The sequence below is a fragment of the Actinomadura rubteroloni genome (assembly GCF_002911665.1).
Classification (GTDB): Bacteria; Actinomycetota; Actinomycetes; order Streptosporangiales; family Streptosporangiaceae; genus Spirillospora; species Spirillospora rubteroloni.
Genome location: NZ_MTBP01000002.1, coordinates 1,473,794 through 1,530,910, shown reverse-complemented (window position 1 = coordinate 1,530,910; position 57,117 = coordinate 1,473,794). Strand labels below are relative to the sequence as shown.

Genomic DNA, 57,117 nt, shown 5'->3' with positions numbered 1-57,117 from the left:
CCTGCCCGCGCCACAGGTCCTCGGCGAGCGCGAGGTACAGGCCCGCCTTGCCGCCGTAGTGGTGGTAGAGGCTGCCGACGCTCACGCCGGACCGCTCGACGATCTCCGCGATGCCCGCGTCGGCGTACCCTCGGTCGGCGAACACGTGCAGGGCCGCATCGAGCAGCGCCCGCCGCGTCGCGTCGGCGCGGGACCACCGTCGCCCGGTCGCTTTCTCGCTGGACGTCGCCATGCCCCCATCGTGCCGTGCGTCAGTGCGCGAAGGCGGGCGGCAGGCAGCCCGTCTCGGGATAGAGACCGTTCGCGTCGGCCCACACGCGCGCGACGCCGACGGCCCCGGTGACGCATCCGGTCGTCCCGATCCGGACGCCGTACTCCGCGCCCGGCGGCGGCGTCGGCGCGGACCGCTGCTGCGCGCGTCCGACCGTCACGTCGGCGGCCGGGAAGAGGCCGAGCAGCGCGGTGCGGACGTCGCCCGGCGCGATCCGCCCGTCCCGCCGCAGCCGCTCCAGGACGGGCCGCACCCGCGCGACGGCCCGCCGCGCCGCCCGCGCGTCGGCGTCGGACATCTCGCGCGCCCGGCGCGGCGCGCCGTTCTCGCCTTCGTGCGGGGCGCCGTCCACGACGCCCGGCTCGACGTACGGGCTCGCGGCGCTCGGGGACGGCGACGGCGACGCGGGCGGCGCTCCGGCGTGCTGCGTCCCGCACCCGGCCAGCGCCAGGACGAGCACCCAGCCGACCCTTCTCATCAGTACCAGTGGTGCGACGACCACCACGCCCAGGCGCCGCACGGATCGTGGTAGCGAGCCTTGATGTAGCCGAGGCCCCAGGCGATCTGTGTCGGGGAGCTGGTCCGCCAGTCGGGACCGGCGCTCGCCAGCTTCGACCCCGGCAGTGCCTGCGGGATCCCGTACGCGCCGCTGCCCGCGTTCATCGCGCGCTCGTTCCAGCCGCTCTCGTGGTTCCACAGCGTCAGCAGCGACGGCCAGCACCGCCCCCAGCCGCGCGCGGCGTTCATCTTCTGCCCGAACGCCTTGTTCTGCCCCGCCGACGGGTTCATCCGCGCGAGCCGCTTGCGCTCCTCCTCGCGCTTGCGGATCGCCTCCAGCTTCGCGCGCGCCGCCGCGTCCCGTTTCGCCTTGGCCCGCAGCCGCGCCAGCTCGGCCTCCTGCTCCTTGTAGGCGCGCTCCTTGGCGTTCGCGACGATGTTCGCCGCGATCGGGTCCATGTCGGACGTCTTCCAGTGGTCCAGCATCTCGTTCGCCGACAGCCCCCGCACGCTCGCGGGCGGCTGCGCCTTGTGCCCGGTGAACGTGCTCGGGTCGAGCACCAGCGTCACGGTCGCGACGAGGGCGAGGCAGCCGCCCGCGATCGTCGCGTTGTGCGTCAGGATCCGGACGGCCAGCGGCCGGCGCGGCTCGTCGTAGAGATCGGATGGCAGGACGTCGTGCGCGTCCGGAGTCGCGTGGGGCGCGGGTCCCCGGCGCGGCCGGCCCGTCCCGCGCCGCCGGTTCCCGCCGCGAGCGCGCGAGGACGACCGGCCGCGCGTGCCGTGGCTCTGTGGCATGGGAGTAAGAGTGCCGCATCCGGCGCCGATCGGGTACTCCGATGCCCGCGCGGACGTCAAAGTCCGGTATCCGGCGGGTCGCGGGCGACGCCGGAAAAGGTGACGTGGCTATCGCTTCTTAGACGAGTTTCCAATAGAGTGCTCCAGATCACACGGGTCACCGGTGTGTCACCTGGGCGGACCGGTCCGTCGTGTGGTCGCGGATGAGCGCCGACGTCCGACATGGGAGGCCGCAATGTCCTCAGATCCCGCCGTGGCGCGGGAGGTCGCCGCCTGATGGCCGTGGGCCTGGGGAGAGCTCCCGACCTAGCCCTGCGGCGCGTCGAACGCGTCCTCGACGACACCGGATCGCTGTGCGTCACCCTCCTGGAGGGGCTGCGGCGCACCTGGGACGTCCGGCAGTGGTGGGGCGAGTTCATCGAGCAGTGCTGGTTCCTCGCCCGCGTCACGAGCGTCCCGGTCATGCTGATCGCCGTCCCGCTCGGCGCGACGATCTCGCTCCAGGTCGGCGACATCGCCCGGCAGCTCGGCGCGCAGTCGCAGACCGGCGCGCTGCTCGTCGCCGCGATGATCCAGCAGGTCGCGCCCCTGGCCGCCGCGCTGCTCGTCTCGGGCGTCGGGGGCTCGGCCATCACGTCCGACATGGGCGCGCGCAACATCCGCGACGAGCTGGCCGCGATGGAGGTCATGGGCATCAACCCCGTCCACCGGCTCGTCACGCCGCGGCTGTGGGCGGCGAGCACCGTCTCGGCGCTGCTGTGTTCGGTGGTGATCCTCGCGGGCGTGCTCGGCGGCTACTACTTCAACGTCATCGAGCAGGGCGTCAGCCCGGGCGCGTTCTTCGACGGCGCGACGACCCTGCTCCAGTTCCCGGACCTCCTCATCACCCTGTTCAAAGCGTGGATCTTCGGGTTCGTCGCCGCCGCGGTCGCCTGCCACATGGGCATGAACTGCGACTACGGGCCGGTCGGCGTCGGACGCGCGGTGAACCGGGCGGTGGTGGTGACGTCGATCGTGGTGTTCGCGTTCAACTACGTGCTCACCATGATCTACCAGGTCCTCTTCCCCCCGAGGTTCTGAATGGCCGCCACCCCCTCCGCGCGCAGGCTGGGCCGGGCCGTCCGCGGCCGGTCCGCGGGCCTGGCCGACTCGGCCAGCCTGCCGATCTTCCTCGGCCGGGTGCTGTACCACCTGGTCGTCGACATCATCGTCCGCCGCAAGTACGGCAGGACGCTCGCCAAGCAGGTCAGCGACATCACGATCGGCGTCGGCGCGCTCGTCATCGGCGGCGGCATGATCTTCGTGATCGCCACGATGGCGCTCGCGACCGGCGCGATGGTCGGGCTCCAGGCGTTCCCCGGGCTGGAGCGGATCGGCGCCGAGGCGTTCACCGGGCTCGTCGCGAGCTACTCCAACGTCCGCGAGGTCACCCCGATCATCGCCGGGGTCGCGCTCGTCGCGCAGGTCGGGACGGGTTTCACCGCCGAGATCGGCGCGATGCGGATCTCCGAGGAGATCGACGCGCTGGAGGTCATGGGCGTCAACTCGCTCGCCTACCTCGTCGCGACGCGCGTCGCGGCCGGGGTCATCGCGCTCGTCCCGCTGTACCTGGTGTCGCTGTTCATGGCGTTCTTCGCGACGCGGTTCATCTCGATCCAGTACTACGGCCTGTCGCCCGGGATCTACGACTACTACTTCCACCTCTACCTGCCGCCGATCGACGTGTTCTACAGCGCGGTGAAGGTCGCGGTGTTCGCGTTCATCATCATGTTCATCCACTGCTACCGCGGCTACCACGCGGCGGGCGGGCCGGTGGGCGTGGGCGTCGCGGCGGGACGGGCCATCCGCGAGTCCACGATCCTGATGATCCTCGTCAACCTCGTCCTGTCGTACATCTTCTGGGGCCACGGCGGAACGGTGAGGCTGACCGGATGAGCGACGCCAACCTCTCCGCGCGCTCCCGGACGCTGTTCGCGCTCCTCGGGGCCGGGACGATCGCCGCCGCGGCGGCCGGGGTCGTCGTCGAGGCCACGCCGTCGCACGCCGGGTCCACGACGGTGACCGCGTCGTTCACCCGCGCCGGGCAGGGCCTCGATCCCGGCAAGTCGGACGTGAAGGTGCGCGGCATCACGGTCGGGACGGTCGCGTCCGTCCGGCTCCAGCACGACGGGCGCGTCGCCGTGCGGATGCGGATCGACAAGGGCGTCCGCGTCGCCCGCACCGCGACCGCCGCGATCGAGCCGGTGTCGGTGTTCGGGCCGAAGGACATCGAGCTGGACCTCGGCGCGGGCGAGCTGACCGGCCCGTACCTCGCCGACGGCGGCCGGATCGCCCGGACGCGCGACCCGCGGGAGATCTCCGACACCGCCTGGCCCGCCTACCGGCTCACCCGCGCGATCGACCCGGACGAGGTCGCCACGCTGCTGCACACGTTCGGGGCGGGCCTGGACGGACGCGGCCCGACGCTGAACCGCACGCTCGGGAACCTGTCGACGGTCGTCGACGGCACCTACGCCGACAAGGACGTCCTGCGCTCCCTGATCGGCGACCTCACCGGCCTGTCGGGCACCCTCGCCGACCACGGGCCGTCGCTCGTCAGCGCGGTGAACAGCGCGAACGGGCTCGCGCCCGTGGTCTACGACCGTCCGGACAACGTCGCGCGGCTGCTGGACCAGGCCGGACGCGTCGCCGGGACGGTCGGCACCACGCTCGACGGCCACGGCCGCAACCTCGCCCGCGTCCTGGACGCGACCGCCGGGGTCGCCGGGACGCTCAACGCCCGCCGGAACAACATCCCGACCCTGATCTCGGGCCTGAACGGCTTCTTCGACCTGCTCGGCAAGATCATCCGGCTGCCGGGCCCGAACGGGACGATGGTCGGCCAGGTCAGCAACACGCTCCCGCTCGACCTCTGCCAGGTGCTCGTGGACGTCTGCCCGAAGGAGGCGAGCCGATGAGGCGCGGCCCCGCGTACTCCGTCGTCGCGAAGTTCGCCGTCTTCGTCGTGGTCACCGGCCTGCTGACCTTCTTCATCGGCCAGCAGATCCTCGGCACGAGCTTCCGCGACCGGTACCGCGTCACCGCCGTGTTCGACGACGTCACCGGCCTGATGACCGGCGACGCGGTCAAGGTCGCGGGTACCCCGGCGGGCCAGGTGAAGTCGATCAAGGTAGTGCGCGGCAAGGCGGTCGTGGCGCTGGCCGTGGACAAGGAGGTCCGGCTGCCGGACGACTCCACCGCCGCGATCCGCTGGCGCAACGTGATGGGCCAGCGCGTCGTCTACCTCGAACCGGGACGCAGCACGTCGATGCTCCACGACGGTTCCCGCGTCCCGCACACGCGGTCGGTCGTGGACCTCGGCGACGTCGTCAACAGCCTCGGCCCGCTGACCCGCAACCTCGACCCGAACCAGCTCAACAAGATCCTCTTCGCGTTCGCGCAGGCGCTGGACGGCAACGAGCAGAACCTGTCGCTGCTCACCGACAGCCTGGACGGCCTGCTCCAGACGTTCGCCGCCCGCCGCTCCACGATCAGCGGGATGATCGACGACTACGAGACCGTCAGCGCCGCCGTCGCCGCCCGCGACCGGCAGATCGCCGCGAGCGTCGACAACCTCGCCGAGCTGGCGAAGGTCTTCGCCGACAACAGGAAGCTGCTGGAGAGCGCGATCGTCCAGGTCGGCGGCGTCACGACGAACCTGGACCGCGTCCTCGGCGGCAACGATGCCGAGCTGGCCCGCATCGTGGACAACCTCGCCAAGTTCAGCGGCACCTTCCGCATCAACGTGGACCAGCTCGAACGCATGGTCCAGGGCCTGCCGCTGACGCTCCGGCAGCTCTTCTCCGCCGCGAACGGCGGCCACTACCTGCGCACGGACGCGCTCTGCCTGAACATCGTCCCCGGGCCGTGCCCGTTCCCGATGAGCCTGCCGCCCGGTCCCGGGCAGAAGGCGGGCAGTCCGCCCGAGCCGGCCGACCTCGCCAAGCTCAAGGCGATGCTGACGGGAGGCGCCGCGAAATGAGCCCGCTGAAGTCCCTGCGGGACGTGAACCAGAAGGTCATCGCCGTCCTCACGCTCGGCGCCCTCGGCGCGGTGTGCGTGTTCGCCTTCGCGCTCGGGCAGCTCCACCTGCTCGACCGGGGCTACACGATGAGCGGCGAGTTCGCCGACACGGCCGGGATGAAGAAGGGCCAGGACGTCCGGGTCGCGGGGGTGAAGGCGGGACGGGTCACCTCCGTCCGGCCCGACTTCGAGCACGGCCGCGTCCTCATCACCTGGCACGTCGACCGCGGCATCGACCTCGGCCCCGGCACCCGCGCCGCGATCGAGACGACCACGCTGCTCGGCGGACGCTACCTTCGCCTGTCCGGGCCGGTCAGCGCGCCGTATCTCGCGGACCTGCCCGAGGCGCGGCGGCGGATCCCGCTGGAGCGGACGTCGGTGCCGTTCACCGTCCCGGACGCGCTGGAGAGCGCCCAGAACATCGTCGGGAAGCTGGACGAGCGCAGCATCGACCGGCTCCTCACGTCCGTCGGCAAGATCCGGACGCCGAGCGCCGAGCAACTGCGGCGCGTGCTCGTGAACGTCCAGGACGTGTCGCGGACGCTCAACGACGCGACGCCGCAGGTGCAGAGGCTCATCGAGAACAGCAGGCAGATCACCGGCACGCTCGCCGCCAAGGACGCCGAACTCCGGCAGATCCTCGACGCGAGCCGGACGCTGCTGGCCACGCTCGTCCAGCGCCGGGACGAGCTGGCCGCCGCCATCGGGTCCGGCAGCCGGACCGTCCGGACGCTGTCGAACGTCATCGACCGCAACCGCCGGCAGATCGACCAGCTCCTCGACAACCTGCACCTGCTGACGACCCGGCTCGCGCCCAACATGGACGCGCTGAACACCGACTTCTCGCTGCTCGGCCCGACGTTCCAGCAGATCGCCAACCTCAAGGGCAACGGCGCGTGGATCGAGGGCCTGCTCACCGGCCTCGGCCCGCTGCAACCGCAGGGCCCGGTGTCCACTCGGCGGGGAGGCAAGTGATGCGACGCGGACGGTTCCTCGGCGCGCTGGCCGCGCTCGTGCTCGCCGCCTCGGCGGGCGGCTGCGCGATCGGGCCGTCCGGGGACACGCGGACGATGACCGTCGAGCTGTCGAAGGCCCGCTCCTTCTACCCGCAGTCCAAGGTCAAGGTGATGGGCGCGGACGTCGGGCTGGTCGACAAGGTCCGGAACCGGGGCGACCACATCGAGGTCGTGTTCCACATCGACAAGGACGTGCCGCTGCCGCGCGGGGTGCAGGCGTCGATCGTCCCGCTGAACCTGGTGGGGGAGCGCAACCTCGTCCTGCACCCGGCGTGGAGGCCCGGCGAGCCGAAGGAGACCGGGGACCGGATCCCGATCGAGCGCACCCACGTCCCCGTCGAGGTGGACGACGCGCTCAGCTCGTTCACCGACCTCGCCAAGGCGCTGGACCCGACGAAGGTCAACACGGCCCTGCACGGCGCGGCGACGTCCGTCAACGGCAACGGCGGCGACTTCAACGCGACGCTGGAGCAGAGCGCGCGGCTCGTGGAGAACGTGGCGGGGCAGGATCAGCAGCTCGTCGCGGTCGCGCGCAACCTCGACCGGATGGCCGGGGTCGTGCGGGGCCGCGAGCAGGTCCTCGGCACCGTCATCCGCGACTTCGGGCAGGCCAGCCAGGTGCTCAGCGCCGAGCGCGGCGAACTCCAGCAGCTCATCTCCGGCGTGCTGGACCTCGCCGAGAGCGGCGGCAAGCTCGTCGACAAGTACAAGGGGCAACTGCCCTACGACCTCATGGTGCTCACGAAGGTCGCGCTCGTCCTCAAGGGGAACGCCAAGCAGCTCGCGCAGCTCATCGACGTGCTGCCGGGCATCAGCTCGGCGTTCATCGGCGGCTACAACCCGAAGACCAAGTCGCTCCAGCTCCGGTTCGCCGCCGACGCGTTCCTGCGCACCTGGCTGAAGGGGCTGCTGGACACCGACGAGGTCGGATGCCCGCTGCCCAAACCCAACTCCAACTGCCCGTTCTCGATGAACGGAGGTGGCCGGTGAGACGCGTCCTCGCGCTCGTGCTCGTCCTCGCCGCGCTGTCGGGCTGCTCGCTGCGGACGGCCGGCGCCCCGCACGGCCGGGTCTCGCTGACCGCGACGTTCACCGACGCGCAGGGGCTCGTCGCCGGGCACAGCGTCAAGCTGTCGGACGTGACGGTCGGCAGCGTCACGGGCGTCCGGCTCGTCTCGGGCTACCGCGCGCGGGTCACGATGTCGATCAAGGACGGGGTCCGGCTGCCGGTCGGCACCCGCGCCGAGGTGAAGGTGACCTCGCTGCTCGGTGAGAACTATGTCGACCTCGTGCTGCCGCCCGGCGGCCGGCTCGACACCGGGCCGTTCCTGGCGAACCACGCCGCGATCACCGACACGAGCGTCCAGCCGTCGTTCGAGCAGGTCGTCGGGCAGGCCGGGCCGCTGCTGCAGGCGCTCGCGGGCAACGACGTCGCGACCGTCGTGAACGCGGGCGCGACCGCGCTGGACGGCAACGGGCCGCGGCTCAACAGCACGATCCGCAAGTCCGCCGAGCTGTTGCAGATGTTCGCCGACCAGCGCCGTGCGCTCGGCGAGGCGGTCGACAACTTCGCGCGGCTCGGGCGGTCGCTGGCACAGGGCAAGGACGCGCTGGGCCGCGCGCCGGGTGAGCTGGCCAAGGCGTCGCAAGTGCTCAACGACGACAAGGGCAAGATCATCAATGCCGTCGAGAAGCTGACGATGATGGCCCGCGAACTGAACGACAAGGTGCTCGAAGGACGCGTCGCCCGGTTCCGGACGCTGCTGTCGGACCTCGACCCCGTCCTGGCGCAGCTCGGGAACAACCGGCGGCGGTTGACCGCGCTGGTGAACGGGCTGGTCGAGTTCGACGAGAAGCTGCCGAAGGCCACCTGGGACGGGCAGATCCTCCTGTACCCGATCCTGCGGATCACCTGGCCGAACGGCGACCCGTTGATTCCCGACCAGCCGAAGGCCGCGCCCAAGGCGTCGCCCACGCCGTCGCCGAAGAAGTCGCCGGCCCCGAAGAAGCAGCCCGGGTTCCAGTTGCCGCCCGAACTGCGCAAGGCGTTCCCGGACCTCGCCAAGTGGCTGGAGGGGCAGCGATGACGCGGCGGCTGACGATCAACCTCGCGGTGTTCGCGGCGCTCGCGGCCGTCATGGTCGTGTGGGCGTTCCGGAACGTGGTGCACTTCGACTTCATCGACCGTCCGTACCGGCTGGTCGTGGAGTTCGAGTCGTCGCCCGGCCTGCATCCCGATTTCGAGGTCGACTATCTCGGGCTGCGCATCGGCAAGATCGACTCGGTGCGGCTGGTGAAGGACCGGGTCGTCGTCAAACTCGACATCGACCGCGGGGTGAAGGTGCCCGCGGGCGTCCGGGCCGCCGCCGCGCGCAAGTCGGCGGTGGGGGAGCCGGTCGTGGAGCTGACCCCCGGGCCGTCCGGGGCGAACGCGCCCGCCTTGAAGCCCGGGTCGGTGATCCCGGTGAGCCGGACGTCCGTTCCGCCCAAGTACGGGGACCTGTTCGCCGCCGTCGTGGACTCGCTGAAGGCGATCAATCCGGCGGACGCCAAGATCCTCACGCACGAGCTGGCGGCCGGATTCGCCGGACGCGAGGACTCCCTCCGCCAGATCATCGACGGCGGCGACCAGCTCTCGGCCACGTTCGCCGCCAACAGTGAGCTGCTGGACCGGCTCACGCGGGAGTTCGGGCGGATCGGGGACGTCCTCAACGCCAACCGGGGCAGCCTCGGCGCGGGCATCGACAACCTCGCCGCCGTGACGGCCGCGCTCGGCCGGGTCCGGGGGCAGCTCGCCGAACTGCGCGATCGCGGGCCCGGCCTGCTCTCGACGGTGAACGGGCTGCTCGAACGGAGCGGGCAGAACTTCGAGTGCACGGTGGACTCGCTCGGGACCCTGGGGATCACTCGGTACAACCGCGATTACCTGAAGGACCTGTCGTCCGTTCTCGCGGCGGCGCCCACTCTGAACACCGTTCTGCACAACGTGATCGGTACGGCGGGCGGGAAGCCGGTTCTGAACGTCGTCTTCATGATCACTCTGCGGACGACCGCCACGCTGGAGTACAAGTACCCGCTGCCGCAGCCCGGCGTGAACGCCCCGATCACGTGCCCGGACGGCAGCACGCCGCACGTCGGCGCCCAGGCGCCCTACAAGGCCAAAGACCCCGGCGCGACCATTCCCACCCACGACCCGGCGCTGGATCGTCCGGTGAACGCCGCCAACGTCGCGAACACCGACAGTGACGGCCCTTCTACCGGAGTGCCGGGTTGGCTAATGTACGTTCCTCCGGTCCTCGCCCTGCTGGTGCTGATCCGGGTCGTCGCGGGCTATGTGCCCGCCGTGGCACGCCTCACCCGCCTCCGCGTGCCGCTTCGGCGCCCGCGACGCCGGAAGAACTGACCCCCGAAACCGAGGAGTGCGCGCAGTGACAGCCAAGACCAACCGGGACACCGGCGACGCCGACGACGTCGCCGAGACCGCGCAGGTCGCGGCCGAGGAGGAGTCCCCCGCCGCGTCCTCGACCGAGCCGTCGGAGGCGTCCGAAGCACCCGAGGCACCCGAGGCGTCCGGGACGGGCCGGCGCAAGCGCCGCGTCCGCGTCATCGAGGTGATCGAGGACGACGAGGAACTGGACGACGTCCTCGCCCGCATCGACGCCGAGGACGAGCCCGAGGGCGAGCCCGCGCCCGCCGCGAAGGCCGCGCCGAAGCCCGCGCCGAAGCTGGAGAAGGCCGCCGCGAAGGACGAGCCGGAGGCTCCCGCTCCCGCCCGTCCGGTGCTGCTCGGGCTCCCGCTGCCGCAGGCCGTCGCGCTGATCGTCGTCGTGGCCGTCCTCGCGTCGCTCGCGGTCTGGCAGTGGCGGTCGGCGAGCGGCAAGGCGTCCGAGGCGGACGAGCGCGCGGCCGTCGCGAAGATCGCCCGGCAGTACGGGGACGTCGCGGCGAACTACAACGCGTCCAACTACCAGCAGCAGATCGCCGCCGCCGAGAAGCTCATGGGCGGCGACCTGCTCGACCGGTACAAGAACCAGACGGCGCCCGGGATCGTCAACACGTTCAAGTCGGGGCAGTCCACGGCGTCGCTGACGTCCCGGTCTGTGGCCGTGTTCGTCGGGGACGTCAACGACAAGTTCGCGACGGCCGTCGTCCAGGTCGACATCGAGGGCAGCACCCCGCAGGGCGCCACCCAGGCCCCCGCGAACCTCATCCGCCTCGCGCTCGCCAAGATCGGCGGCAGGTGGAAGGTGACGAAGCAGTACGCGTCCGGCGAGAACGACCAGACTCAGGCGCAGAACCAGAACGGCTCCACGCTCCCCACGGCGAGCCCCAGCACGTCCCCGACGAAGAAGAACTGACCGGCGCCGAGGCGCCCCGCCCGGCTCCCGCCGCGCGGGGCGTTCGCCGTCGGGGAGGGAATAAGCCGGGAACTCGGGCGACTGTAGGAGTCGGGGGCAACGGGGAGGCATGGCGATGGAGACTGCGGACGAGGCCGTGGTCCCGGACGTGGTCCGGGAGTTCGGGTCGCTGCTCGGTGCGGCGACACTGCTGGAACGCGTCGCGAACCGCGAACTGGAACGCCGCTGCGGCATCAAGCATTCGATGTTCGAGGTGCTGCTGCGGCTGTCCCCGACGGGCGACGCGTGCCGTGCGACGATGGGCACGCTCGCGGGCCAGCTCACCTTCACCAGCGGCGGCATGACCCGCCTGATCGACCGGATGGAGGCGCAGGGCCTGGTCGTCCGCACGACGGCCGAAGGCGACCGCCGCCGCCAGAACGTCGCGATCACCGAGGCCGGCGAGACCAAACTGGCCGAAGCCCTGTACGTCCACGCCGAGACATTGCGCCGCCATTTCGCCGGCCCGCTCACCTCCGAAGAACGCGCGTCCCTCGCCACCGCCCTCCGCCGCCTCCGCACCACCGCCCGAGAAGAACTCGGCACCCTTCCCTAGCCGGCGTCCGGCGGCGCCTCATCCCCGCTGGACTCGCCTTCGAGCCGTGCGCGGATCTGTAGCGCCTCCCGCTCATCCGCCGCCGCGTCGTCCGGCCGTCCGATGCTCTCGAAGATGCGCCGGCGCAAGAAGAGGGAATGCGCGAGCCCGTTGTCGTGGCGCGGTTCCGCGCGAGAAAGGTCACGGAAGACGACGACGGCGTCGTTCGCGGCGTCGAGCGCGTCTTCGCCGTCGCCGAGCACGAGCCGCGCCTCCGCGACTTGGTTCATGGCCTCTCCGGCCGCCGCACGGTTCCCCGCCAGCACGAAACAGCCGATGGCCTTCGCGTAGGCGACCGCGGCCTCCGACACGTGTCCGGCGTCATTCTCGATCCGGCCGAGCCGCCGCCAGCCGTCCGCCTCACCCGAACGGTCCTTGAGCACCCGGTGCACGTCGATCGCGTGCCGCTGGACGGCCGCAGCCTCACTGAGGCCTCCGTTGTCGATCAGGCTCCGGACGAGTTCGGACGCGAACTCCGCCTCCAGCTTCCGGTCGCCGATGCGCTGCGCGAGATGGAACGCTTCGCGGTGCGCTGTGACGGCTCGCTCAAACTGCTGCCGCACTCGTTCGGTACGCCCGATCTCATTGAGAAGCGTGCTCTCCCGCACAGGCTCCTCGGCCTCCCGGCAAATGTCGGCGGCCTCCCGAAGCACGCTCACGGCATCCTCATCGCGCTGTTCCATCGCAAAGGTGCGGGCTTCGTCGGCGAGCGCCTCGACCCGGACGTCGAGATCGTCGGCGTCCCGAGCGATGGACGCCGCCGTCCGGAAGTGCTCGCGCGCGTCCTCGAACCGTCCGAGAGCGCGCAAGGCGACACCGAGACCGCTCACCGCCCGGGCCTGCCCGGACCCGTCATCCAGATCCCGGAACAGCCGGACAGCCTCCGTGCAGGAGTCGACGGCATCCTCGATCCGGCCGACATGGGTCAGAACGCGTCCCAGCACAACGAGATCCGCAGCGAGCAGGGCGGAAGCATCCCCATATGACTTCCCGTGCTGCTCGCGGCGAATTTGCACGGCCTCTTCGATCACGGGCGACGCGTCCGCCCATCGCCTGGCATCGACCAGACGGCCGCCGAGGTCCTCCAGCAGCTCGCCGAGCGTTTCGCGGAAGTAGTCGGGGCTCTCGGCGTACAAACTCCGAAGCGCCGGGACCAACGTACGGAGAGCTTCGATCGGAGCATCGGCGCCCTCGGTCGAAAGCCGCCCGGCGAAGGTTCGCGCCAGCTTGGTCCACCCGACGCCGAGTGACAGGGGCGTCGGGCTCCTCAGGTTCGCGAGCGCTTCGGCCAGGGCGTCGAGAGCCTCACGCGTCTTGCCCACCGCCTCCAGGCGCTCGGCGTAAATGAAGAGGGCGGGCGAAAGTGATGCATGGCTGTTTCCGTTATCATCCACCAGGCGCCGCCGGAAATCGGCGGCCTTGGCTATCGTCGCCACGGCCTCGTTCGGTCGTCCGAATTCCCAGTAGTAGTCGGACAGGCGTTGAAAAGCATACGAGATGGTTGAAGATGTCGACTGAGGATTCGTCTCGGTGTACGTCAGGAGAAGCGTGAACGCCTCATCTGCCGCGCGCAGTGATTCGTTCTTCTGTTCGCCGTCAAAAAGCAGCGACGAGTAATCGATGAGTTCACCGGCGAGCGTCGGAAGAAGACCCGGGTCGTCGGTCGCACCATCGCGGAGCGCCTGGATTTGCTCCTCTGCGACCGACCGGGCTGCCTCCCACGGCCCTTTCTTGAGGAGAAGACTCCGAAGGGACAATCTTCGCCGCAACGTGTCCGCGTGCCATTTTCCGACGAGACGTTCGGAGTCCCGCACGAGTTCCCGATAGACGGCGACCGAGTCGTCGGGGGCGATCCTGGCCACGACGTCCGCCGCTTGTTCGCGAAGATCCAAATTCTCCGGGGCCTCCTCGCTCGGCCGCAGAGCTCTGTCGAGCGCCGCAAGAGCAGCCTCGCGGGCTTGCGTGAGATCGCCTGCGTCAAAGAGAGCGCGCGCGAGTTGGACGCGGTTCCGAAGGATCTCCGCCTCGTCTCGCGGGGGCTCGAAGGAAGCGCTGTCCGCCTGCGCAATGTGCACGACGCGGCCGGGCTCGTCGGCGCGGGTCAGGTAGGCAGCGCCGGGGGTGAGGCGAATGGCGCGGGAGAAGAGTCTCGTGGAATCGCGGGGCGTGATGGGACCGGCGGCGAGGCGCCAGCTCAGCAGGGGCAGCAGCGAGTTCCACTGCGACGTGTTCTCCAGTTCCGTCGCGGCGAGGATCAGGTGAACACCGACCGCCGCGCCGCTGGACGCGATCTGGCGCAGCAGGCGGATCAACTCGGGGAGATGCGTCGGAAGCGTGAGCGACAGGTCGACGATGATGACGAGGGGCGGGGTGACGCGGGCGTCGCCTCGGCGCTGGTCGAGTTCGCCGACCAGCATCGCGAGGAGAGCGTTCCTGCGCTGTTCGTCGCCGAGCAGTTCGGACGCCACCCGCACCAACCCGCCCGTCCGTTCCGTGAACGCGCTCTCGCCGAGCGCGAGCCCGATGACGTCCACCGCGGGCGGCAGGGCCGCGACGATCGTGCGCAGGACGGGGCCGCGTTCTTCCATCGCGCCGAGGATCAGGCCGTGCGGGCCGTCCGCGAGCGGGTCGAGGACGACCGGCTCCCCGGAGTTGTCCCGGCCGAGTGCGACGGAAGCCGCGACGGGGGCGGGGGGCTCGTCGTCGGTGCTGTCCCAGAGTCGCATCCGCGCGGTGATCTGCTCGCCCTTCACGTCGATGGGCACCTGGGTGAAACGCGACGGGACGAGAGGACGCCCGCTGCCGTCGATGAGCACCTCGAAGAGAGCCTCGGAGGTGATGAAGGCGAGGTCGGCGTTGGAGTCGGCCGCTCGCTGTTTGAACTCCGGCGCGTCCAGCATCCGGGCCGCCTCGATGATGGCCGTACTGAACAGGGAGTTCCGCTCGGACACGGCGACGCCGGTGTCCAGCGCCACGCGCAGTTGGAAGCTCTCCGGCGCGTCCGATCGCTCGTTGTGGCGTCGCAACGACTCGGCGAGGTTCGGCAGCATGGGGGCCAGCAGGGCATCGGCGAGCACGCCGGGCGGTGCGACGATGAGCATCCCGTCCCCGCGATCCTCGACGTGGCAGTCGTTCCAGACGACGTTCGCCGCGTCGAAGGCGCCGCGCAGGAGATTGAACATCACCTGGCGGATTCGGTGGCGGGCGCCCTCGGTGCGGTGCGGTGACGAAAAGCCCGTCACGTCGGCGAAGACGATCGTCCGCGTGGGGTCCTCTTCACCGTCCCCCGACCCGAACCACGCGGTGACGCCGTCGGCGACGGAAACGCGCGTGAGCCGCGCGGTGACATCGGCGTCCGGGGCCTCGGCGCGGATCGCTCCGACCAGCTCGTCCGACGCGAGGAAAGCGAATTCGGTGCCCCGCCCGTTCAGGCTTTCGCGGTACGCGAGCGTCCGGAGCAGAAGATCCAATCTCTCGAAAGCCGGGTCTTGAACGTTCTCGACTTCGGGCAGTGAGCCGGCGTGGAACACCACGCGCAGCCGGACACGCTCCGTGGCGTATTTGTTGTGCCCATCCAGAGTCATGCGCAGAGCGGGAAGGAGAAGGCCCATGATCTGGCGCGGCCCTACGTCCGCCGGGTATGTGGCCACGATCCTGTCACCGTCGTGACGGAGGTCCGGAGGCGGCAGCCTCGCCAGCGCACCGGCATCCAGCAGGATGCTCTGGAGCCTGAACGTTCTGTGCAACGGGTCGCCCGACCGTATGATCTCGGCCGCCACCGCGCAGCGGAGCTGTGCCACGGTCTCGGTGCGGGGCGCGCCGGGCTGGAGGTGGGCGCGCGTTCCCGGGCCGACGTGGGCGAACTCGTGGTCGTCCGTCGTGATCGTGTGGGTCCCGCCGGGGGAGTGGAGCAGGGCGGGGAAGTGCTCGGCGGCCGTCCCGGCGCGGCGCTTGATCTCGGCGGAGATCGCCCGCAGCACGTACCGCGTGTGCTGCGCCGCCGGACGCGGCAGCGTCGCGAGCAGGGCGTCGCGGGCGCCGGGCACGAAGGCGTACCGTCCGTCCTCCCCGGCGACGGGCCGCAGCAGCCCGCTCAGCAGCACCTCCGCGAGCTGCGCCGGCCCGGACGCGCCGAGGATCCGCCGCTGGATCAGCCGCATCACCGGCAGGGACGGCTCCGACACCGCCACATGCGCCGCCAGCTCCGCCGCCTCTGGCGACGCCGACGTCAGGAACCGCCGCACGCGGTCCCCGATCGGCAGGTCCCGCTCGCGCCGGACGGGCGACGCGGCCGGCGGGTTCGGCGGGAACACCGCGACGGCCGTCGCCTCCGGTCCGCCCCCGGCCAGCAGCCGCGCCCAGCCCGCGAACCAGCGCGGCGCGGCGTGCAGCACCGGGACGCGCAGGCCGTCCGGCGCGTCCCCGTCGTACGGGACGAACCGCAGGTCCCGGTTCGGCGCGGCCGGACGCGGCAGCGCCGCGAGCCCCGGCAGCGTCGGCGCCGCCGTCCGCCGCCACAAACGTTCGGGCAGCGGCTGGAGGATCGCGACCGGCCCGGCGGACGCGAGGCGCCGCACGGTCCGCCGCGCGCCGCCGTCCCACCAGTGCGGCCCGGAGCAGTCGCTGAGGACGAGGATCGCGTGCCGTCCCGTCGGGTCCAGCAGCGTGGACGGGTCCAGCGCGCGACCGCCGGACAGGACACGCCCCGACCGGGCCAGGAACACCACCCGGACGTCCCGGAACGCGCCCTGCCGCACCAGCGTCTCGGCCAGCTCCCGCGCGAGCGGACGCCACAGCCCCATCGTCGGCCCGGTGTCCACCACGAGCGTGAGGGTCAGCCAGCGTTCGGGCGCGGGGACCATCACCGGCGACCACCGGCCGGTGTCGGCGATGCGGGCGGCCGTGGCCTCCTCGTCCAGCTCCCGGGCCGTCCGCGACGGGATCCGCCGCTTCAACGGCCGCAGCGCCCGCTGCACCGCCAGCGGGTCGGGCAGCATCGGCGCGGTCGGCACCAGAACCGACAGCGCGTCCCCGGCGGACTCCGTCGGGGCGCCGCGCGGATGCAGCGCCGCCGGCGGCTCCGGGGGCGGAGGCGGCGGCACGGCGGGAAGCGGCGCCGGATCCGCCGCGTCAGGCTCCCGCTCGGGCCGCGCCCGCGGCGCCTGCGACGCGGGGAGGTGGGCGGCCAGCCAGAGCATCTCGCTCAGCTCGACCGCGTCCGGTTCCACTCCGGCCGCACCGAGGACGGTGCGGAACCGGTCAATCGTCATCGGCGGCGCCGCCCAGATACGGCATGATCCGGTCGGCGAGCGCGGCCCGGTCCGGCGCGTCCGCGTGGCGGCACAGATAGACGGCGTTGAGGAGCTGGTCGGTCGCGAGCGTGCCCGTCGCCGACCGGTCCAGGAACCGCCGGACGAGGTCCTCGCTCTCGTCCGCCAGGTCGCCGAGGTGCTCGCGGACGATCGCGGAAAGCTCGTCCGCGCCGGTCGGCTGCCGCAGCTCCAGCGTGATGCAGCGGCGCAGGAACGCGGGCGGGAACTCGCGCTCGCCGTTGCTGGTCATGACGACGAACGGGAACGCCGCGCACCGCACCGCCGCGCCGTCGACCGTGACGCGCGGGCCGTCCGCGCTAAGCACCGACGCGGTGGAGTCCGCGCGCCGCGCCAGCTCGGGGATCTCGTACTCGCCCTTCTCGAAGATCGTGAGGAGGTCGTTGGGCAGGTCGATGTCGCTCTTGTCGATCTCGTCGATGAGCAGGACGCGGGGCCGCGCGTAGGGGAGCAGCGCGGTGCCGAGCGGACCGAGCCGGACATAGCGCCCGATGTCGTCGTCCTGCTCCGGCTCCCGGCCCGCCGCGTACAGGCGCGTCAGCGGGTCGTACTGGTACAGCCCGTCCCGCAGCGTCACCCGGCTCGTGATCGGCCAGTGCAGCACCGGCCCGAGCATCAGCTCGTGCGCCACCGCGTACGCCAGCGTCGACTTGCCCGTCCCCGGCGGCCCGGTCACCAGCAGCGGACGCCGCAGGTAGAGGGCCGCGTTCACCTGCTGGACGGCGTCCTCGGACGGCAGATACGTCGTCGCCCGGTGCTCGCTGCCCGAACCCCCGGCGACCGGCGGCAGCGGCGGCCCGCCGTCGAAACGCCGCCAGCGCGGCGCCTTCGGCAGCCGGTCGATACCGTCGTGCGGTTCGCGGCGGCCGGTGTAGAGCAGCCAGTCGGCCTTGTCATCGGGCATGTCACGCCTCCATGCCGAGCGGGGGGTCGGGCAGGCGGGACGGATCGTCCCACAGCAGGGTCAGCTCGTGCCCGCGCGCGGGCAGTTCCTCCAGCCGCAGCCGCTGCGCGAGCGACGGGAGGTCGTTCGGATGCTCGGCCTCGACGCGCGGCAGCAGCACCGCCAGCCGGTCCCGGCCCGCGCAGCTCTCATGCGCCGGACCGCCGCACGGAACGCGCGGCCACAGCATCACCGGCACGCCCGTGTTCAGCGCGGCCGTCAGCGCCCCCTTGGCCGGACGGCTCCCGTACACGAGGACGCAGTGGTCGTCGTTCACCTCCAGCCAGCGCTCGAACTCCCCGCGCGCCCGAGCCGCGCAGCCGACGGGCTGGGGATCGCTGCGCCCGCGCTCACCCAGCCGCCGCCACCGGCGAAAGGCCAGGTCACGACGTATCGAACCGGGACGCAGCCGCTCCACGTCCCGCACCACCACCGGGTACTTGCGCATCTTGATCTTGAGGGCGCGGTCGATGTGCCACTCCTCGAACGGCTTGTGCAGCCAGCTCTCCGGCACCGCGAACTCGATCATCCAGTCCTGGCCGACGAGCGCGCCCGCCGCCCGCTGCACCCGCTCCTCGATGGCCTGCCGCACCTCGTGCTCGCCCACCTTGACGGTCTCCGCGGGCAGTTCCTCGCGTCCGCCGAGCCAGGTGTGCACCGTCAGCTCATAGGCGTTGCCGTGCGTCACGCGCTCCAGACGCACGATCACCGACGCGGTGCCTTCCTCCCGCTCGGGCGGCGCGGCGGCCAGATGCCGTTGCCGCCACGCGGCCAGCCTCTGCCGCGCCGGGCCGTCCAGTCGCCTGGCGAGGGCCGCGACCCAGCGGCCGAGGCGGTCCTCGTCCGGCCAGCCCTCCGCGATCTCCCGGACCGCCGCCCACACCGTCGGGACGTCCCCGGTCAGGCGACGGCCGACGATCGCGGCGCACTCGGCGTGCAGGGCCTCGGTCATCGCGCGGCCCGCGAGCAGCGTGCGCAGCTCCCGGCGCGCCGCCGCGTCGAGCCAGGTCAGGGGGAGCAGGTCGTCCAGCTCCTCGACATGGCGGCGCAGCGCGGTGAGCGGCATCATCAGCGCGCGGGCGCCGTCGCCCACCGCGTCGGTGATCATGCCGTGGACCGCGCCGGTCTCGGCGTCGTAGACGGCGGCGCCGCTGTAGCCGGGCTCGATCCGGTCGTCGTCGAGGGCTTTGAGCGTCCACCGCTCGCCGCCCCGCACGCCCCAGCCGGGCTCGCTCAGCACCGACGCGAACCGGATCGTCTCGTCGCGCCGCCGGGGGAACCCGTACGTGCCGAACCGCCGTCCGGGCGGCGCGCCCGGATCCACGAACCGGGCGGGCGCGACGGCCACCGGCTCGTGCAGCTCCAGAACCGCGACGTCCCCGGGCTCTCCGGGCCGGTCCCATTCGCCGGGACGCAGGACGCGCGCGAGCAGCTTGCCGGGGCCGTCCGGGAAGTCGACGGACGTCTCGTCCAGGCCCGCGACGACATGCGCCGCCGTCAGGACCCGGTCCGGCGCGACGAGGAACCCCGAACCCGCGTAGTCGCCGACGCGGACGCGCCATCCCCAGTCGACCATGTCCGGTGCGCTGCTCCTCCCCGTCCAGGCTCCGTGGGTCGTCGGCGACCGTCTCGCGATCACCGCCCCGGCATCGAGACCGCTCCCGACCGCCACGTCCAGCCGATCCCGCCCGTGGAAAGCCGTCCGCACGGGAGCCGTGGCCGAGCTCCGCGCCGTCCGCCACCGGACCGCGCGCGGCGTCCCAGCACGTCCATACGGCGCGCCCCATCCAGTGTGCGCCACAATCTAACAAGATCACCCGATGTGCGGCACTCGAAAGCGCCCATGGCCGCCAACGGCCAGCCGCCTGCGGACGGCCCCCGTTATCCCGTCCACTCCGCATCCGCACCTTGGCCGACGACCGCTGGTACATCCGCCAGTCGCTTCGACCGTGCACTGCGCGCAGGCCATTACGACCAGGCGCACTTCATCCACGAGTCCCGCCGCCCGGCCGAGCGCCTCGGACGTGTCCGACGACACTTCCGCTACCAAAGCGGTCCAGGAGATAAACCGAACAGAAATTCGACTCCCACCCGCACGCAGCCGCCCACATCCACCACTTCGAACCCATGATCCGAACGCCGAACCGACCAATGACCCCCACAAAGACCGCCCGGCCCGATCCAAAACAGCGATCAGTGAACAAGTCCAAAAAACGGGAATCCGAACCTACGCAACACGACGCGAAGGTTTAAGATCGACGGGGCAGCAGGCATCCGAAACGGGGAGGACGCCGAGTGGCCATCGAAGAGCGACGCCCTGATTGGGCCATCGACCCGGACACGCCGAACGTCGCGCGAATGTACGACTACTACCTCGGGGGAAAGGACAATTTCGCCGCGGACCGCGCCGCAGCGGAACGAGTCCTACAGGCGATCCCCTACGCGTCGGACTTCGCACGGTCCAACCGCCGCTTCCTGTCCCGGGCGGTGACCCACCTGGCGGAACAGGGAATCCGCCAGTTCATCGACATAGGCTCGGGCCTCCCCAGCCAGGAGAACACCCACGAGGTAGCGCAACGAACGGCCCCCGACGCCCGAGTGGTCTACATCGACCACGACCCGGTCGTCCTGAGCCACGCCCGGGCACTCCTGACGAACTCCCCCCACACCACAGTGATCCAAGCGGACCTACGCGACCCCGAATCGATCCTCGCCCACCCCGAGCTGGCAACGAGAATCGACTTCGACCAACCCGTGGCGATCCTCCTCCTGGCGATACTCCACTTCCTCCCCGACGAGGCGGACCCGTACACGACCGTACGAACCCTGAAAGCCCGCCTGACCCCCGGCAGCTACCTGGCGATCTCCCACGTCCACGCAGGCGAAGTCCCCCAGGAAATAGAACAAGAAGCCCGCCACGCCTACGAAAAAACCTACGCCGGCGACATCATCCCCCGTACCCCCGAAGAAATAGCGACCTTCTTCGAGAACACGACCCTCCACCCACCCGGCCTGGTCCCCGTAGAATACTGGACCCCCACCACCCCACCCTTCACCCCAACATTGCAAAGAGCCGGCCTCCTAGGCGCCCTCGCCCGCATCCTCTAAGTCGAAGGCGAGAGATGGGCCGGTGTGAGCGATCTGGGATCGACGTTTACTCGATGACGCGGAGGGCTGGAAGTCTGCCTTGTGTGCTCCCGCCTACGGACGCCAACGGGACTCGCACGCCATTGCGCATGACGGTTTCCATCTTCATCGGGTTCGTCAATCCGAGGAGGTAGCGGCCCGTGGGAAGATTCTTTTTCGAAGGAATCGTGAGCGTGTAGACGGTAGTCCAGTGGCTATTGTATGCACAGTCCGAGAGGATGTATGGCTGGTTGTTGTCGTTCATTTTTTCCGTATACTCGATTTCAAGCTTAGGGTTGTCGGGAAAGTCCGTCGCTCGTGCCGGGGGAGTCGCGTACAGGTACATCACCGACTTTCTCGCGGCGCGGCCGACCCTGCCGAGTGAAATGTCATAGTTGCCGGTGACATCGGCGCGTTCGGAGTTTTTGCCGAAGCACGTCCGTTCTCCACCGGGACCGAATTTTGCGCCGACGGTGAGACGGGCACGGAACCGCGCGGTGACCCGGACCTTGGTACCCGCTTTCGCGGTGGCCGGCTGTACTAGGAACTGGTAATCCATGTATGGGGTCTCTGAAGCGGGCATGTAAGGCTGGCCGAAGAGGAGGTCCGGCCGGGCGAAGGATGCGTGGATGGAGCCATGTGCCGTGCCGCCGACCGACGGGCTAGAAGGCCAGAGCACGACGGCAGCGGAAACGCCCGCCGCCGTCGTGCAGGTGGCAGCAGCGAACCCTTTGGCACCTCCTATCTTGGCGAAGGCGCCCTTGCTGCCCACGGCGGCTCCCTGGCCCGCGGAGTGGGCTCCCGCCTGGCCGGCGGCGACTGCACCGGCTCCTGTGCCTGCAGCGCTTCCGCCCGCACCGGCGACCGCACCACCGATCGCTACGGCCGGTACGGCAAGTCCAAGCGCAACGATCGAAGAACCGAGGGCGACCAGACCGCGCTTCTCCCAATCGGGTCCGTACGAACGCACGGCGAGATCGTCCAACCGGTTGACGAACTCGACCGCGTTTCCGAGCCGTTGTTCCGAGTTCTTCGCAAGTCCCCATGCGACGAGTGGACGGAGTTCCTCTGGAATCAGCTCGAGCGGAGTCGGTGCCGACAGGTGAAGGCTGCGTAGCTCATCGAGTGTCGCCGCACGGTAAGGCTTATGGCCGGTGACGCATTCGACGAAAACACATGTGGCCGCATAGATGTCCGTGGCGGCGGATGAGGGGCCGCCCATCCATTGTTCGGGTGCCATATAGGCCGGTGTTCCGCTCGCCCCGCCCTGCCCCACCAGAACGGCGACACCAAAATCGATCAACTTGCTCTGCCCGTCGTTCTGCACGAGGACGTTCCCGGGCTTGTAATCTCGATGCACCACGCCGGTCGCATGTGCGGCTGCCAATCCCAAAAGGGAACCGCGCAGGAGTGCGAGCGCAGACTCTACCCGGAGCGGACTGCCGCTCCGGTCGAGGACTTCGCGGAGCGACCGGCCAGGAACGGCCTCCATGACGATCGCCGCACCGGCTGTATCTTCGACATAGCGGAAAATCTGTGCGACGAAAGGACTGCGTACTCGGTGCAGGGCATAGGCTTCGCGTCGAAATATCTCACGGGATGCACGGTCCCGCAACAGATGCTCGAAGAGATATTTGACTGCTACTGCGGCACCGGTCGCGTCATGGCGGGCGAGCACGATGCGTCCCTGCGATCCGGAACCGAGCTCATAGATCTCCGTGTATCCGGGAATGCTCCACATTCGACGCGTCAGCCGAAGCGCTGGAGCTGATGGGTCAGAATCTTGGTCGCTCGCGCGTAAATCGGGTCGGCCGATACTTTGGGATCCGATCGTTCCCAGTAAACGGTAACTACGACCGCGTTCCCGAGATGCGCGTAGTCATAAAGAAAATGGTAAACATTGTACTTGGTGACGCTCGCGGGTTCCACGTGCGTTTCAGTTCCGCGGAGGTGTGTCCAGCCGGCGACGACGTCCTCGCTCGTCTTCCAGGTGTCGTCATGGGAAAGTAGCATCGAGTGCTTGCTGATCCGCCGTACGGGCACGTGCTGCTTGGGCGGGCATGTGGTCGCCTTCCGCTTCAACTGATCGTAAGCCGCTGAAGCATCACTCGCGTTCGCGTAGAGCGCGATGAGCTGGGCATACTTGATCTCGTCTTTCGGTGGCGCATCATTACTGAACTGGCGGACGAGGACATCCGGCTTGCCGTTCAGGCGCGTGCTCGTCAACGAGCACATCGGTGACTTCTTTTGCTCGAGGCCGAAAAACGCCGGTGGTACCTCTTCGACGTTCCTTCCGACGTCCGAGGCGCGGATGAGGCCATCGTTGACCTTGCCCTGGGTGAACACTGGAGCTGGCGAAGGGGTGGGAGACGTTGTTCGCTGCTGGGCAGATGCCTTCGGACCAGAGTCGTCGCTACCACAGGACGCGGTCGTGGTCATGACGAGAGCACCGATGACTGCCATCGGTAGACGGATTTTCAACGCTATCAACCCCGAGTGTTCGACTGGATTTCACCCACTGTGAAAGCCCGGGGGACCGATGTGGACTCACCGTTGGGAAGGGCGCCTGATTGCGGATCGCAACCCGGGCCCGTGCATGTCCATGTGATCGACCAGTAGGCAGTGGCGCTGATCATGTAGCGGCCGTCAGGTTGCCCTACTGATGAGCGCTTGTAGGTGTACTGGCAGCCCTTGCCGCTGTCGCATCGGTGCGTCGTTTCACCGAGATTCCACGAGACGTAAAGCGGGGTGGCACTGATCGTGACGGCCTGCCCGGCGGCATTGGCCGTCGCCTGCATGGTGGTCAGCCCCGTGACCCACAGCTTCGTGGTCACCCCCACGTACGTCTTCCCGCGCGGCGCAGTGTGAACAACGGGAAGGGGCAGGGCCAGACCGGTGAGGGCCGAGTCCGCGAGTTCCGTCGTGGTCGGTTGGCGCGGCTGCGGTGGCGTGCCCGGATCGACGGTCGTGCCGCCGGGCTGGCTCCCGCGCAGGGCCGGGATGGTGTGGGTCCAGCCGCCGCCCCCGCCGCCACCGGAGTTTCCGCCTCCGCCCTGTCTCCCCCCGCCGCCTCCTGAGGACCAGCAGTTCGAGTGACGTTTGTCGATTTGAATGCAGGGCGCGGCCTGGGCCGCCGCTGGATCAAGGGCGACGGCGGCGCATGCGGAAAGCACCAAGGCCCCGGCCGCCGCGAGCGTGCGGCTCGATGAGTTCGGCGTGTGCCGATGCGAGCGGTTCATCGTGGATCCTTTGCGTCGGCCACAGTGCGGGCATCGCACATTCGGCTCCATGGCGACTCGTCCGTCGGAGGGCAGGTCAGCATCGCTTGTCCTTGGCGGAGTCGGACACCTTCCATGTTCCTTCGCCGAATGAGACAGCGGAGCGGTAGAGGAAGGCGGTGCCCGGTCCGCCGTCGATGCGCTTCCCGGTCAGCGTGGAGAAGCGATACGCGCCAAGCGTGCTGATGCAATCGACGACGTAGACGGTGTGGCCGTCTTTGCTGCGGGCGTAGATGCGAGGGTTGGAGATGTTCGTGAAGCGCCAGATTTCGTTTTTGGCTTTGGTTCGTTCTATGTCGGTTGTCACGCGGGAGAGGACGGGGTCCATGGCGACGGTGGGGAGGGCCGTGGGGTCGTTGGTCTCGTAGGCGTGCTGGTAGGCGGACTGGTAGGCGCGGTAGCGGGCCAGGACGATTTTGTCGATCTGGGCCGGGGGGAGGGTGGCGGGGTCCTCGGAGGTTGTTGTGGGGGTGTTGAGGGGGGTGGCGGCGGCTGTTCGGCCGGTGGGGGAGAAGGTGCCGGCGCTCGGGTGGGTGGAGCCACAGGCGGACGCCGTCAGGGTCAGGGGGAGGAGTGCGGCGGCGGCGGTCCTCGCGCGGCGGCGTGGCCGGGGGCCGCCGTCGGGGGTGGAACGTACCGGCCGGACGTGCATCGCCATCCCGAGTCGCTCAGTCCAACAACAGAGGCGTAGTGCGCGAAAGCTTACAGAGGGCGGCGCCGGTGAGAAAGGCCGTTCGTTGCCGAAGGTCAAGATCGTGGAAAACGGGCACGTCAGGTGCGGGGGGCGTACATGATCGCGGTGACGCCGAGCAGGCAGAGGGCGGCTCCGAGGACGTCGAAGCGGTCGGGGCGGTAGCCGTCCAGGGCCATCGCCCATGCCAGGGAGCCCGCCACGAACACCCCGCCGTACGCGGCGAGGATGCGGCCGAACGTCGCCGACGGCTGCAGGGTCGCCACGAAGCCGTAGACGCCCAGTGCCGCTACGCCTGCGGCGGTCCAGGCGGCGCCCCGGTGCTCGCGGACGCCCTGCCACACCAGCCACGCCCCGCCGATCTCCGCCACGGCGGCCAGGGCGAAGAGGGCGAGGGAGCGCAGGACGGTCATGCCGTCGAGCCTAGGCCGCGCTTGACCTCCAGTTCGGTTGAGGTTGCAGCGTGGACGCATTAGACGCGACCCCCAGGAGGAATCAGCATGCGTGCCGTGTGGCTCACCGCGTTCGGCGGACCGGACGTGCTCGTCCCGGGCGAGGCCAGGGAGCCGGTTCCGGACGACGGGCAGGTGCTTATTGATGTCGAGTACGCGAATGTCACGTTCGTCGAGACGCAGATGCGGGCCGGAATGAAAGGACCGTTCCGGGTGGTCCCGCCGCTCATTCCCGGGAACGGCGTCGGCGGCGTGGACGGCGGCGGACGGCGCGTCGTCGCGTCCACCGGCGGCGCGGGCGGGTACGCGGAGCGCGCGGTCGCCGATCGCGCGGCCGTCCACGCGGTTCCGGACGGCCTTCCGCTCGACCACGCCGTCGCCCTTCTCGCCGACGGGCGCACCGCCACACTCCAATTCCAGGCCGCCGAGCCGCGTGCGGGTGAACGGGTGCTGGTCGAGGCGGCGGCGGGCGGTGTCGGGTCGCTGCTCGTCCAGCTCGCCAAGAACGCCGGGCTCACGGTCGTCGCGGCGGTCGGCGACGCGGGAAAGGCGGAACTCGCGGCGGAACTCGGCGCCGACGAGGTCGTCCTCTACCGCGAAGAGGGGTGGGAGAAGAAGGTGGAGGACGTCGACATCGTCTTCGATGGCGTGGGCGGCGACATCGGCCGGAAAGCCTTCACCACACTGCGCGGCGGAGGGCGCATGGCCAGTTACGGCCTCGCCAGCGGCGAATGGGCGGGCATCACGCAGCAGCAGGCCGACGAAAGGCACGTCGTGCTCGTCCGCAACCGCCCCGACCCGGCGATGCTCCGGCAGGCCACGCTCAGCGCGCTGACGGCGGGCGCGGCCGGCGTCCTGCGGCCCGTCATCGGGCAACGGTTCCCGCTGGAGCGGGCCGCCGACGCCCATCGCGCCATCGAGGCCCGCGCGACTAGGGGAAAGACTCTTCTGGACGTGCGCTGAGCAGCGGCCCGAGGAATCCGGAAAGGGCCTTCTCGTAGCGGACGGGGTCGACGTTCCAGGCGTCCGTGTGATCGGCGTGCGCGGAAATGTGCGTGACCATGCCGCGCGGCGCGAGGCGGGCGAACTCGTAGGACGGCCTGTTGTCCACGAGAGCGTCCTCGTCGGTGGTGAACAGAAGCGTCGGCGTCCGGAGGCGGGGCGCGTAAGTACGGGCGTCCAGCGACGAAAGGTCGATTCCCATCCGCCACGCCAGGATCCGTTTGGCGGCGGCCGTCACGAACGACGGCAGCGAGCGTTGGCCCGCCTGCTTGTCGAGTGTCGCGTTCCAGTCGAGGACGGGCGAGTCCAGCACCAGGCCCCGGACGAACGAAGCGTCGTGCCGGACGGCGTTCACCACCATCCCGCCGCCCATCGAGTACCCGTACAGGACGACTCCAGAAGCCCCGTGCCCCCGCGCATAAGCGATGGCCGAAGTGATATCCCGCCACTCGGTGTACCCCATCAAATTGCGATGGTCGGGAGACCGGGGCGCGCCCACGTCATTGCGATAGGAGATCGAAAGAACCGGCATCCCCGAGGCATGGACGGCCTTCAGTGCACGAAAGGTCTCGAACCGCGAGGCATTGCGTCCGTGCACCGCGATCACCCACACCGACGACCGGCCCGGCAAAAACCACGCCGGCATGGGTCCGAGCGAGGACGGATACACAACGTCCCGGAATTCGAGCCCGAGATCCCGACGCGGATCACGCCCATAAACCCAGTGGTCGATGACCGCCCGCGACCCCGGCGCGGGACGGCCGAAGACCACGGAGAACCGGCGCTGCACCGTCCGAGCGTCCCCGCCGACGACCGGCCCGAGCACGGCGCGTCCACCGGGCCAGATCAGCCCCCAGACCCCGGGACGGGACGTCGTAGCGTCACGCGGCAGCGTCACCGTGTCACCGGAGACACCGCGGATAGTGAAGCGATAAGCGCGGCCATGCTCCACCGAGGTCGCCACCGACGAGAAATACCACCCGATCGACACCACCGAGACGCACGACACCAGCAGAACGACGAGAGGAACGATCACGACCGTCTTGCGCACAGCAGGCGACGGTACGCCGCCCGCGCCCGCCCGGTCCATGCCGATAACCTGGCGCGGTGGGGCGGAGCGAGCAGATCACGGAACTCGAACGCCGCGTGGCGGACCTGGCGCGGGAGACGGCTCCGATCGGCTGGCGGCGCGTGGACCTCGGCTGCCGCGCGACGATCGCCGAGCAGCAGATCACGCTGGCCGTGCTCACGGCCGACGGACGCCCGGACACCGCCGAGCCGACCGACGCGCTGCGCGACGCGCTGGCCGAGCTGCGCCGCGTCCACTACCTGTCCGAGCAGGGCACCTGGTTCTCGATGACGTTCTTCATCGAGCAGGACGCCGCGAGCCCCGTCTACAACTACGCCGAGGACCCCGGCTGGGACCCGCCGCTCCCCGCCGACGCGTGGCGGCGCGACCAGGTCGTCCTGCCGCGCGACGGGGCGAAGATGCCCGGCTGGCTGCGCGACCGCATCGAGGGGCGCGAGCCGGGGCACGACCGGGACACGGCCGTCCCGCCGCTGAACCAGGCCGAGCAGATGGACCTGCTGTCCAACCGGTTCACGACGCTGATCGCCGACCAGGCGCCGCCGCTGTGGCAGAAGGTGTTCGGGTACTACCAGGCGACGGGCGGGCACGAGGAGTTCCCGCCGCTCATGGTCATGCGCGCCGACGGCACCCGCGCGGACTGGACGCCGCCGCCGGCCGCCGCCGTCCTGCTGGACCGGCTCCGCGCGGGCACGCACGCGTTCCGGGGCTCGACGTGGTCCCGCATCGACTTCGAGGTGCTGTACGACGAGACGAGCGTCCGGTGCCGCGCGTCGTTCACGTCCGACCGCGAGCCCGCGTGGAACACGCTGCCGCCCGCGCGGGAGGTCCGGCGCGAGCTGGAGCGCTTCCCGACCGACCAGATCCCCGAGTGGATGCTGCGGCTGGCGGGCGAGGCGGCGGCGGACGCCGAGCCGCCGCCGGACGAGCCCGTCGCCGGGGTGCGGCGCGCGCGGGTGTTCGACGACATCGGCCCGGACGGCGAGAACCCGAGCGTGTCGCGTCCGCCCGTCGACCCCGCCGAGCGCGGCCCGCTGGCCGACTACCTGCGGCGCTGCCCGGTCGTGCTCGCGGCGCGGTCGCTCGCGCCCGACCTGATGGACCCGGCGCGGCCCGAGCGCGTCCCGCTGACGTTCCACACCGACGGGACGTGGGTCTGGTCGGGCGCGGTCGGCTACTACCTGGCCGAGCACGGCGTCCCGCCGGAGCCGGATCTCGTCGCGCACGTCCGCGCGCGGGGGTTCCGGGTGCCGCAGGTCGGGGACGAGGCGATGGACGCGGCGACCGCGGCCGTGACCGGTGAGAAGCCGTCGGAGCGCGTCGTGGCGGAACCGCCGCGACCGAACCCGGCGAAGTGGCTGGAACGGGTGGCACGGCGGCTGGACGATCTCGGCGTCGTCCCGTCCGCGTACCGGATCGGGACGGCCGAGGACGACGCCTGGTGCCTGATCGCCGAGGGTGACGGCTGGTCGGTGTTCAAGCAGGTCGGCGGGGACCGGCTGAAGGAGGTCCGGTTCGGCGCGGCCGACGACGCGGCGGCGCACCTGCTCGGCCGGCTGCTGCTGATCCCGCCGCGCGACGACGCCGGGCCCGTCCCGGCGATCACGCCGCTGCCCGGCGAGCCGCCGCTGACGCTGTTCCGCGCCCCGAAGCCGCTGCGCCTGCCCGCCGGGACGGTCGTGGACCGCTACGGCGATCCGGACGGCAACGTCGCCTACGCCGAGGGCACCCCGTTCCCCGAGCGCTCGCTGCCCGCCGACTGGGAGAGCCGGCCGTTCCACGCGTACCGGCTGCTGCGTCCGCTGTGGACGCTGTCGGGCACGGCCGTCCCGTGGTTCGACCAGCCCGGCGGCGGCACCGCCTACGTGTTCGCCGCGTCCCTGGACGCCCTGGTCGCCGAGGGCGCGCTGGCCCGCGAGTCCTAGCGGCCGATCGCGGCCACGAGATTCAGGCCCAGCAGCAGGTCCAAAGCGATGAACGTCTCCAGTTTCGCGCCGGGCGCGAGATCGCTCGCGGCCACCCGGTCCAGCACGGCGAGCGCGGCCGGGACGTCGAGGTCGTCGGCCAGCGCGGTCTCGGCGGCCCGCACCGACGCGCGGTCCAGCGGACGGCCCGGTTCGCGCGCCCAGGCCGCGACCGACGTCCGCCACGCGTCCAGCCGGGCGGCGGCGGCCGCAAGACGCGACGGCGTGAGGTCGAGCGGCTCCCGGTAGGGCGTCGCCAGGACGGCGAGCCGCGCGCCCGGCCCGTCGGCCGAGCCGGACGCGGGCGGCACGTCCGGCCACGCCCCCGGCCCGACGACGACGTCCGGTTCGCCGTGAAAGTCCTGGGACGGCGCGACGCCGAGCGCGGTGAAGTCCCCGGGGAGGGCGAGCAGGACGCGCCGTCCGCCGCGCTCGGCCGCCCGGCGGAGGACGTCCGCGACGACGGCGCCGCGCGGCCCGGCGTCCGCGCGGATCCGCAGGACCGGCCCGCCGGGCAGCCCGGTGAGTTCGCCGTCGGCGTCGCGCAGTCGCAGCATTTAAAGCGGCCCTTCGGGCATGGGGGTCGAGCCGTCCGGCTTGCGGATCGCCGCGAACCGCAGCCGCACGTAGTCGGCGACCCAGCCCGACTCGCGGCGCAGCGCGGGCGCGGCCAGCTCGTTGACGCGGGCCAGCAGCGGTTCGACCAGCTCGGGCGGCACCTCGGCGAGCGCGCCCGAGGCGTAGGCGCGGACCCAGTCGGCGGCGCCGTCCGGGCCCTCGACCATCCGGCTCGGACGGTCGGCGTGTTCGAGCAGGCGCAGCGTGAACCCGCCGTCCTCCAGCCGCGTCGCGTACTCGGCGGGGCTCGGGAAGTACCACGGCAGGTCCGGTTCGGGCAGGCCGAAGACGCGCCACGCCGTCTGCATCGCGACGATCAGCTCCGCGCAGTTGCCCGCGCCGCCGAGTTCGGCGACGAACCGTCCGCCGGGCCGCAGCGCCTCGTGGACGCGGGCGATCACGGCGTCCGGGTCGCGGGTCATCCAGTGGAGCGCGGCGTTGGACGCGACGGCGTCGAACGACTCGCTGGTGGTGAAGTCGTGGGCGTCGGCGACGGAGAACGACAGCCCGGGATGGCGCGCGGCGGCCTGGGCGATCATCTCGGCGGACCCGTCCAGGCCGAGGACCTCCGCGCCGCGCTCGGCGATCTCCGCGCTGAACGCGCCGGTGCCGCAGCCGAGGTCGATGATCTTCTCGCCGGGCTGGGGGTCGAGCAGGTCGACCAGGGGCGCGCCGTGCGCGGAGACGTACCCGAAGGCGGAATCGTACGTCGTCACGGCCCAATGCACTGTCGTAATTTATCTGGCGGGACGCCGTGCCGTTGCGGCGACGCCCAGGACCGCGTGTTTTACGCGGGTCGACGGGAGGACAAAGGTGCGGGGCGAGGTACGCGTCGTCGGGGCCGAACGGCCCGGCGGACTGGAACTGCGCACGGCCGGGCTCGCCGCGCGCGGACTGCCGGAGGTGCGGGTCACGGGCCTGCCGCCCTATCTCGGGCAGGGCTGGGCGCGGGTGCTCGGGGCGGTCGCGGCGCGGGTCGCCGCCGCCGGCCCGGTGCTGCCGGTGCTGGTGGAGATGGCGGACGGGGTCGAGCTGCGGCTCGTCCCGGAGAAGGACGGGACGCTCGCGGTCGTGCCGCCGCCCCCGCCGCCGACGGACGTCGGGCAGTGGCGCCGGGACGTCGTCGCCCGGCTGTTCCCGGAGGCCGCCTCCTAGAATCTCGTTCCAGTCTTCGAGAGAGGGGTCGCCGGGTGTCGTACACCGAGATCGTCCACGAGGTGCGGGACGGGATCGCGACGGTCACGCTGAACCGTCCGGACCGCATGAACGCCTACACCAGCACGATGCGGGCCGAACTGCTGGACGCGTTCGACCGGATCGACGCCGACGACGCCGTCCGGGCCGTCGTCGTGACCGGCGCGGGCCGGGCGTTCTGCGCGGGCGCCGACCTGGAGGCGGGCGGCGACACGTTCAACCAGGAGCGCTCGCGGGACATGTTCGCGGGCGACGACGTCCTGGACGACGGCACGCCCCGCGACGGCGGCGGCACGGTCGCGCTGCGCATCGCCCGCTGCCTCAAGCCCGTCATCGGCGCGTTCAACGGCGCGGCGGTCGGCGTCGGGGTGACGATGACGCTGCCGATGGACGTCCGGTTCGCCGCCGAGAAGGCCAAGTTCGGGTTCGTGTTCGCGCGGCGCGGGATCGTCACCGAGGCCGCGTCGTCGTGGTTCCTGCCCCGGCTCGTCGGAATCTCGCAGGCCATGGAGTGGGCCGCGACGGGCCGGGTGTTCGGCGCGGACGAGGCGCTGCGCGGCGGGCTCGTCTCGCGCGTCCTGCCGCCGGACGAGCTGCTGCCCGCCGCCTACGAGCTGGCCCGGGAGATCGCCGACAACACCTCGGCGGTGTCGGTCGCGGCGATCCGGCGGCTGATGTGGTCGGGCCTGTCGGCGCCGTCGCCGTGGGACGCGCACGCCGCCGACTCGCGCCTCATGGCCGCGCTCGGCTCGGCCGCCGACGCCGCCGAGGGCGTGACGTCCTTCCTGGAGAAGCGTCCGCCGTCGTTCCCGCTCCGGGTCAGCGCCGATTTGCCCGCGGACGTCCCGGACTGGCCCGTCCGCTGACCGTCGCCCTCGGAGATCCATCCGATTTCCGGGGGTTTTGCGCTTTCCGTACTCCTTCGCGATCTCAACGCGCCCGCCGCGCGGGGATGCGAACACCGAGAGGTCCGACGGAGTGCGGAGGTTCGCGGTGAGGACGAGGGCGAGCGCGGCGCTGGCGCTGCTGACGGTGACGGTCGCGGCCGGATGCGGCGGGGCCGGGGGACGGCAGGCCGCCACCCACGGGCACGCCCTCGCGGGGGCGCCGCGCGCCCGGTCCGCGCCGCAGGCACCGCCGCCGCCCCGCGCGATCGACTGCGCCAAGGCGTCCTGCGTCGCGCTGACCTTCGACGACGGCCCCGGCCCCTACACCGAGACGCTGCTGAACGAGTTGCAGGCGGCGGGCGCCCGCGCGACGTTCTTCATGCTCGGCGAGAACGTCGCGTCGTTCCCGCACGCGGTGCGGCGCGCGGCGCTGGCCGGCCACGAGATCGGCAACCACAGTTGGTCGCATCCGCAGCTCACGACGCTGCCGAGCGCGTCCGTCCGCGCGCAGGTGCAGCGGACGCAGCGCGCGATCGAGCGGGCGTCGGGCGGGGTGACGCCGAAACTGATGCGTCCGCCGTACGGGGCCGTCGACAAACGGGTCAGCGGGGACATCGCGATGCCCGAGGTGCTGTGGAGCGTCGACACGCTGGACTGGAAGATCCGCGACACGCGGCGCGTCGAGCGGGCGGCGCTCGGGCAGGCGCACCGGGGGAGCATCGTGCTGATGCACGACATCCACAAGACGACGGTCGCGGCCGTCCCGACCGTCCTCGCCGGGCTGCGGAAGAAGGGGCTGACGCCCGTCACGGTGTCGGAGCTGTTCTCCACCGACAAGCCGATGCAGGCGGGCGTGGCCTACGGGGAGCGCGTTCCGCCCGTCCCGGCGCCGTCGGTGCCGCAGCGCGCGGCCGAACCGCCCCGCTGACGTCAGGACGTCCGGGGACGGCGGCGCGGCGGAGCGGGCGGCACGACCTTGGCCGCCACCATCGCCGCCGCGTCCACCTCGGCCAGTTCGCCGGTGCGGCGGCGGACGTGCAGCGTTCCGCCCGACCAGGATTCGAGGACGCCGACCACGTCGCTGTACTCTCCCGTAGGCAGACGGCGGCGCAGCGAGACCCGCTGGCCCACGTCGGCCTCACTGATAGAGACCACCAGCCGTGCGGCGAGATGGCCGGACATGTGACCCCCAGGTCCGATCGACTGCGCGGCGACGGCCATACTATGCACCTGAACAACCGCCGCAGGGTGCGGTGGCGTCGCGGGGAGCGCTCCAGCGAGCCGCGGACGCCGGCCACGGGCGCTCCGGCCCCTGCGGGAGCGGAGGCCACGCGTGCCATGCGGTGAACCGGGAGAGGAGTCACTGAGGTGACCTACGTCATTGCGCAGCCCTGCGTTGACCTGCTCGACAAGGCATGTATCGAGGAGTGCCCGGTCGACTGCATCTACGAGGGCAACCGGCAGCTCTACATCCACCCCGACGAGTGCGTCGACTGCGGTGCGTGCGAGCCGGTGTGCCCGGTGGAGGCCATCTACTACGAGGACGACGTTCCCGAGCAGTGGAAGGACTTCTACAAGGTCAACGTGGAGTTCTTCGACGACCTCGGGTCGCCCGGCGGCGCCTCCAAGGTGGGCAAGATCGACAAGGACCACCCCCTTGTCGCCGCGCTGCCCCCGCAGGCCCAGGAAGACTGACGTAGTCCCGGACGCTCCGGGCTGTCGACGCTGTTCGAGTGGCCCCCCGCTCTCCGGGGGGCCACTCTTTTATCGAGGTGAGGTAAGTGCTCGCGCTGCCGGACTTTCCCTGGGACCGCCTGGTGCCCTACCGCGAGCGGGCCGCCGCGCATCCCGGCGGCGTCGTGGACCTGTCGGTCGGCACGCCCGTGGACCCCACGCCCGAACCGGTGCGCGCCGCGCTCGCCGCGGCGGCCGACGCGCCCGGCTACCCGCAGACCTACGGCACGCCCCGGCTGCGCGAGGCGGTCGCGGCGTGGCTGCGCGAGACGCACGGGGTCAGCGGCGCCGACCCGTCCGCCGTCCTGCCGGTCATCGGCACCAAGGAACTCGTCGCCTGGCTGCCGACGCTTCTCGGCTTCGGCGCGGGCGACACGGTCGTGTTCCCCGAGCTGGCCTACCCGACGTACGACGTGGGGGCGCGGCTCGCCGGGGCCGCGTCGGTCGCGACGGACGGGCTGCTGTCCCTCGGGCCGGCCCGTCCCGCGCTCGTCTGGGTGAACTCGCCGTCCAACCCGACCGGCAAGGTGCTGCCCGCCTCGCACCTGCGGAAGGTCGTCGCGTGGGCGCGCGAACGCGGGACGATCGTCGTCAGCGACGAGTGCTACCTCGACTTCGGCTGGGATCCGGAGTGCCCGCCCGTCTCGATCCTGCACCCGGACGTCTGCGGCGGGACGCACGAAGGGCTCCTCGCCGTGAACTCCCTCTCCAAGCGCTCCAACCTCGCCGGGTACCGCGCCGGGTTCGTCACCGGTGACCCGGCGCTGGTCAAGCGGCTGCTGGAGGTCCGCAAGCACGCCGGGATGATCGTCCCCGCGCCGGTGCAGGCCGCGATGGTCGCCGCGTTCTCGGACGAGACGCACGTCGCCGAGCAGCGCGAACGCTACGCCCGCCGCCGCGCGCTGCTGCGCGGGGCGTTCGAGCGGCACGGCTTCCGCGTGGACCACTCCGAGGCGTCCCTGTACCTGTGGGCGACGCGCGACGAGTCCTGCTGGGACACGGTCGCGCACCTCGCCGACCTCGGCATCATCGTCGGCCCCGGCGACTTCTACGGCCCGGCGGGCGCGCGGCACGTCCGCATCGCCTTCACGGCGACCGACGAGCGCGTGGAAGCGGGCATCGCCCGCCTCTGAGGCTTCGGGCGGACGGTGATTCGCGCTGGTCACGTCCGGAACCGGACGGGTGGGTGATGCGTCCCATCATCTCGGGATCCTGCTGTTTCGATACGATTCGCGGGTTCTCAGGGGACGGGTCGTTGCTTTCCGGAGGTTTCAGGTGCTCGGTGCGGTCGTCGCGGTGTTGCTCGTGCTCGTCCTGGCGGCGCTCGTCGTGCTGATCGTGGTGCTGCGCCGGCGTGCTCCGGCCGCCCCGGCGGTCGCGGCGCCGCGTGACCCGTTCGCCCCCGAGGACCAGGCCGCCGGGGATCCGCGTGCGCTGAAGGCCGGGGACATGGTGGAGTACCTCGGCGTCCGGTACTTCGTCCGCGGTTCGCTGCGGCTGAAGGAGGGCGGCTTCACCTGGTCCGAGCACCTGCTGGACGCCGACACCGCGGGCGGCGGCAAGGTCTGGCTCTCCGTCGAGGAGGACCCGGACCTGGAGGTCGTCTGGTGGACGGAGCACGACGCCGACGGGCTCACGCCCAGCGAGCGTTCGCTGACCGTGGACGGCGTCGAGTACCGGCGCGACGAGCACGGCACCGCCGACTACACCACCGAGGGCACGACCGGCGTTCCCGCGCGAGGACGGGTCGAGTACGTCGACTACGAGGGTCCCGGCGGGCGCTATCTGTCGTTCGAGCGCTATGGCGACGGGTCCTGGGAGGCGGGGCTCGGCGAGCGCGTCCCCAACGGCTCGCTCACGATCTACCCCGGTAGCTGACCGTTGCTCGCCCCCCTCGACACCCCCTTCGCCGACACGCGCGCCGACGCGCTGCGGTTCGCGCTCGGACTGCCGCCGCTGGACGCGCTGGCCGTCCTGGCCGTGCCGTGCGGGACGCGCACCGTCGAACTGCGGCTGCTCGGTGCGTCCCACCAGATCATCTGCGGGGACGTCAGCGAGACCGTCGCGTGCCTGCCGGACACCGGAGCACCGCTTCCCGGACGGTACGACACCGCGTCCTACGCGTTCACCGCCCGTACCGAACGGCACGCCGACGATGCCGCGTTCGCGCGGGCCGTCGCCGCCGTCCGCGCGGACCTCGACGGCCGCCGCGACGCGCTGACCGGGGCCTTCCCCGGCTCCCCGCACGCCGTCACCGCCCTGCTGGCCGAGCCGTCCGGGCTCGGCTGGCGCACCTGGCACGCCTACCCCCAGACCCGGGAGATCGTCATGACCCGCAGCCGCCTGGCGGTGACCCCATGAGACGCGCGCTCATCGGCGGTTCGCTCATCGCCGGACTCGGCGTGGCCGTCACGCTGATCGCGCTGCTCGCCGGCGGATCGTCGGCGCAGTCGTTCATCAAGAGCCACTACAGCCGGATCGGTGTCGGCACGTACCGATCGCCGTACCCGCCGGCCGTGGTCGCGCGGCAGATCGTCAAGAAGAAGAAGCCGTACGACCGCGCCTACGACCCGAGCGGGATCTTCCTGCGGTACCGGTCGGAGGTCGTCGGGATCCTGCCGGACGGACGCGGCAGCCGCATCACCGTCGAGGACCCCGATCGCGGATACCGGCACTACCACTCGTACGTCGGCGGACGGTGGGGCGGCTACCACGGCCACATCTCGACCTTCCGCGGCGGCGGTCCGGGGAGCGGCAAGTGAAACTGTTCCGCAGCCCCGGCTTCTGGATCATCGCGATCACCGCCGCGATCATCGGGCTCTCCTTCCTGCCCCGCGCGTTCGAGTCGGACGACGGCCTGGAGACCGCCGCGCAGGTCTTCCAGCCCGCCGACAACACGCGCCTGATCGGCCGCCTGTCCGCCGCGCAGAAGGCGCAGGGCGTCTGCTACGGCTACGTCGTCGACTCCGACCTGCACGGCGGTTGGGCCACCGGGCTCACCGACCCGCGCGGGCTGAGCCCGGAGGACGTGGCGAACCAGGACGTCCAGTACGCGTCCGGCCTCGGCGACCGCACCGACCCGCGGACCGTGCCGGCGCAGTGCCCGCGCTGGGTCGTCATCGTCGCCGAATACGACTACACGTCCTACGACGAGGAGTTCACGTCGGTGACGGTGCGCGCCGTCGACAACATCGGGCTCGCGCAGACGCTCCCGAACGGCGTCCTCGCCGGCCTCGGCCTCACGGCCAAGGACCTGGTCGCGTCGGACGGCATCGCGCGGCTCGCCGACGTCGTCACCTCGGCGCCGCTGCTGACGTCGCAGGCCGGTCTCGCGCCCGCCGTCCCGCTGGACTCCGGCACGGGCGGCACGCCCACCGGGGACCGCATCTCCGACGCGAGCGACGCCGGACGGTACGTCCCCGTCGTCCTCGGGGTCATCCTCGCCGTCGCCGGTCTCACCTGGATCGTCGTCGCAGCCTTCCGGAGCAGGAGGAACGCCACATGAACAGCGTCGTCCACGAGAGCGGGGCGGCCCTCGCCTACGGAGCCGTCGGCATCGCGCTGATGGCGCTCGGCTATCTCGTCGTGGAGGTCACCACGCCGGGCAGGCTGGGCGACCAGATCTGGCTGGAGCGCAACCGGGGCGCGGCGCTGATCCTCGCGGCCAAGCTCCTCGGCGTCGGGACGATCGTCGCCACCGCCATCGTCACCAGCGACGACGGGCTCGCGCAGGGGCTGCTCGAAACGAGCGTGTACGGGATCATCGGGATCGTCCTGACGGTCGTCGCGTTCTACCTGCTCGACCTGCTGACGCCCGGCAAGCTCGGCGCGACGGTCGTCGCGTCCGACGTCCTGCACCCGGCCTGCTGGGTCGTCGCGGCGGCCGACCTGGCCACGGCGGGGATCGTCGCCGCCGCGATCTCCTGATGTCCGCTCCGGCGACCCACCCCACGGGCGGCGGGCTGCGGGTGCCCGCGCGTTTGGCGCGGACGCTCGTTCTCGCGGCCGTGTTCGCATGCGCCGCGTGTGGGCTCGTCTATGAGCTGGCTCTTGTCGCGCTCGGCAGCTATCTGGTCGGGAACTCGGTCACGCAGGCGTCGATCGTCCTGTCGGTGATGGTGTTCGCGATGGGGATCGGGTCGCTCGCCGCCAAGCCGCTCCAGAAGCACCCGGTTGTTGCATTCGCAGTCGTCGAAGGCGCGCTCGCACTCGTCGGCGGGCTGTCGGTGCTCATGCTCTACGCGGCGTTCGCGTGGCTGGACGTGTACGTGCCGGTGCTCGTCCTCATCGCGTTCGCGGTCGGGGCGCTGATCGGCGCGGAGATTCCGCTGCTCATGACCCTGCTGCAGCGCATCCGGCGGCAGGACGCGGGCAGCGCCGTCGCGGACCTGTTCGCCGCCGACTACGTGGGCGCGCTCGTCGGCGGGCTCGCCTTCCCGTTCCTGTTGCTTCCGCACTTCGGGCATATCAAGGGCGCGCTGCTCGTCGGCGGGGTGAACGCGGTCGCCGGGATCGCGGTCGTGCTGTGGCTGTTCCGCGGCCAGGTCGCACGGGTCGCGCGCGCCGGGCTGTGGGCGGGGATGGCGCTCGTCCTGGCCCTCCTCGGCGCGACGTACGCGCTGGCCGGACGGTTCGAGGAGTCGTCCCGGCAGGCCCTCTACGACGCGCCGATCGCGTTCGACCGGCAGACGCCGTACCAGGAGATCACGATCACGCGGTCGCTGTCGCTGGCGGGGCGTCCGGACGTGCGGCTGTTCCTGAACGGCGACCTGCAGTTCTCGTCGGTGGACGAGTACCGGTACCACGAGGCGCTCGTCCATCCCGCGCTCGCCGGGCCGCGCGGGCGCGTGCTGATCCTCGGCGGCGGGGACGGGCTGGCGATGCGCGAGGTGCTGAAGTACCCCGACGTCCGGTCGGCGACGCTGGTCGAGCTGGATCCCGAGATGCTGCACCTGGCCCGCACGTATCCGGACCTGGTCGCATTGAACCACCGTGCATTCGCCGATCCGCGTGTGCGTCTCGTGACGGCCGACGCGTTCTCGTGGCTGCGCGGGCTGCGGGAGCAGTTCGACACGGTCATCGTGGACATGCCGGACCCGGACGAGGTGGCGACCGCGAAGCTCTACTCGCTGGAGTTCTACGGGCTCGTCCGGCGGACGCTCGCGCCGGGCGCGCGGATGGTCGTCCAGTCGGGCAGCCCGTACTTCGCGCCGAAGTCGTTCTGGAGCATCCAGAAGACGATCGCGGCGGCGGGGTTCGCGACGACGCCGTACCACGTGGACGTCCCGTCGTTCGGCGACTGGGGCTACGTCCTCGCCGCGCCCGGGTCGTCGCCGCCGGCGCTGCGGCTGGACGCGCGCGTCACGTCCGGCCTGCGCTACCTGGACGGTTCGGTGCTCGCGGCGGCGACGGTGTTCGGCAAGGACGTCCGGCGCCGGGACGTCGAGATCAACACGCTGGACCACCCCCGCCTCGTCGGCTACGAGGACCAGGAGTGGAAGAACGCCTAGTCGTTCGGGACGGTCCGGCGGATCGCGTCGTCCACGGCGCGCTGGAACGACGTCACCAGTGACTGGATCATCAGCGGTTTGAGCTTGGCCGACAGCTCCAGCAACCGCTCCCGTTCCTCAGGCGGACGTCCCCGTTCCCGGTACGGGCGAACGACGGTCTCCTGAAAAACGCCCTGGAGTTCGTCCGCCAGCGCGGCCGTGTAGCGCTCCAGGACGCCGTGGGCCGCGACGAGCGTCTCCAGCGGCATCGGCAGGTCCGCCAGCTCCGCGCCGACGCCGAGCAGCGCGGGGTTCGCGACGCGGACCCGGTCGCCGTCCGGCGCGTCGACGACGCCTAGCGCGGCGAGCCTGCGCAAAGCGTCGTCGTCCAGATGGCGTCCGGCGCGGCGGTCCAGCTCGTGGCGGTCCATCTCCTCGGGCCGTTCGGGCGCCCAGGGGGACAGCAGCGCGCGTTGCAGCGCGACGTCCTCGGGCGGCGCGTCGGCGGGGATGCGCGCGACGTGCTTCTCGATCGCCGCGAGCGTGAGCCCGAGCGCCTGCAGTTCCCGGACGAGTTCGAGCCGCGCGAGGTGCTCGGGGCCGTAGAGCCCGGTGCGTCCGCGCAGCTTCGGGGGCGGCAGCAGGCCCCGGCCCGCGTAGAACCGGACGGTCCGGACGCTGACCCCGGCGCGGGACGCCAGCTCGTCGATCGTGAGATCGGCCATGTCGCTCCCCGGGGCTCGTCTATGTGACAGTACTAGTGTTACATTCATTCTGTATCAGCGCATGCTTACACCCTGGGAGGGGCGCCGCGATGGCACGCGAGATCTTCACCGCCGAGCACGAGGCCTTCCGCGACGTCGTGCGGTCCTTCATCGACAAGGAGATCGCCCCCCACCACGGGCAGTGGGAGAAGGACGGGGTCGTCTCGCGCGACGTGTGGCGCGCCGCCGGCCGCCAGGGGCTCCTCGGCATCGACATGCCCGAGGAGTTCGGCGGAGGCGGGAACACCGACTACCGGTACTACGTCGTGCTGAACGAGGAACTGGCGAAGGCCGGAATCCACGGGCCGGGATTCTCCGTCCACAACGACATCAACGGCGGCTATCTGCGGGCGCTCGCGACGGACGAGCAGAAGGCGCGCTGGCTTCCCGGCTACTGTTCCGGCGAGATCATCACCGGCATCGCGATGACCGAGCCGTCCGCCGGCTCCGACCTCCAGGGCATCAAGTCCACGGCGATCCGCGACGGCGACCACTACGTCCTGAACGGCTCGAAGACGTTCATCTCCAACGGCATCCTGTCCGATCTCGTCATCGTCGTGGCGAAGACGGACCCGTCCGCCGGCGCGCACGGCGTGAGCCTGCTCGTGGTCGAGCGCGGAATGGACGGCTTCACGCGCGGCCGCAACCTCGAAAAGATCGGCATGCACGCGCAGGACACCGCCGAACTGTTCTTCGACAACGTCCGCGTCCCGGCGGACAACCTTCTCGGCGAAGAGGGCCAGGGCTTCATCTACCTCATGCAGAACCTGGCCCGCGAGCGCCTGTCCATCGGCGTGACCGCCCAGGCCGCCGCCGAGGCCGCCTTCGAGCAGACCCTCGAATACTGCAAGACGCGCGAGGCGTTCGGCCGTCCGATCGGCAAGTTCCAGCACAACCGCTTCACGCTCGCCGAGATGAAGACCGAGATCACGGTCACCCGCGCCTTCACCGACCAGTGCATCACCAAAGAAGGACGCGGCGAACTCTCCATCGAAGAGGCCGCGATGCTGAAGTACTGGAGCACCGAACTCGTCAAGAACGTCGTGGACCGCTGCCTCCAGCTCCACGGCGGCTACGGCTACATGACCGAATACCCGATCGCCCGCGCCTACCAGGACGTCCGCATCCAGACCATCTTCGGCGGCACGACCGAGATCATGAAAGAGATCATCGGCCGCAGCCTCGGCATCTAGGCTGAGCAGGTCGCTCGCACACACTGATCATGAACGGTCGCGAGTAGCCCCCGGGTCTGCGCGCACGTGTGCCCCCGAGGCCGTCGGTACGCGTCCGTAGTCTCGGGGTCGCTTGACCTCCTCGAGCACGCGCTACGAGGTGAGTCCGTGCTTGATCAATTGGCCGTATGCTTTCACGGGCCCCTTCGGGAGTGTTAGATAGGACTACCACTCCATCAGTGTGGGTGGGCAGGTAGGTAGCAGCGAGGGGGGAACGGGATGAGTGCGGCTAATCTGGACACACGACCGCATGCAACGATGTTCGACGTCGAGCGGCTGGTCAATATGGCCTGGAGTGGTCATATCCGTGTTCCGCACTTCCAGCGAGACTTTCGCTGGCAGCGGATAGATGTCATTCGGCTCTTCGACAGCATCGTGCGAGGGTACCCTGTCGGCTCTCTGCTGCTGTGGCGCCGGTCGGCCGAGGCCGCCCGGTTGAAGCTGGGAATTTTGGAAATCGACGCGCCTGCAACCGAACAGGCTCTGTGGGTAGTCGATGGGCAGCAGCGAATTATCAGTCTAGCAAATGCCCTGCATGAGAGTGGTGCGAAAGATTCGCGGTTTTCTCTTGCCTACGACCTGCGTATTGACCAGTTTGTTAGTAGGCCGCAGGTCGATGAAGCGCTGGTAATTCCGCTGCCGGTGATCTTCGATTTGGTAAAGATCCTACGTTGGTTCGGTACCTACCCGGAGGCGGCCGACTACGTGGTTAAAGCGAATGAGATCACCAAGACACTTAGGCAGTTCTCGATCCCAGCGTACGAGGTCGCGCAGGGTGACGCGCAAGTCCTGCAGGACATCTTCGACCGTATGAACAATTACGGAAAAAGGCTAAGCCGAGCTGAAGTATTTTCGGCGCTGTTCGCTGGCCATGAGAGCAAGAAAGGCGAGTCTCTTACATTTGACGTAATCGCGCAGAATGTCGAAGAGGAACTCGGCTTTGGTGTCATCGATAATGATACCGTACTCAAGGCGGTTTTGGCCCGACGTGGACCTGATACTGCACGGGAGATCCGCAACGAGTTCTCCGACGAGCGTGAGCCTCGCGGTACCCAGTCTGGTCGAGCTATTATCGAATTTCCTGATGAAGATCGTGACACGGCGTACAGACTTGGAGAGGCAGGCATCAAGCGTGCCGTCGAATTTCTGCAGGACGAAGTCGGTGTCCCGCACTTCAGCATGCTGCCGTATCGGCACTTGCTCATCGCACTGACCCGATTCTTCGCCCACTTTCCTAATCCGGATTCCCGCAACAGACTGTTGCTACGTCGCTGGTTCTGGCGCGCTGCGGTCACTGGCCCGGAGATTTTCAAAGGGAGCACCACTGGCGCGACCCGTGCCTTCTGCTTTGCTGTACAGCCGGACGATCTGGTTGGCTCACTGCAAAATCTATTGGGTCTGGTCGATCGACCGGACACGGCACTCCCTGATCTCCGTCGGTTCCGCAGTAACGAGGCGGCTACCAAAATTGTACTGTGTTCTTGGTGGGGTCAAGTTCCGCGCTCACTCGACGACGGAGAGCCATTCGAGCGGGAAGATCTATCAGAAACACTTTTTGATCGCAAAACGGCGCTGGACGTGGTCCGATACATTATCCCCCGACATGGCGTGCCTGCTGATTATCGGCTTTGGGCTGCCGATCGCGTGCTTGCTCCACCGGTGGACGCAGAGGTCGCGCCACTTGAAAGTAAGGTGATTCAAAAGCCGGCCACGATTGAAAGCGACAAAAAGTGGTATGCCGCGTTGGCGTCCCATTGCATAACTCCTCAGATGTCGCAATTGCTGGCACGTGACCAGATCGTTGCATTCCTTATGGCACGGCAAGAGGCTTTGCAGAAACAGTTGGCTGATTTCCTGGCGCGACGGTGTGAATGGAAATTTGAAAATACGCCGAGTCTCGTCGAGTTGCTTTTGGAGGATCTCGGAGAGGAGCCTGGCGGTGGTTCGTGAAAGTATGCACGGCGTGTGGCTCGGGAGCCGGCGTGTGGGTGCCATTCATCAACGCGGAGACCACACGAGGTTTGTCTTGGACGATGACTATCGACGGGATCCCGAGCGACCCGTGCTTGGCTTGATCTTTGAGCAGGACCTTCTGAGACCTCACGCCGCAGCGCTTCGGCTACCACCTTGGTTTTCGAACTTGCTTCCTGAAGGCCTGCTCAAAGAGTGGATTGCCGACGACCGGGGTGTGTCGATCGACCGTGAGATGGAACTTCTTATTCAGGTCGGTCATGACTTGCCAGGCGCAGTACGGGTGGTCACTGAAGATTCAAATAAGATAAGGGATCTTTGGGAAACGAATGCGCTTGAAACGAGCCTGTGGCCGCCCGGCGCGACTGAGGAACACCCGGGATGGCGGTTTTCTCTCGCGGGTGTTCAATTGAAGTTTTCAATGATCTCCGACCGGGATCGTCTAACGTTGCCTGCGTTCGGAGAAGGCGGCGACTGGATCGTCAAGTTGCCAGACCGTGAATATTCTGATGTACCACTCAACGAATATGCGATGATGTCTCTTGCTAGGTCTGTCGGGATCGATGTCCCCGACTTGAAGCTTGTGCACAGAGATGCGATCGCAGGCTTGCCTGATCGGGTATGGCCGCGCGGCGAGGAGTGGGCGTATGCCGTCCGGCGTTTCGACCGAGATGGCAGTAGGGCAAGAATTCATATCGAAGACCTGGCCCAGGTCTGTAATCTATACCCTGATCGCAAGTATTCTGGGAATTATGAGTCGATCGCGGCATTGGTTTACCGTCGACATGACATCGCCGCACTGGCGGAATTTGCTAGACGGCTTACTTTTATTGTTTTGATCGGCAATGGCGATGCGCATTTGAAAAATTGGTCATTGATTTATCGCAATCCCAGAATGCCGACCTTGTCACCTGCTTATGATCTAGTGTCAACGGCACACTATCGATCGGGCGGCGTTCCGGAAAATCTCGGTTTGAGATTCGGTGGTAGTAAACTGTTCGACCGGATCAATGTGAGGACCTTCGAACGACTCGAGCGTAAGTTGTCTGCCGAACGGGCGAATCTTGCGGAGCAGGTGGCAGACACTGTCCGGCGGGTTTTGGATGAATGGCCCCGGTATGAGCATCTACTGAAAAGCAATGGCGCACTTAGAAAGTCTATTGGTGATAGTATTGACTGTCGCGCTAAAACATTGCTTCGGTAGACGTGAAATGCAGTGTGGGAGATCCGGCCCAGGGTTTTCGGTGCGCTTCGAGGACGCTTTCAGTGATCGGGACGTTGGTCCGGATGTTCATTAAATCCTTCTGGGGGTCACGGGGTTGAAGCGCAGCGTTATATGGGTGCCGAGGGCCCATGCCACTGCCGCGCAGGAATGCGGGCGGACAGTGGCCTCGTGGTGGAAGCAGCGTCGGAGCTCATCTGCGAAAACCTGCCGCCGGTTGCGGGCGATCACCTCGAGCGGGTGCTTGTGAGATCTGGGCGGCAGGGGCGCCGCGGTGTTCATGTAAATGGCGGCTTGTAGCAGGTGCGCTTTGGGCCTTGGCGCCACGATATTCGTAGATTCATCTGCAGGTTGATCGCTTCGGCGACGCACAACGCGAAGTCGTCCGGCAGGCCCCGGTCGGTGAGGCGTAATAATGCGAGTCGTGCGCCTTGGACGGCGACGCAGGGAGTTGGGGGACGACAGGTCTGCCAAGAGTGATAGCGATACCGTGGAGCAGGCACGCGGCGTACAACAGTCCGGGGTCGTAGCGGATGCCGCCAATACGCGCGAACGTGTCCGGCCAGTGCGAGCAACTTTGGCTGTGGCCGAGCAGTGCGGGCTGTGGGACTGGGTGAGCAGGTCACCGACCGGGTCGCGGTCTCGGCGCCCGCCGAGTGCAGCGGACCGATCGGCGCGCGCAGGGCCGGACGCGAAGCGGGTCAGCGTGGACGGGGCAGTGAACGCGCTGTAGCAACCGCGCGAGTACTCCTCGTCCGCCCAGTCGTGCTTGATGAACGCGACGGGATCGGCCGTCCTGGGGTTGAAGTAGGCGGTCAGGTCGGCAAAGACGAGCCGCCGCCGGTCCGGGGGCAGCCGGGACGCGGTGGCGGCGTGCCGTTTTTCAGGAAGGCCACGAGAACACTGGGCATTCCGCCGGGAAGCGAGTTGTCGAAGACGGTCCCGACGGCGCGGCGGTCGCCGTTGGCCTGTCCGCTCAGCTCGTCGCGGCGCCACAACAGGGCGTCGCCGCCGCGATGGACGACCCGTGGGAGCAGGCCGTCGCCGGCGTCGAAGCGTTCCTGGACGTCTGCGCCGAGCGCGAGTACCGCGAGATCGTCCTGTTGCAGGGGCCGATCGCGCTCGGCTGGCGGCAGTGGCGCGAGATCGACCAGCGCCACCTGGGGGAGCCGCTGACGTCCGGGCTCCAGTCGCTCATCGACGCGGGCCTGCTCCAGGACCATCCGGCGGAACTCCTGGCGGCGGCCGTCTACGGCAGCCTCACCGAGATCTCCCTGCGCATCGCCGACGCCGACGATCCCGCCGCCGCGCGCCGCCAGGCCGGACGGCTCGCGCGCAGCCTGCTCGCGGGAATCGCCGTCCGTCCGCCGGGCTGACCGTTCCCCCCGGCATTCCGAAAACCAGGCCCTCCAGGACCCATGATCCGGGCGGCTAGGCTGCCGGATCATGGGGCATTCTCAGGTGGGGACGATCGGGCTCATCGGCGGTATGAGCTGGGAGTCGTCGGCGGAGTATTACCGGTTGCTCAATGTGGAGACGCGGCGGCGGTTCGGCGGGTATCACTGTGCGCGCAGTTTGATGCTGACCGTTGATTTCGCCGAGATCGAGGCCATGCAGCGGGCGGACGACTGGGATGCGGCCGGGCTGCTGCTCGCGGATGCGGCCCGGCGTCTTGAGGCGGGTGGTGCGGACGTCATCCTGCTGTGTACGAACACCATGCATCTGGTGGCCGATCAGATTCAGTCGGCCGTATCTGTGCCGTTCCTGCACATTGTCGATGTGATCGGTGCGAGTGCCCGCGAGGCCGGGGTGGGGCGTGTCGGTCTGCTGGGGACGCGCTACACGATGAACGCCGCGTTCTACCGGGAACGGCTGGCGCGCGACTTCGGTGTTGAGGTCGTCGTTCCGGACGACGCTGGGCAGCGTGACGTCCACGACGTTATCTACGACGAGCTGACGCAAGGGCGCGTCGAGGAGCGCTCGCGGCGTCGCTACGTCGAGGTCATCGGCGACCTGGCCGCGCGGGGGGCCGAAGCCGTCGTGCTCGGCTGCACGGAGATCACCCTGCTGTTCGCCGGGCACGAGGACGAGTCGCCGCTCCCGCTGCTCGATTCCACGGCCTTGCATGTCCGGCGTGCGCTTGATCTTGTGACGGACGGGTGAGAAGGGCCAGGTCCAGGGCGGTGACGGCTGCGGCGGCGGCGAAGGGGGCGTGCGGGGAGCGGGCGGACAGGGCGCGGGCGGTGAGCGTCAGGGCGACGGCCGTTGCCAGGGCGGCGAAGGTCGCTCGGGTCGGGCGCGTCGCGGCTAGCAGGGCGGTCGCGGCGATCGGGGGGACGGGGGTCAGGGCGCGGGCGCGGGACGTGCCCAGGCGGTGCGGCCAGCCATGGACGCCGTTGGAGCGGTCCATGTCGAGGTCGGGCAGCGCGTCCGCCAGGTGCGCTCCGCAGCCGAGGACGGCCGACGCGGTGATCACGGTCCAGTCGGGGCGTGTCGACGGCCCGGCCAGGGCCACGAACGTGGGGAGGGCGGCGAAGCCGGTCGCGTAGGGGAGCCAGGAGAGCGCTGTGCCCTTGAGGCCCAGGTCGTAGGCCCACGCGGCGGCGACGCCTGTCAGGTGGACGGCCCCGGCCCGCCGTCCGGACGCCAGCGACAGCGGCACGCACGCCGCGAGGGCGGCACCGGCGGCGGTCCAGACGGCTCCGGGCGGGACCGCGCCGTCCGCGACCGGCTTGCCGCCACGGCCGGACGCCCGGTCGCGGGCCGCGTCCAGGGCGTCGTTGCACCAGCCGACCGATGCCTGGCCCGCGAGGACCGCGCCCGCGACCAGGCAGCGCTCCCGGCGTGAGCGGCCGGACGCGGCGGCGTACGCCGTGGTCAGCGCGGTGACCGCCAGGGACGGCACCGGGTGGCAGGAGCGGGCCAGGGCGAGGGCGAAGCGGAGCGGCGGGGCCATGTTCGCGACCCTAGGCGTCCGATTCGTCCGGCAGGCTTTTCTTTCATGGATTTTGTCCGTGGCATAGGCGGGTGCGGTGAAACGTCCGGGGATGGACCCCGGTGTGCGGGCGGCTCCGCCCGTCCACCCGGCCATCCGAGGTGCCCATGACCACGATTGCGGCCGTCCGCGGCGCGCTGCCCGTCCACCGCTACCCGCAGACGAAGATCACCGACACGTTCGCCGACGTCTGCGCGCTCGGCGGCACCCGGCGCGGCCTGCTGGAGCGGGTGCGGGCGTCGGCGGGCGTCCAGTACCGCCATCTGGCCGTCCCGCTGGACGAGTACGCGCGCATCGACGGCTTCGGCGCGGCCAACGACCTCTACATCGAGCACGCCGCCGACCTCGGCGCCGAGGCGGCCGGCAGGGCGCTCGACGCGGCGGGCCTCACCCCGGCCGACGTGGACGTGATCATGCTCGTGTCCATCACCGGGATCGCCGCGCCGTCGCTGGACGCGCGGCTGGCGGGGCGGCTCGGGCTGCGGCCCGACGTCAAGCGCGTCCCGATCTTCGGGCTCGGCTGCGTCGGCGGCGCGGCGGGCCTCGCGCGGCTGCACGACCACCTGCGCGGCTGGCCGGACGCGGTCGGGCTGCTGCTGTCGGTCGAGTTGTGCTCGCTCACCGTCCAGCGCGACGACGACTCGATCGCCAACCTCGTCGCCGCCGCGCTGTTCGGGGACGGCGCCGCAGCCGTCGTCGCGTGCGGCGCCCGGCGCGGGCGCGAGCACGACGGCCCGACGGTCGTCGCGAGCCGCAGCCACCTGTATCCCGACTCGCAGGACGTCATGGGCTGGCGGGTGTCCGGCGACGGGTTCCGGATCGTGCTCGACGCGAGCGTCCCCGACGTCGTCCGCAGCTACCTCGCCGCCGACGTGGACGGATTCCTCGCCGACCACGGCCTGGCCCGCGAGGACGTCGCCGCCTGGGTGTGCCATCCGGGCGGGCCGAAGGTGCTGGAGGCCGTCGCCGAGGCGCTCGACCTGCCGGACGGGGCGCTGGACGTCACCTGGGACTCGCTGGCCGCGCAGGGCAACCTGTCGTCGTCGTCGGTGCTGCACGTGCTGCGCGACACCGTCGAGCGGCGGCCCGAACCCGGGACGCCCGGCGTGGTGATGGCGCTCGGCCCGGGGTTCTGCTCCGAACTCGTCCTGGTGCGCTGGTAGGCCGGAGATGTCGCCCTGGTACGTCGCGCTCGTCCTCGCCGTCGCCGCCGAACGGCTCGCCGAGACGGCCGTCGCCCGCGCCAACCTGCGGTGGAGCCTCGCGCGCGGCGGGTCCGTCCGCGACTCGGGGCAGCTCCCGGCGATGGTCGTCCTGCACACCGGGCTGCTGGCCGGGTGCCTGCTGGAGACCGATCTCGCGGCGCGGCCGTTCGTCCCCGCGCTCGGCTGGACGATGGTCGCGCTGGTCGTCGCGGCGCAGGCGCTGCGGTGGTGGTGCATCGCGGCGCTCGGACGGCAGTGGAACACCCGCGTCGTCGTCGTGCCGGGCCTCGGACGCGTGACGCGCGGCCCCTACCGGTTGTTCAGCCATCCCAACTACGTCGCGGTCGTAGTGGAAGGGGTGGCGTTGCCGCTCGTCCACAGCGCGTGGATCACCGCGCTGGCGTTCACGGCGGCGAACGCGGTCGTGCTGGCCGTGCGGATCCGCTGCGAGGACGCCGCGCTGACGGCACTCGGCCCGTGATCGACGTCCTGGTGGCGGGCGGCGGGCCGGCCGGGCTCGCCACCGCGATCTGCGCGGCGCGGGCGGGCCTGGAGGCCGTCGTGGTCGAGCCGAGGCCGGGGCCGGTGGACAAGGCGTGCGGCGAGGGGCTGATGCCCGGCGGCGTCGCCGCGCTGTGCGACCTCGGCGTCGCGCCCGCCGGCCGTCCGCTGCACGGCATCCGGTACCTGGACGGGCGCCGCACCGCCGAGGCCCGCTTCCACGACGGCGCCGGGCGCGGCGTCCGGCGGACCGAACTGCACGCGGCGCTGCTGCGGTGCGCGCGGGAGGCGGGCGTCGTGGTCGAGCCGGGACGCGTCCGGGACGTCCGGCAGGACGGCGCCTCGGTCACCGCCGACGGCCGCCGCGCCCGCTGGCTCGTCGCCGCCGACGGCCTGCACTCCCCGCTGCGCGCCGCGCTCGGGCTGGACGCGCCCGTCCGCGCCCCGCGCCGCTACGGCCTGCGCCGCCACTTCCGCGTCGCGCCGTGGGCGGACGTCGTCGAGGTCCACTGGGCCGGGGACGGCGAGGCGTACGTGACGCCCGTCGCCGACGACCTGGTCGGCGTGGCGGTGCTCGGCCCGTCCGGACGGCCCTACGACGACCGGCTCGCGGACTTCCCGGCGCTGCGCGCACGGCTCACCGGCCCGCCCGCGACGGACGTGCGGGGCGCGGGGCCGCTGCGGCGGCGGGCGCGGCGCCGGGTCGCCGGACGGGTCCTGCTCGTCGGCGACGCGGCCGGGTACACCGACGCCCTCACCGGCGAGGGCGTGTCGCTGGCGCTGCGGTCGGCCGCCGCGCTCGCCGCGTGCCTGGCGGCGGGACGTCCGGAAGCCTACGAGGGGGAGTGGCGGGCGCTGTCGCGGCGGCACCGGCTGCTGACCGGCGCGCTGCTGCGGGCGCGGCGCCGCCCGGTGCCCGGACGGCTCATCGTGCCCGCCGCGCACGCGCTGCCCGCGGTGTTCGGGCTCGCGGTCCGGGCGCTCGCCTGAGCGAAAAGGGATTGGACGCTTGAGTACGCCGCCGGAGGAATGATATTCCGGCGGAGAAAGCGTCCAACCGGTCCGGTCACGCGGTTGGACGGCCCTCGGAAGAACCCGCGTCCGGTGATATACCCGCAGCTAGTGGCGGCCTGGGCGCCGGGTGTCCATCTGCGCAGTCCCGTTCTTGCCCGGCGCGACACGGCGGGGTTACGGTCGGCCTTGCCTGAGCGCCGATGTGCCGAATGCGACCGACTCCCCGGCATGGCGACGATTCCGCTTTCGAGAAATCGGACTGACATGAATTCTGCGCAGTTTCCCCCGGCTCCCCGGACGGCGCGCCGCCGGTACTTCGCGGCGGGGCTCGCCGCCGTGGCGCTCTTAGCGGGCGCGTGCGGCGGCTCGGACGGCAAGAAGAAGGCCGACCCGTCGCCGTCGCCGAAGAGCAGCGCCCAGGCGTTCGTGGACTGCATGCGCTCGCACGGCCTGAAGAACTTCCCGGCGCCCGGCCCCGGCGGCCAGCTCCAGTTGTCGAAGGACTCGGGCATCGACCCCAACTCCAAGACGTTCACCGAGGCGTCCAAGGCGTGCCAGCCGCTCGCCCCCAAGGGCGCCCCGGCCTCGGCGAACCCGCAGCAGGGCGGCCCCGGCGGCGCGCCGCCCGGCGGTCCCGGCGGTCCGGGCGGGCCCGGCGCGCCGAGCGGCCCCGTGCAGATCAAGTCGAGCCCGCCGCCGACCAAGTAGGCGGCGGAGCCCGGGGTTCGGTAGCGAGGGAGGACGTCCGAGATGCTCGAAGGTGCCCCGCCGGCGGCCACGCTCGTCGCGCTCGTCGCGGACCGGGCGCGGTGCGCGCCCGACGCGCCCGCGGTCGTGGACGACGACCGGACCCTCACCTACGCCGCGCTGGACGCCGCGTCCGGTCGGCTCTCGGGGGGCCTGGCCGCGCGCGGCGTCCGGCGCGGGGACCGGGTCGGGGTCGTCCTGGACCGGTCGGCCGACCTCGTCGCGGTGCTGCTCGGCGTGATGCGGGCGGGCGCGGCGTACGTCCCGGTGGACCCGGCGTGGCCGGCGGCGCGGCGCGAACGGGTGCTGGCGGACGTCGCCTGCACGATCACGAGCGCGGACCTGTCCGGCGCGGGCGACGACCCGGACCTGGGGCCGGACGACGTCGCTTATGTCATGTACACGTCCGGTTCGACGGGCGAGCCGAAGGGCGTCGCGGTGACGCAGGGCGCGCTGGCGGAGCTGGCGACGGCCGCGTGCTGGGGCGACATCGGACGCGGGCGCGTGCTGTTCCACGCGCCGCACGCGTTCGACGCGTCCGTGCTGGAGTTGTGGGTGCCGCTCGCCAACGGCGGCACGGTCGTGGTGGCCCCGGACGGGCCGATCGACGCGGAACGGCTGCGGCGGGTGATCCGCGCGCACGATGTGACGGCCGTCCACCTGACGGCCGGGCTGTTCGGCGCGCTCGCGGCCGAGGACACCGGCGTGCTGGCGGGCCTGGCCGACGTCCTGACCGGCGGCGACGTGGTCGCGCCCGGCGCCGTCGCGGCGGTGCGGCGGGCGTTCCCCGAACTGACCGTCCGGCACCTGTACGGCCCGACCGAGGCGACGCTGTGCGCGACGACCCATCGGATCGGCCCCGGCGACGCGGCCCCGGACGCCCTGCCGATCGGCGCGCCCCGCGACGGCGCCGGGGTCCATCTGCTGGACGACCGGCTGCGCCCGGTGCCCGACGGGACGGTCGGCGAGCTGTACATCGCGGGTCCCTGCCTCGCACGCGGCTACGACGGGCGCCCCGCGCTCACCGCCGAGCGGTTCGTGGCGAACCCGTTCGGTACCGGCCGCTTATATCGGACCGGCGACCTCGCACGCCGGTCCGACGGCCTGCTGTACTTCGCCGGCCGCGCCGACGAGCAGGTCAAGATCCGTGGCTTCCGGGTCGAACCGGGCGAGATCGAAGCGGTGCTGGCGGCGCATCCGGACGTCGAGCGGGTCGCGGTCGTCGCGCGGGGGGAGCGGGCGCGGCTCGTCGCCTACCCTGTCCCGGCGTCGGTGGACGCCGCCGCGCTGACCGCCTACGCGCGGGAGCGGCTGCCGGAGTACATGGTCCCGGCGGCGGTCGTCCCGCTGGACGCGCTGCCGCTCACCCGCAACGGCAAGCTCGACCGGGCCGCGCTGCCCGAACCGTCCGGCCCGGCCGCCGGACGCGCGCCCGCCACGCCCGCCGAGGAGACGTTCTGCGGCCTGTTCGCCGCGCTGCTCGGCGCCGCCGAGGTCGGCGCGGACACCTCGTTCTTCGCGCTCGGCGGCGACTCGATCCTGTCGATGTCGCTGGTCGCGCGGGCGCGCCGCGCGGGCTACGCGGTCACGACGCGGCAGGTGTTCCGGCTGCGGACGCCCGCCGCGCTGGCCGCCGGCGCGACCGTCCTGGACGGAGCGGCCGAGCACGACACGGCGACCGGCGAGGCGCCGCCGACGCCGGTGCTGCTGGAGCTGATGGAACGCGCAGGGGACCTCGCGCACGCGCCCGGCTTCTACCAGTCCGCGCTGGTCACCGTCCCGTCCGGGCTCGACCTGGACGTCCTGCGCGGCGCGCTGCACGCGCTCGCGGCGCACCACGGCGTGCTGCGGGCGCGGACGGCCCCGTCCGGCGGGCTGCTCGTCCCGGACGGGCCGGACGCCGAGATCAGCGTCCGCCGCGCCGACCCGGCCGCCGACGTCGCCGCGTGCGTCGACCCGCGCGCGGGCGCGATGATCGACGCGGTCTGGTTCGAGGGCGATCCCGGCCGGCTGCTGCTGACGATCGCGCACGTCGCGGTGGACGGCGTGTCCTGGCGCGTCCTGCTGCCCGACCTCGCCGAGGCCTACGAAGCGCTGGCGGCGGGCCGCGCGCCGGCGCTCGAACCGGTGCCGACCGCGTTCCCGACCTGGGCGCGGTCGCTGGCCGCCGAGGCGGCGCGGCGGCGGCCCGAACTGCCCGAGTGGAAGCGGATCCTCGCCGGCCCCGACCACGCGCCCGTCGCCGCCCCCGACCCCGCGATCGACCGGTACGCGGGCACGGGGAAGATCACCGTGACCGTCCCGGCGCGGACCGCCGCCGCGCTGCTCGCCGACGTGCCCGCCGCGTTCCACGCGGGCGTGGACGAGGTGCTGCTCACCGCGCTCGCGGCGGCGCTGGCGCCGGGCGGGCCGCTGCTGGTGGACGTCGAGGGCCACGGCCGCGCCGACGCGGTGTCGCGGACGGTCGGCTGGTTCACCGAGATCCACCCCGTCCGGCTCGACCTCGGCGGGCTCGACCCGGCCGACGTCCGCGCCGGGCACGCGGCGGCCGGACGCGCGCTGAAGCGCGTCAAGGAGCAGGTCCGCGCGGTGCCCGGCGACGGGCTCGGCTTCGGGCTGCTGCGCCATCTGGAAGCCGCCGCCGAGCTGGCGGCGCTGCCCCGGCCCCGGATCGGGTTCAACTACCTCGGCCGGTTCGGCGGCACGGGCGCGTGGCGGCCCGCCGGGACGCACTGGTTCGCCGAGGGCATCGACGGGCGCGTCCCGGTCATGCACGCGCTGGAGGCCGAGGCGCTCGTCCAGGACGACGCGCTCACGCTGACGCTGTCCTACGTGCGGCGCCTGGTGACCGACGAGGCCGCCGAACAGATCGCGTCCGGCTGGACGGCCGCGCTGGACGGGCTCGTCGCGCACACCGCGCGGCGCGGCGGCGGGCACACCCCGGCGGACTTCCCGCTCGTCGCGCTGGACCAGCGGCGGATCGAGGAGCTGGAGGCCGCGGTGCCGGGCCTCGCCGACGTGCTGCCGCTGTCGCCGCTCCAGGAGGGGCTGCTGTTCCACGCGATCTACGACGACGACGCGACCGACGTCTACGTCGAACAGCTCGCGGTGGACCTCGCCGGGCCGCTGGACTCCGGCGCGCTGCGGGCGGCGTGGCAGACCGTCCTGGACCGGCACGCGAGCCTGCGCGCCGGGTTCCGCGAGACCGCCGACCGGCCCGTCCAGGTGGTGGCGGGGCGCGTCGCGGTGCCGTGGCGGGAGGCCGTCGCGGACGCCGCCGGGGCCGACCGGCTCGCCGACGAGGAGCGGGCGCGGCGGTTCGACGTGACGCGCCCGCCGCTGCTGCGCGTCCTGCTGGTGCGGATCGGCGACGCGTGGCGGATGACGGTCACGATGCACCACATCGTGATGGACGGGTGGTCGCTGCCCGTCCTGCTCCGCGAGCTGTGGACGGCGTACCGGGGCGAACCGCTCGGTCCCGTCACTCCCTACCGCGACTATCTGGAGTGGCTGGCCCGCCAGGACGCCGTGGCGGCGCGGGAGGCGTGGCGGGACGCGCTCGCGGGCATCGACGAACCGACGCTCGTCGCGCCCGGCCGCCAGGACACGCCCGGCTTGTCGGGGAAGGTGCACTTCCGGCCGGACGACCGGCTCACCGCCGCGCTGGACGCGCTGGCCCGCACGCGCGGGCTGACGCGCGGCACGATTCTCCAGGGCGTCTGGGGCCTGCTGGTCGGGAAGCTCACCGGGCGGGGCGACGCGGTGTTCGGGCTGACGGTCGCGGGCCGTCCCGCCGAGCTGCCCGGCATGGCGGACATGCTCGGCCTGTTCATCAACACCGTCCCGGCGGTCGTCCGGCTCGACCCGGCGCGCCCGTTCGCCGACCTGCTCGCCGACCTCCAGGACCGGCAGGCCGCGCTCGCCGACCACCAGCACCTCGGGCTCACCGAGATCCAGCGCGCGGCCGGGTCCGGCGCGGTGTTCGACACGCTGCTGACGCTGGAGAACTACGCCGGCGTCCGGGCCGAGTCCGGGCCGCCGGAGGTGACGGGCACGCGCGTCCGCGAGGACACCCACTACCCGCTCGGCCTGTCGATGCCGCCCGGCGGCGGGCTGCGGATCAGCTACCGGCCGGACGCGTTCGACCACGACTTCGCGCTGGCCCTCGCCGGGCGCGTGCTGCGCGTGCTGGAGCAGGTCGCGGCGGACCCGGACGTCCCCGCCGGACGGATCGAGATCGTGGACGGCGGCGAGCGCCGGCGCCTGCTCGCCGAGTGGAACGCCACCGACCGCGCGCTGCCCGCCCGCACGCTGCCGGACCTGTTCCGCGCGCAGGCCGCGCGGACGCCGGACGCCCCTGCCGTCGCCGGCGCCTGGACCTACGCCGAACTGGACGCGGTGAGCGACCGCGTGGCGGGCGCGCTCGCGGCGCGCGGCGTGCGGCGCGGCGACCTGGTCGGCGTGCTGATGGAGCGCTCGCCGGACCTGGTCGCGGTGCTGCTCGGGATCGTCAAGGCGGGCGCGGCGTACGTCCCGGCCGACACGGGCTGGCCGTCGGCGCGCGTGGACGCGGTGCTCGGCGGGACGAAGCTGGTGCTGACCGAACGGCCGTCCGGGGACGCGGTCCCGCCGGTGCCGGTCGGGCCGGACGACGCCGCCTACGTCATGTTCACCTCGGGCTCCACCGGGACGCCGAAGGGCGTCGTCGCCGCGCACGGCGCGGTCGCGGCGCTCGCGGCGGACTCGTGCTGGAGCGCGGCGGCGCGCGGGCGGGTGCTGCTGCACGCGCCGCACGCGTTCGACGCCTCGACGTACGAACTGTGGGTTCCGCTCGTCCACGGCGGGACGGTCGCGGTCGGCCCGCCGGGACGGGTGGACGCCGCCGCGCTGGAACGCCTGATCGGTGCGCACGCGCTGACGGCCGTCCATGTCACTGCCGGGCTGTTCGGTGTGCTCGCCGATGAGACACCGGGGTGCCTTTCCGGGGTCGCGGAGGTGCTGACGGGCGGCGACGTCGTCGCGTCCGGGGCCGTCGCGCGGGTGCTGGAGGCGTGCCCGGACGTGACCGTCCGGCATCTGTACGGGCCGACGGAGACGACGCTGTGCGCTACGACCCACGGGCTTGAGCCGGGCGGCGTCGTTCCGGCGGTGCTGCCGATCGGACGGCCGCGCGACAACACCCGGGTGTACGTCCTCGACCCGTTCCTGCGTCCCGTCCCGGCCGGGGTGACCGGTGAGCTGTACATCGCGGGGCTCGGCGTGGCGCGCGGGTACCTGGACCGTCCGGCGCTCACCGCCGAGCGCTTCGTCGCCGACCCGTTCGGCGGCGGCCGGATGTACCGGACGGGCGACCGCGCCCGCTGGACCCGCGACGGCGTGCTGGTCTTCGGCGGACGCGCCGACGCGCAGGTCAAGATCCGCGGGTACCGCGTGGAGCCGGGCGAGGTCGAGGCCGTCCTCGCCGGGCATCCGGCGGTGCGGCGCGCGGTCGTGGTCGTCCGGGACGCCAAGCTGTACGGCTACGTCGTCGCGGACGCGCCGGGCGCGGCGCTGCGGGACTTCGCGGCCGAGCGGCTGCCCGAGTACATGGTCCCGGCGGCGGTGACGGTGCTGGACGCGCTGCCCGTCACGGCGAACGGCAAGGTGGACCGCGCGGCGCTGCCCGTCCCCGGCGAACGCCCCGGCCGGGGCGGACGCGGCCCCGCGACGCCCGTCGAGGCCGTCCTGTGCGGGCTGTTCGCCGAGATCCTCGGCCTGGACGGCGTCGGCGCGGACGACTCGTTCTTCGACCTCGGCGGCGACTCGCTGTCGGCGATGCGGCTCACCGCCCGGATCCGCGCCGCGCTCGGACTGGAGATCGGCATCGGCGAGCTGTTCACGGCGCCGACCGTCGCGGAGGTCGCCGAGCTGGCGGGCCGCGCGACCGGCGGGACGCGCGCGGCGGTGACGCGGCGGGAGCGGCCGGAGATCCTGCCGCCGTCGTTCGCGCAGCGCCGCATGTGGTTCCTCAACCGGCTGGAGCAGACGCAGGACG

At 71.1% G+C, this 57,117-nt stretch carries 51 protein-coding genes (2 of these 51 only partly in view); 34 read left to right on the top strand and 17 right to left on the bottom strand.

Annotation, left to right across the window (positions count from 1 at the left end; all coding sequences use genetic code 11):
• The 3 genes in view from BTM25_RS18475 to BTM25_RS18465 are tightly spaced (at most 19 nt apart) and all read right to left on the bottom strand, a layout consistent with a single transcriptional unit that may run on beyond the window.
• Nucleotides 1–232 carry the 5' end (the start) of a TetR/AcrR family transcriptional regulator gene (locus BTM25_RS18475; protein WP_103564100.1) on the bottom strand. Its footprint begins 374 nt before the window's first position, so 232 of the gene's 606 nt are visible here — the first part of the coding sequence; its start codon is at nt 230–232; the stop codon falls past the left edge of the window.
• A 19-nt stretch (nt 233–251) separates the two neighbouring features.
• Nucleotides 252–749, bottom strand: a complete 498-nt coding sequence (locus BTM25_RS18470; RefSeq protein ID WP_103564099.1) for a hypothetical protein — start codon at nt 747–749, stop codon at nt 252–254.
• Entirely contained in the window at nt 749–1,567 is an 819-nt protein-coding gene (locus BTM25_RS18465; RefSeq protein WP_103564098.1) for an aggregation-promoting factor C-terminal-like domain-containing protein, read from the bottom strand. Before BTM25_RS18465 ends, BTM25_RS18470 begins: the two co-directional genes overlap by 1 nt.
• A 276-nt stretch (nt 1,568–1,843) precedes the next feature.
• Here BTM25_RS18465 and BTM25_RS18460 point away from each other — a divergent pair, with 276 nt between their 5' ends.
• The 10 genes from BTM25_RS18460 (at nt 1,844) to BTM25_RS18415 (ending at nt 11,598) form a co-directional block, all read left to right on the top strand.
• Nucleotides 1,844–2,647, top strand: coding sequence for an MlaE family ABC transporter permease (locus BTM25_RS18460; RefSeq protein ID WP_103564097.1), 804 nt, complete (start codon nt 1,844–1,846; stop codon nt 2,645–2,647).
• On the top strand, nt 2,648–3,502 hold the full coding sequence (locus BTM25_RS18455) for an MlaE family ABC transporter permease (RefSeq protein ID WP_103564096.1): 855 nt from the start codon (nt 2,648–2,650) through the stop codon (nt 3,500–3,502).
• Nucleotides 3,499–4,524: an MCE family protein gene (locus tag BTM25_RS18450; RefSeq protein WP_103564095.1), complete on the top strand. Its 1,026-nt coding sequence runs from the start codon at nt 3,499–3,501 to the stop codon at nt 4,522–4,524. Before BTM25_RS18455 ends, BTM25_RS18450 begins: the two co-directional genes overlap by 4 nt.
• Complete coding sequence (locus BTM25_RS18445; protein ID WP_103564094.1) at nt 4,521–5,588, top strand: MCE family protein; 1,068 nt, start codon at nt 4,521–4,523, stop codon at nt 5,586–5,588. The genes BTM25_RS18450 and BTM25_RS18445 overlap by 4 nt, the downstream gene beginning before the upstream one ends.
• A complete protein-coding gene (locus BTM25_RS18440; RefSeq protein ID WP_103564093.1) occupies nt 5,585–6,604 on the top strand; it encodes an MCE family protein in 1,020 nt (339 codons plus the stop codon). Before BTM25_RS18445 ends, BTM25_RS18440 begins: the two co-directional genes overlap by 4 nt.
• Nucleotides 6,604–7,635 (top strand): MCE family protein, encoded by a 1,032-nt coding sequence (locus BTM25_RS18435; RefSeq protein WP_103564092.1) that lies wholly within the window; start codon nt 6,604–6,606, stop codon nt 7,633–7,635. The genes BTM25_RS18440 and BTM25_RS18435 overlap by 1 nt, the downstream gene beginning before the upstream one ends.
• Nucleotides 7,632–8,732, top strand: coding sequence for an MCE family protein (locus BTM25_RS18430; protein ID WP_103564091.1), 1,101 nt, complete (start codon nt 7,632–7,634; stop codon nt 8,730–8,732). The genes BTM25_RS18435 and BTM25_RS18430 overlap by 4 nt, the downstream gene beginning before the upstream one ends.
• Nucleotides 8,729–10,048: an MCE family protein gene (locus BTM25_RS18425; RefSeq protein WP_103564090.1), complete on the top strand. Its 1,320-nt coding sequence runs from the start codon at nt 8,729–8,731 to the stop codon at nt 10,046–10,048. Before BTM25_RS18430 ends, BTM25_RS18425 begins: the two co-directional genes overlap by 4 nt.
• Nucleotides 10,049–10,073: 25 nt before the next feature.
• Nucleotides 10,074–11,003, top strand: coding sequence for a hypothetical protein (locus BTM25_RS30015; RefSeq protein WP_205648144.1), 930 nt, complete (start codon nt 10,074–10,076; stop codon nt 11,001–11,003).
• A 109-nt stretch (nt 11,004–11,112) separates the two neighbouring features.
• Nucleotides 11,113–11,598 carry a MarR family winged helix-turn-helix transcriptional regulator gene (locus tag BTM25_RS18415; protein WP_235828471.1) on the top strand — a complete coding sequence of 162 codons (486 nt, stop codon included), beginning with the start codon at nt 11,113–11,115 and terminating at the stop codon, nt 11,596–11,598.
• Here the strand turns inward: BTM25_RS18415 and BTM25_RS18410 are convergent.
• From BTM25_RS18410 to BTM25_RS18400, 3 genes are all read right to left on the bottom strand, one after another.
• A complete protein-coding gene (locus BTM25_RS18410; protein WP_268877676.1) occupies nt 11,595–16,835 on the bottom strand; it encodes an SAV_2336 N-terminal domain-related protein in 5,241 nt (1,746 codons plus the stop codon). The two genes, BTM25_RS18415 and BTM25_RS18410, sit on opposite strands and share 4 nt — an antisense overlap.
• 61 nt (nt 16,836–16,896) lie before the next feature.
• Complete coding sequence (locus BTM25_RS18405) at nt 16,897–17,871, bottom strand: AAA family ATPase (protein WP_103564088.1); 975 nt, start codon at nt 17,869–17,871, stop codon at nt 16,897–16,899.
• Nucleotide 17,872: 1 nt separating this feature from the next.
• Nucleotides 17,873–19,486, bottom strand: coding sequence for a VMAP-C domain-containing protein (locus BTM25_RS18400; RefSeq protein ID WP_103564087.1), 1,614 nt, complete (start codon nt 19,484–19,486; stop codon nt 17,873–17,875).
• A gap of 719 nt (nt 19,487–20,205) precedes the next feature.
• Here BTM25_RS18400 and BTM25_RS18395 point away from each other — a divergent pair.
• Nucleotides 20,206–21,018 (top strand): SAM-dependent methyltransferase, encoded by an 813-nt coding sequence (locus BTM25_RS18395; RefSeq protein WP_103564086.1) that lies wholly within the window; start codon nt 20,206–20,208, stop codon nt 21,016–21,018.
• A 46-nt stretch (nt 21,019–21,064) separates the two neighbouring features.
• Here BTM25_RS18395 and BTM25_RS18390 read toward each other — a convergent pair whose 3' ends face one another.
• The 5 genes from BTM25_RS18390 to BTM25_RS18375 form a co-directional block, all read right to left on the bottom strand.
• Entirely contained in the window at nt 21,065–22,777 is a 1,713-nt protein-coding gene (locus BTM25_RS18390; protein WP_103564085.1) for a serine/threonine-protein kinase, read from the bottom strand.
• Between the two features lie 8 nt (nt 22,778–22,785).
• Nucleotides 22,786–23,499 (bottom strand): hypothetical protein, encoded by a 714-nt coding sequence (locus BTM25_RS18385; protein WP_146059078.1) that lies wholly within the window; start codon nt 23,497–23,499, stop codon nt 22,786–22,788.
• Nucleotides 23,500–23,522: 23 nt separating this feature from the next.
• Nucleotides 23,523–24,275: a hypothetical protein gene (locus BTM25_RS29270; RefSeq protein ID WP_146059077.1), complete on the bottom strand. Its 753-nt coding sequence runs from the start codon at nt 24,273–24,275 to the stop codon at nt 23,523–23,525.
• A gap of 76 nt (nt 24,276–24,351) precedes the next feature.
• Complete coding sequence (locus BTM25_RS18380) at nt 24,352–24,972, bottom strand: hypothetical protein (RefSeq protein WP_103564083.1); 621 nt, start codon at nt 24,970–24,972, stop codon at nt 24,352–24,354.
• Nucleotides 24,973–25,085: 113 nt separating this feature from the next.
• Nucleotides 25,086–25,418 (bottom strand): YnfA family protein, encoded by a 333-nt coding sequence (locus tag BTM25_RS18375; protein WP_103564082.1) that lies wholly within the window; start codon nt 25,416–25,418, stop codon nt 25,086–25,088.
• Between the two features lie 87 nt (nt 25,419–25,505).
• On the opposite strand from BTM25_RS18375, the gene BTM25_RS18370 reads away from it, so the two are divergent.
• A complete protein-coding gene (locus BTM25_RS18370) occupies nt 25,506–26,420 on the top strand; it encodes a zinc-binding dehydrogenase (protein ID WP_103564081.1) in 915 nt (304 codons plus the stop codon).
• Here BTM25_RS18370 and BTM25_RS18365 read toward each other — a convergent pair.
• Nucleotides 26,389–27,510 carry an alpha/beta hydrolase family protein gene (locus BTM25_RS18365; RefSeq protein WP_168212151.1) on the bottom strand — a complete coding sequence of 374 codons (1,122 nt, stop codon included), beginning with the start codon at nt 27,508–27,510 and terminating at the stop codon, nt 26,389–26,391. The two genes, BTM25_RS18370 and BTM25_RS18365, sit on opposite strands and share 32 nt — an antisense overlap.
• Nucleotides 27,511–27,566: 56 nt before the next feature.
• Between BTM25_RS18365 and BTM25_RS18360 the strand changes: the two genes are divergently transcribed.
• Nucleotides 27,567–29,471: a TNT domain-containing protein gene (locus BTM25_RS18360; RefSeq protein WP_103564079.1), complete on the top strand. Its 1,905-nt coding sequence runs from the start codon at nt 27,567–27,569 to the stop codon at nt 29,469–29,471.
• Here the strand turns inward: BTM25_RS18360 and BTM25_RS18355 are convergent.
• Entirely contained in the window at nt 29,468–30,067 is a 600-nt protein-coding gene (locus BTM25_RS18355; protein WP_103564078.1) for a hypothetical protein, read from the bottom strand. The two genes, BTM25_RS18360 and BTM25_RS18355, sit on opposite strands and share 4 nt — an antisense overlap.
• Nucleotides 30,068–30,844: a class I SAM-dependent methyltransferase gene (locus BTM25_RS18350; RefSeq protein WP_235828469.1), complete on the bottom strand. Its 777-nt coding sequence runs from the start codon at nt 30,842–30,844 to the stop codon at nt 30,068–30,070.
• A gap of 97 nt (nt 30,845–30,941) precedes the next feature.
• Between BTM25_RS18350 and BTM25_RS18345 the strand changes: the two genes are divergently transcribed.
• The 3 genes from BTM25_RS18345 to BTM25_RS18335 all read left to right on the top strand — a co-directional run bounded on the left by BTM25_RS18345 (nt 30,942) and on the right by BTM25_RS18335 (nt 33,137).
• Nucleotides 30,942–31,283 carry a hypothetical protein gene (locus tag BTM25_RS18345; protein WP_103564076.1) on the top strand — a complete coding sequence of 114 codons (342 nt, stop codon included), beginning with the start codon at nt 30,942–30,944 and terminating at the stop codon, nt 31,281–31,283.
• Nucleotides 31,284–31,318: 35 nt separating this feature from the next.
• Nucleotides 31,319–32,188 (top strand): crotonase/enoyl-CoA hydratase family protein, encoded by an 870-nt coding sequence (locus BTM25_RS18340; RefSeq protein WP_103564075.1) that lies wholly within the window; start codon nt 31,319–31,321, stop codon nt 32,186–32,188.
• Nucleotides 32,189–32,315: 127 nt separating this feature from the next.
• On the top strand, nt 32,316–33,137 hold the full coding sequence (locus tag BTM25_RS18335; protein WP_235828468.1) for a polysaccharide deacetylase family protein: 822 nt from the start codon (nt 32,316–32,318) through the stop codon (nt 33,135–33,137).
• Nucleotides 33,138–33,139: 2 nt separating this feature from the next.
• Here the strand turns inward: BTM25_RS18335 and BTM25_RS18330 are convergent, their stop codons facing one another.
• Nucleotides 33,140–33,391, bottom strand: coding sequence for a putative acetyltransferase (locus BTM25_RS18330; RefSeq protein WP_103564074.1), 252 nt, complete (start codon nt 33,389–33,391; stop codon nt 33,140–33,142).
• Between the two features lie 186 nt (nt 33,392–33,577).
• Here BTM25_RS18330 and fdxA point away from each other — a divergent pair, with 186 nt between their 5' ends.
• The 8 genes from fdxA to BTM25_RS18290 all read left to right on the top strand — a co-directional run bounded on the left by fdxA (nt 33,578) and on the right by BTM25_RS18290 (nt 39,453).
• Nucleotides 33,578–33,904: a ferredoxin gene (fdxA, locus tag BTM25_RS18325; RefSeq protein ID WP_103564073.1), complete on the top strand. Its 327-nt coding sequence runs from the start codon at nt 33,578–33,580 to the stop codon at nt 33,902–33,904.
• An 86-nt stretch (nt 33,905–33,990) separates the two neighbouring features.
• Nucleotides 33,991–35,076: a succinyldiaminopimelate transaminase gene (dapC, locus tag BTM25_RS18320; RefSeq protein ID WP_103564072.1), complete on the top strand. Its 1,086-nt coding sequence runs from the start codon at nt 33,991–33,993 to the stop codon at nt 35,074–35,076.
• Nucleotides 35,077–35,218: 142 nt separating this feature from the next.
• Nucleotides 35,219–35,821 carry a DUF4178 domain-containing protein gene (locus BTM25_RS18315; protein ID WP_103564071.1) on the top strand — a complete coding sequence of 201 codons (603 nt, stop codon included), beginning with the start codon at nt 35,219–35,221 and terminating at the stop codon, nt 35,819–35,821.
• Between the two features lie 3 nt (nt 35,822–35,824).
• On the top strand, nt 35,825–36,304 hold the full coding sequence (locus BTM25_RS18310) for a DUF2617 family protein (RefSeq protein ID WP_103564070.1): 480 nt from the start codon (nt 35,825–35,827) through the stop codon (nt 36,302–36,304).
• Complete coding sequence (locus tag BTM25_RS18305) at nt 36,301–36,705, top strand: DUF4247 domain-containing protein (RefSeq protein ID WP_103564069.1); 405 nt, start codon at nt 36,301–36,303, stop codon at nt 36,703–36,705. The genes BTM25_RS18310 and BTM25_RS18305 overlap by 4 nt, the downstream gene beginning before the upstream one ends.
• On the top strand, nt 36,702–37,448 hold the full coding sequence (locus BTM25_RS18300) for a hypothetical protein (protein WP_103564068.1): 747 nt from the start codon (nt 36,702–36,704) through the stop codon (nt 37,446–37,448). Before BTM25_RS18305 ends, BTM25_RS18300 begins: the two co-directional genes overlap by 4 nt.
• A complete protein-coding gene (locus tag BTM25_RS18295) occupies nt 37,445–37,870 on the top strand; it encodes a DUF350 domain-containing protein (protein WP_103564067.1) in 426 nt (141 codons plus the stop codon). Before BTM25_RS18300 ends, BTM25_RS18295 begins: the two co-directional genes overlap by 4 nt.
• Complete coding sequence (locus BTM25_RS18290; protein WP_103564066.1) at nt 37,870–39,453, top strand: polyamine aminopropyltransferase; 1,584 nt, start codon at nt 37,870–37,872, stop codon at nt 39,451–39,453. The genes BTM25_RS18295 and BTM25_RS18290 overlap by 1 nt, the downstream gene beginning before the upstream one ends.
• Here BTM25_RS18290 and BTM25_RS18285 read toward each other — a convergent pair.
• Nucleotides 39,450–40,157: a MerR family transcriptional regulator gene (locus tag BTM25_RS18285; RefSeq protein WP_103564065.1), complete on the bottom strand. Its 708-nt coding sequence runs from the start codon at nt 40,155–40,157 to the stop codon at nt 39,450–39,452. The genes BTM25_RS18290 and BTM25_RS18285 overlap by 4 nt on opposite strands.
• Before the next feature lie 89 nt (nt 40,158–40,246).
• Here BTM25_RS18285 and BTM25_RS18280 point away from each other — a divergent pair, with 89 nt between their 5' ends.
• From BTM25_RS18280 to BTM25_RS18255, 5 genes are all read left to right on the top strand, one after another.
• The gene (locus tag BTM25_RS18280) at nt 40,247–41,389 is read left to right on the top strand and encodes an acyl-CoA dehydrogenase family protein (protein WP_103564064.1); all 1,143 of its coding nucleotides are present in this window, start codon (nt 40,247–40,249) and stop codon (nt 41,387–41,389) included.
• Nucleotides 41,390–41,686: 297 nt separating this feature from the next.
• Entirely contained in the window at nt 41,687–43,378 is a 1,692-nt protein-coding gene (locus BTM25_RS18275) for a DUF262 domain-containing protein (RefSeq protein ID WP_205648143.1), read from the top strand.
• Between the two features lie 4 nt (nt 43,379–43,382).
• A complete protein-coding gene (locus BTM25_RS18270; RefSeq protein WP_103564062.1) occupies nt 43,383–44,603 on the top strand; it encodes a type II toxin-antitoxin system HipA family toxin in 1,221 nt (406 codons plus the stop codon).
• Nucleotides 44,604–45,637: 1,034 nt separating this feature from the next.
• The gene (locus BTM25_RS18260) at nt 45,638–45,997 is read left to right on the top strand and encodes a hypothetical protein (RefSeq protein ID WP_103564061.1); all 360 of its coding nucleotides are present in this window, start codon (nt 45,638–45,640) and stop codon (nt 45,995–45,997) included.
• 70 nt (nt 45,998–46,067) lie between these two features.
• Nucleotides 46,068–46,784: an aspartate/glutamate racemase family protein gene (locus BTM25_RS18255; protein WP_205648141.1), complete on the top strand. Its 717-nt coding sequence runs from the start codon at nt 46,068–46,070 to the stop codon at nt 46,782–46,784.
• On the opposite strand, the gene BTM25_RS18250 is transcribed toward BTM25_RS18255, so the two are convergent.
• Entirely contained in the window at nt 46,681–47,577 is an 897-nt protein-coding gene (locus BTM25_RS18250; protein ID WP_103564060.1) for a UbiA family prenyltransferase, read from the bottom strand. The two genes, BTM25_RS18255 and BTM25_RS18250, sit on opposite strands and share 104 nt — an antisense overlap.
• Before the next feature lie 146 nt (nt 47,578–47,723).
• On the opposite strand from BTM25_RS18250, the gene BTM25_RS18245 reads away from it, so the two are divergent.
• The 5 genes from BTM25_RS18245 to BTM25_RS30720 form a co-directional block, all read left to right on the top strand.
• On the top strand, nt 47,724–48,779 hold the full coding sequence (locus tag BTM25_RS18245) for a type III polyketide synthase (protein WP_103564059.1): 1,056 nt from the start codon (nt 47,724–47,726) through the stop codon (nt 48,777–48,779).
• Between the two features lie 7 nt (nt 48,780–48,786).
• Entirely contained in the window at nt 48,787–49,302 is a 516-nt protein-coding gene (locus BTM25_RS18240) for an isoprenylcysteine carboxyl methyltransferase family protein (RefSeq protein WP_103564058.1), read from the top strand.
• Nucleotides 49,299–50,312 carry an NAD(P)/FAD-dependent oxidoreductase gene (locus tag BTM25_RS18235; RefSeq protein WP_103564057.1) on the top strand — a complete coding sequence of 338 codons (1,014 nt, stop codon included), beginning with the start codon at nt 49,299–49,301 and terminating at the stop codon, nt 50,310–50,312. The genes BTM25_RS18240 and BTM25_RS18235 overlap by 4 nt, the downstream gene beginning before the upstream one ends.
• A gap of 288 nt (nt 50,313–50,600) precedes the next feature.
• The gene (locus BTM25_RS18230) at nt 50,601–51,044 is read left to right on the top strand and encodes a hypothetical protein (RefSeq protein ID WP_103564056.1); all 444 of its coding nucleotides are present in this window, start codon (nt 50,601–50,603) and stop codon (nt 51,042–51,044) included.
• A gap of 42 nt (nt 51,045–51,086) precedes the next feature.
• A protein-coding gene (locus BTM25_RS30720) for a non-ribosomal peptide synthetase (RefSeq protein ID WP_103564055.1) crosses the window boundary here: on the top strand, nt 51,087–57,117 show its 5' portion. Its footprint extends 4,412 nt past the window's final position; the window shows 6,031 of its 10,443 coding nt (coding positions 1–6,031); it begins with the start codon at nt 51,087–51,089; its stop codon lies off the right edge, out of view.

What these genes read in the sequence shown, in the direction of transcription:
- BTM25_RS18470 (WP_103564099.1), bottom strand. Translation starts at nt 749, where the DNA reads ATGAGAAGGGTCGGCTGGGTGCTCGTCCTGGCGCTGGCCGGGTGCGGG.
- BTM25_RS18465 (WP_103564098.1), bottom strand. Translation starts at nt 1,567, where the DNA reads ATGCCACAGAGCCACGGCACGCGCGGCCGGTCGTCCTCGCGCGCTCGC.
- BTM25_RS18460 (WP_103564097.1), top strand. Translation starts at nt 1,844, where the DNA reads ATGGCCGTGGGCCTGGGGAGAGCTCCCGACCTAGCCCTGCGGCGCGTC.
- BTM25_RS18455 (WP_103564096.1), top strand. Translation starts at nt 2,648, where the DNA reads ATGGCCGCCACCCCCTCCGCGCGCAGGCTGGGCCGGGCCGTCCGCGGC.
- BTM25_RS18450 (WP_103564095.1), top strand. Translation starts at nt 3,499, where the DNA reads ATGAGCGACGCCAACCTCTCCGCGCGCTCCCGGACGCTGTTCGCGCTC.
- BTM25_RS18445 (WP_103564094.1), top strand. Translation starts at nt 4,521, where the DNA reads ATGAGGCGCGGCCCCGCGTACTCCGTCGTCGCGAAGTTCGCCGTCTTC.
- BTM25_RS18440 (WP_103564093.1), top strand. Translation starts at nt 5,585, where the DNA reads ATGAGCCCGCTGAAGTCCCTGCGGGACGTGAACCAGAAGGTCATCGCC.
- BTM25_RS18435 (WP_103564092.1), top strand. Translation starts at nt 6,604, where the DNA reads ATGCGACGCGGACGGTTCCTCGGCGCGCTGGCCGCGCTCGTGCTCGCC.
- BTM25_RS18425 (WP_103564090.1), top strand. Translation starts at nt 8,729, where the DNA reads ATGACGCGGCGGCTGACGATCAACCTCGCGGTGTTCGCGGCGCTCGCG.
- BTM25_RS18415 (WP_235828471.1), top strand. Translation starts at nt 11,113, where the DNA reads ATGGCGATGGAGACTGCGGACGAGGCCGTGGTCCCGGACGTGGTCCGG.
- BTM25_RS18410 (WP_268877676.1), bottom strand. Translation starts at nt 16,835, where the DNA reads ATGCTCTGGCTGGCCGCCCACCTCCCCGCGTCGCAGGCGCCGCGGGCG.
- BTM25_RS18405 (WP_103564088.1), bottom strand. Translation starts at nt 17,871, where the DNA reads ATGCCCGATGACAAGGCCGACTGGCTGCTCTACACCGGCCGCCGCGAA.
- BTM25_RS18400 (WP_103564087.1), bottom strand. Translation starts at nt 19,486, where the DNA reads ATGGTCGACTGGGGATGGCGCGTCCGCGTCGGCGACTACGCGGGTTCG.
- BTM25_RS18390 (WP_103564085.1), bottom strand. Translation starts at nt 22,777, where the DNA reads ATGTGGAGCATTCCCGGATACACGGAGATCTATGAGCTCGGTTCCGGA.
- BTM25_RS18385 (WP_146059078.1), bottom strand. Translation starts at nt 23,499, where the DNA reads ATGGCAGTCATCGGTGCTCTCGTCATGACCACGACCGCGTCCTGTGGT.
- BTM25_RS29270 (WP_146059077.1), bottom strand. Translation starts at nt 24,275, where the DNA reads ATGAACCGCTCGCATCGGCACACGCCGAACTCATCGAGCCGCACGCTC.
- BTM25_RS18380 (WP_103564083.1), bottom strand. Translation starts at nt 24,972, where the DNA reads ATGGCGATGCACGTCCGGCCGGTACGTTCCACCCCCGACGGCGGCCCC.
- BTM25_RS18375 (WP_103564082.1), bottom strand. Translation starts at nt 25,418, where the DNA reads ATGACCGTCCTGCGCTCCCTCGCCCTCTTCGCCCTGGCCGCCGTGGCG.
- BTM25_RS18370 (WP_103564081.1), top strand. Translation starts at nt 25,506, where the DNA reads ATGCGTGCCGTGTGGCTCACCGCGTTCGGCGGACCGGACGTGCTCGTC.
- BTM25_RS18355 (WP_103564078.1), bottom strand. Translation starts at nt 30,067, where the DNA reads ATGCTGCGACTGCGCGACGCCGACGGCGAACTCACCGGGCTGCCCGGC.
- BTM25_RS18330 (WP_103564074.1), bottom strand. Translation starts at nt 33,391, where the DNA reads ATGTCCGGCCATCTCGCCGCACGGCTGGTGGTCTCTATCAGTGAGGCC.
- BTM25_RS18305 (WP_103564069.1), top strand. Translation starts at nt 36,301, where the DNA reads ATGAGACGCGCGCTCATCGGCGGTTCGCTCATCGCCGGACTCGGCGTG.
- BTM25_RS18295 (WP_103564067.1), top strand. Translation starts at nt 37,445, where the DNA reads ATGAACAGCGTCGTCCACGAGAGCGGGGCGGCCCTCGCCTACGGAGCC.
- BTM25_RS18290 (WP_103564066.1), top strand. Translation starts at nt 37,870, where the DNA reads ATGTCCGCTCCGGCGACCCACCCCACGGGCGGCGGGCTGCGGGTGCCC.
- BTM25_RS18285 (WP_103564065.1), bottom strand. Translation starts at nt 40,157, where the DNA reads ATGGCCGATCTCACGATCGACGAGCTGGCGTCCCGCGCCGGGGTCAGC.
- BTM25_RS18280 (WP_103564064.1), top strand. Translation starts at nt 40,247, where the DNA reads ATGGCACGCGAGATCTTCACCGCCGAGCACGAGGCCTTCCGCGACGTC.
- BTM25_RS18275 (WP_205648143.1), top strand. Translation starts at nt 41,687, where the DNA reads ATGTTCGACGTCGAGCGGCTGGTCAATATGGCCTGGAGTGGTCATATC.
- BTM25_RS18270 (WP_103564062.1), top strand. Translation starts at nt 43,383, where the DNA reads ATGCACGGCGTGTGGCTCGGGAGCCGGCGTGTGGGTGCCATTCATCAA.
- BTM25_RS18260 (WP_103564061.1), top strand. Translation starts at nt 45,638, where the DNA reads ATGGACGACCCGTGGGAGCAGGCCGTCGCCGGCGTCGAAGCGTTCCTG.
- BTM25_RS18255 (WP_205648141.1), top strand. Translation starts at nt 46,068, where the DNA reads ATGGGGCATTCTCAGGTGGGGACGATCGGGCTCATCGGCGGTATGAGC.
- BTM25_RS18250 (WP_103564060.1), bottom strand. Translation starts at nt 47,577, where the DNA reads ATGGCCCCGCCGCTCCGCTTCGCCCTCGCCCTGGCCCGCTCCTGCCAC.
- BTM25_RS18245 (WP_103564059.1), top strand. Translation starts at nt 47,724, where the DNA reads ATGACCACGATTGCGGCCGTCCGCGGCGCGCTGCCCGTCCACCGCTAC.
- BTM25_RS18240 (WP_103564058.1), top strand. Translation starts at nt 48,787, where the DNA reads ATGTCGCCCTGGTACGTCGCGCTCGTCCTCGCCGTCGCCGCCGAACGG.
- BTM25_RS18230 (WP_103564056.1), top strand. Translation starts at nt 50,601, where the DNA reads ATGAATTCTGCGCAGTTTCCCCCGGCTCCCCGGACGGCGCGCCGCCGG.